The organism is Cryobacterium sp. Y82, assembly GCF_002929495.1.
Taxonomy (GTDB): domain Bacteria; phylum Actinomycetota; class Actinomycetes; order Actinomycetales; family Microbacteriaceae; genus Cryobacterium; species Cryobacterium serini.
On the sequence record NZ_PJJJ01000025.1, the window covers coordinates 54,793 to 112,463 of the forward strand.

The 57,671-nt window shown below is 63.2% G+C and carries 51 protein-coding genes, 3 tRNA genes and 1 pseudogene (2 of these 55 only partly in view); 36 read left to right on the plus strand and 19 right to left on the minus strand.

Going from position 1 to position 57,671, the window contains the following annotated elements; all coding sequences use genetic code 11:
- From CXY70_RS03770 to CXY70_RS03780, 3 genes are all read right to left on the minus strand, one after another.
- Positions 1-62, minus strand: partial view of an ATP-binding protein gene (locus CXY70_RS03770; RefSeq protein WP_104191050.1) — the 5' portion only. Its footprint begins 1,498 nt before the window's first position; 62 of the gene's 1,560 nt are visible here — the first part of the coding sequence; the start codon lies at positions 60-62; its stop codon lies beyond the left edge, outside the window.
- Between the two features lie 35 nt (positions 63-97).
- Positions 98-1,207 (minus strand): hypothetical protein, encoded by a 1,110-nt coding sequence (locus CXY70_RS03775; RefSeq protein WP_104191051.1) that lies wholly within the window; start codon positions 1,205-1,207, stop codon positions 98-100.
- A 150-nt stretch (positions 1,208-1,357) separates the two neighbouring features.
- Entirely contained in the window at positions 1,358-2,863 is a 1,506-nt protein-coding gene (locus CXY70_RS03780; RefSeq protein ID WP_104191052.1) for an SDR family oxidoreductase, read from the minus strand.
- 111 nt (positions 2,864-2,974) lie between these two features.
- On the opposite strand from CXY70_RS03780, the gene CXY70_RS03785 reads away from it, so the two are divergent.
- Positions 2,975-3,862 (plus strand): alpha/beta hydrolase, encoded by an 888-nt coding sequence (locus CXY70_RS03785; protein WP_104191053.1) that lies wholly within the window; start codon positions 2,975-2,977, stop codon positions 3,860-3,862.
- On the opposite strand, the gene CXY70_RS03790 is transcribed toward CXY70_RS03785, so the two are convergent.
- Positions 3,841-5,415, minus strand: coding sequence for an MFS transporter (locus CXY70_RS03790; protein WP_104191054.1), 1,575 nt, complete (start codon positions 5,413-5,415; stop codon positions 3,841-3,843). The genes CXY70_RS03785 and CXY70_RS03790 overlap by 22 nt on opposite strands.
- Before the next feature lie 158 nt (positions 5,416-5,573).
- On the opposite strand from CXY70_RS03790, the gene CXY70_RS03795 reads away from it, so the two are divergent.
- The 4 genes from CXY70_RS03795 to CXY70_RS03810 all read left to right on the plus strand — a co-directional run bounded on the left by CXY70_RS03795 (position 5,574) and on the right by CXY70_RS03810 (position 9,368).
- A complete protein-coding gene (locus tag CXY70_RS03795) occupies positions 5,574-6,194 on the plus strand; it encodes a DsbA family protein (protein ID WP_104191055.1) in 621 nt (206 codons plus the stop codon).
- A gap of 9 nt (positions 6,195-6,203) precedes the next feature.
- Positions 6,204-6,695, plus strand: a complete 492-nt coding sequence (locus CXY70_RS03800) for a ribose-5-phosphate isomerase (RefSeq protein ID WP_104191056.1) — start codon at positions 6,204-6,206, stop codon at positions 6,693-6,695.
- A gap of 6 nt (positions 6,696-6,701) precedes the next feature.
- Positions 6,702-7,703, plus strand: a complete 1,002-nt coding sequence (locus CXY70_RS03805) for an Fpg/Nei family DNA glycosylase (protein ID WP_104191057.1) — start codon at positions 6,702-6,704, stop codon at positions 7,701-7,703.
- A 72-nt stretch (positions 7,704-7,775) separates the two neighbouring features.
- Positions 7,776-9,368 (plus strand): multicopper oxidase family protein, encoded by a 1,593-nt coding sequence (locus CXY70_RS03810; RefSeq protein WP_199183365.1) that lies wholly within the window; start codon positions 7,776-7,778, stop codon positions 9,366-9,368.
- A 70-nt stretch (positions 9,369-9,438) separates the two neighbouring features.
- On the opposite strand, the gene CXY70_RS03815 is transcribed toward CXY70_RS03810, so the two are convergent.
- Positions 9,439-9,509 (minus strand) — tRNA-Gly (locus tag CXY70_RS03815).
- A gap of 184 nt (positions 9,510-9,693) precedes the next feature.
- Between CXY70_RS03815 and CXY70_RS03820 the strand changes: the two genes are divergently transcribed.
- The 5 genes from CXY70_RS03820 (at position 9,694) to clpX (ending at position 14,126) form a co-directional block, all read left to right on the plus strand.
- Positions 9,694-9,767: transfer RNA gene (locus CXY70_RS03820), tRNA-Pro, on the plus strand.
- 43 nt (positions 9,768-9,810) lie between these two features.
- The gene (gene tig / locus CXY70_RS03825) at positions 9,811-11,208 is read left to right on the plus strand and encodes a trigger factor (protein ID WP_158250900.1); all 1,398 of its coding nucleotides are present in this window, start codon (positions 9,811-9,813) and stop codon (positions 11,206-11,208) included.
- Between the two features lie 180 nt (positions 11,209-11,388).
- Positions 11,389-11,991, plus strand: coding sequence for an ATP-dependent Clp protease proteolytic subunit (locus tag CXY70_RS03830; protein ID WP_104191059.1), 603 nt, complete (start codon positions 11,389-11,391; stop codon positions 11,989-11,991).
- Positions 11,992-12,057: 66 nt separating this feature from the next.
- Positions 12,058-12,717: an ATP-dependent Clp protease proteolytic subunit gene (locus CXY70_RS03835; RefSeq protein WP_233205724.1), complete on the plus strand. Its 660-nt coding sequence runs from the start codon at positions 12,058-12,060 to the stop codon at positions 12,715-12,717.
- Between the two features lie 131 nt (positions 12,718-12,848).
- Positions 12,849-14,126, plus strand: a complete 1,278-nt coding sequence (gene clpX / locus CXY70_RS03840) for an ATP-dependent Clp protease ATP-binding subunit ClpX (RefSeq protein ID WP_104191061.1) — start codon at positions 12,849-12,851, stop codon at positions 14,124-14,126.
- 7 nt (positions 14,127-14,133) lie between these two features.
- Here clpX and CXY70_RS03845 read toward each other — a convergent pair whose 3' ends face one another.
- Both CXY70_RS03845 and CXY70_RS03850 read right to left on the minus strand, forming a co-directional pair.
- Complete coding sequence (locus CXY70_RS03845; RefSeq protein ID WP_104191062.1) at positions 14,134-14,916, minus strand: hypothetical protein; 783 nt, start codon at positions 14,914-14,916, stop codon at positions 14,134-14,136.
- Positions 14,917-15,096: 180 nt separating this feature from the next.
- A complete protein-coding gene (locus tag CXY70_RS03850; protein ID WP_104191063.1) occupies positions 15,097-17,163 on the minus strand; it encodes a M3 family metallopeptidase in 2,067 nt (688 codons plus the stop codon).
- A gap of 58 nt (positions 17,164-17,221) precedes the next feature.
- On the opposite strand from CXY70_RS03850, the pseudogene CXY70_RS03855 reads away from it, so the two are divergent.
- Positions 17,222-18,028, plus strand: a pseudogene (locus CXY70_RS03855) (class I SAM-dependent methyltransferase).
- 84 nt (positions 18,029-18,112) lie between these two features.
- Here CXY70_RS03855 and CXY70_RS03860 read toward each other — a convergent pair.
- The 9 genes from CXY70_RS03860 to CXY70_RS03900 all read right to left on the minus strand — a co-directional run bounded on the left by CXY70_RS03860 (position 18,113) and on the right by CXY70_RS03900 (position 28,963).
- Positions 18,113-19,528 carry a glycosyltransferase family 2 protein gene (locus CXY70_RS03860; protein ID WP_104191064.1) on the minus strand — a complete coding sequence of 472 codons (1,416 nt, stop codon included), beginning with the start codon at positions 19,526-19,528 and terminating at the stop codon, positions 18,113-18,115.
- A 605-nt stretch (positions 19,529-20,133) separates the two neighbouring features.
- Positions 20,134-20,340, minus strand: coding sequence for a hypothetical protein (locus CXY70_RS17970; RefSeq protein ID WP_104191065.1), 207 nt, complete (start codon positions 20,338-20,340; stop codon positions 20,134-20,136).
- On the minus strand, positions 20,315-20,584 hold the full coding sequence (locus CXY70_RS03870; RefSeq protein WP_104191066.1) for a hypothetical protein: 270 nt from the start codon (positions 20,582-20,584) through the stop codon (positions 20,315-20,317). Before CXY70_RS03870 ends, CXY70_RS17970 begins: the two co-directional genes overlap by 26 nt.
- Before the next feature lie 3 nt (positions 20,585-20,587).
- Positions 20,588-21,034, minus strand: coding sequence for a GNAT family N-acetyltransferase (locus CXY70_RS03875; RefSeq protein ID WP_104191067.1), 447 nt, complete (start codon positions 21,032-21,034; stop codon positions 20,588-20,590).
- Positions 21,035-21,042: 8 nt separating this feature from the next.
- Positions 21,043-23,637, minus strand: a complete 2,595-nt coding sequence (gene valS / locus CXY70_RS03880; RefSeq protein ID WP_104191068.1) for a valine--tRNA ligase — start codon at positions 23,635-23,637, stop codon at positions 21,043-21,045.
- A 127-nt stretch (positions 23,638-23,764) separates the two neighbouring features.
- Complete coding sequence (locus CXY70_RS03885; protein ID WP_104191069.1) at positions 23,765-25,432, minus strand: ABC transporter ATP-binding protein; 1,668 nt, start codon at positions 25,430-25,432, stop codon at positions 23,765-23,767.
- The gene (locus tag CXY70_RS03890; RefSeq protein ID WP_104191070.1) at positions 25,429-26,289 is read right to left on the minus strand and encodes an ABC transporter permease; all 861 of its coding nucleotides are present in this window, start codon (positions 26,287-26,289) and stop codon (positions 25,429-25,431) included. The genes CXY70_RS03885 and CXY70_RS03890 overlap by 4 nt, the downstream gene beginning before the upstream one ends.
- Entirely contained in the window at positions 26,286-27,326 is a 1,041-nt protein-coding gene (locus CXY70_RS03895) for an ABC transporter permease (protein ID WP_369851681.1), read from the minus strand. The genes CXY70_RS03890 and CXY70_RS03895 overlap by 4 nt, the downstream gene beginning before the upstream one ends.
- Complete coding sequence (locus CXY70_RS03900; RefSeq protein ID WP_104191071.1) at positions 27,311-28,963, minus strand: ABC transporter substrate-binding protein; 1,653 nt, start codon at positions 28,961-28,963, stop codon at positions 27,311-27,313. Before CXY70_RS03900 ends, CXY70_RS03895 begins: the two co-directional genes overlap by 16 nt.
- A 343-nt stretch (positions 28,964-29,306) precedes the next feature.
- Between CXY70_RS03900 and ileS the strand changes: the two genes are divergently transcribed.
- From ileS to ndk, 4 genes are all read left to right on the plus strand, one after another.
- Entirely contained in the window at positions 29,307-32,681 is a 3,375-nt protein-coding gene (gene ileS, locus CXY70_RS03905; RefSeq protein WP_104191072.1) for an isoleucine--tRNA ligase, read from the plus strand.
- Between the two features lie 85 nt (positions 32,682-32,766).
- Entirely contained in the window at positions 32,767-34,137 is a 1,371-nt protein-coding gene (locus tag CXY70_RS03910) for a folylpolyglutamate synthase/dihydrofolate synthase family protein (protein ID WP_104191107.1), read from the plus strand.
- Positions 34,134-34,571, plus strand: a complete 438-nt coding sequence (locus CXY70_RS17735; protein ID WP_255412007.1) for a DUF4233 domain-containing protein — start codon at positions 34,134-34,136, stop codon at positions 34,569-34,571. The genes CXY70_RS03910 and CXY70_RS17735 overlap by 4 nt, the downstream gene beginning before the upstream one ends.
- Positions 34,568-34,990 carry a nucleoside-diphosphate kinase gene (ndk, locus tag CXY70_RS03920; protein WP_104191074.1) on the plus strand — a complete coding sequence of 141 codons (423 nt, stop codon included), beginning with the start codon at positions 34,568-34,570 and terminating at the stop codon, positions 34,988-34,990. Before CXY70_RS17735 ends, ndk begins: the two co-directional genes overlap by 4 nt.
- Positions 34,991-35,065: 75 nt before the next feature.
- Here the strand turns inward: ndk and CXY70_RS03925 are convergent, their stop codons facing one another.
- Positions 35,066-35,665, minus strand: coding sequence for a vitamin K epoxide reductase family protein (locus CXY70_RS03925; RefSeq protein WP_233205721.1), 600 nt, complete (start codon positions 35,663-35,665; stop codon positions 35,066-35,068).
- A 333-nt stretch (positions 35,666-35,998) separates the two neighbouring features.
- Between CXY70_RS03925 and CXY70_RS03930 the strand changes: the two genes are divergently transcribed.
- The 4 genes from CXY70_RS03930 to CXY70_RS03945 all read left to right on the plus strand — a co-directional run bounded on the left by CXY70_RS03930 (position 35,999) and on the right by CXY70_RS03945 (position 42,221).
- Positions 35,999-38,914, plus strand: coding sequence for an Rne/Rng family ribonuclease (locus CXY70_RS03930; RefSeq protein WP_104191076.1), 2,916 nt, complete (start codon positions 35,999-36,001; stop codon positions 38,912-38,914).
- A 77-nt stretch (positions 38,915-38,991) separates the two neighbouring features.
- On the plus strand, positions 38,992-39,981 hold the full coding sequence (locus tag CXY70_RS03935; RefSeq protein ID WP_134528978.1) for a permease: 990 nt from the start codon (positions 38,992-38,994) through the stop codon (positions 39,979-39,981).
- On the plus strand, positions 39,971-40,744 hold the full coding sequence (locus CXY70_RS03940) for a TIGR03943 family protein (protein WP_104191078.1): 774 nt from the start codon (positions 39,971-39,973) through the stop codon (positions 40,742-40,744). Before CXY70_RS03935 ends, CXY70_RS03940 begins: the two co-directional genes overlap by 11 nt.
- Complete coding sequence (locus tag CXY70_RS03945; RefSeq protein WP_104191079.1) at positions 40,734-42,221, plus strand: hypothetical protein; 1,488 nt, start codon at positions 40,734-40,736, stop codon at positions 42,219-42,221. The genes CXY70_RS03940 and CXY70_RS03945 overlap by 11 nt, the downstream gene beginning before the upstream one ends.
- Before the next feature lie 7 nt (positions 42,222-42,228).
- On the opposite strand, the gene CXY70_RS03950 is transcribed toward CXY70_RS03945, so the two are convergent.
- Positions 42,229-42,501: a DUF4031 domain-containing protein gene (locus CXY70_RS03950; protein WP_104191080.1), complete on the minus strand. Its 273-nt coding sequence runs from the start codon at positions 42,499-42,501 to the stop codon at positions 42,229-42,231.
- Between the two features lie 239 nt (positions 42,502-42,740).
- Between CXY70_RS03950 and rplU the strand changes: the two genes are divergently transcribed.
- From rplU to CXY70_RS04020, 14 genes are all read left to right on the plus strand, one after another.
- Positions 42,741-43,049, plus strand: a complete 309-nt coding sequence (gene rplU, locus CXY70_RS03955; RefSeq protein ID WP_104081810.1) for a 50S ribosomal protein L21 — start codon at positions 42,741-42,743, stop codon at positions 43,047-43,049.
- A gap of 18 nt (positions 43,050-43,067) precedes the next feature.
- Positions 43,068-43,325, plus strand: coding sequence for a 50S ribosomal protein L27 (gene rpmA / locus CXY70_RS03960; protein WP_104128962.1), 258 nt, complete (start codon positions 43,068-43,070; stop codon positions 43,323-43,325).
- Positions 43,326-43,486: 161 nt separating this feature from the next.
- Positions 43,487-45,157 (plus strand): GTPase ObgE, encoded by a 1,671-nt coding sequence (gene obgE, locus CXY70_RS03965; RefSeq protein ID WP_104191081.1) that lies wholly within the window; start codon positions 43,487-43,489, stop codon positions 45,155-45,157.
- Positions 45,154-45,960 (plus strand): glutamate 5-kinase, encoded by an 807-nt coding sequence (gene proB / locus CXY70_RS03970; protein WP_104191082.1) that lies wholly within the window; start codon positions 45,154-45,156, stop codon positions 45,958-45,960. The genes obgE and proB (CXY70_RS03970) overlap by 4 nt, the downstream gene beginning before the upstream one ends.
- A 189-nt stretch (positions 45,961-46,149) precedes the next feature.
- The gene (proB, locus tag CXY70_RS03975; protein WP_104191083.1) at positions 46,150-46,956 is read left to right on the plus strand and encodes a glutamate 5-kinase; all 807 of its coding nucleotides are present in this window, start codon (positions 46,150-46,152) and stop codon (positions 46,954-46,956) included.
- 46 nt (positions 46,957-47,002) lie between these two features.
- The gene (locus CXY70_RS03980; RefSeq protein ID WP_104191084.1) at positions 47,003-48,271 is read left to right on the plus strand and encodes a glutamate-5-semialdehyde dehydrogenase; all 1,269 of its coding nucleotides are present in this window, start codon (positions 47,003-47,005) and stop codon (positions 48,269-48,271) included.
- Positions 48,272-48,389: 118 nt separating this feature from the next.
- The gene (locus tag CXY70_RS03985; protein ID WP_104191085.1) at positions 48,390-48,605 is read left to right on the plus strand and encodes a hypothetical protein; all 216 of its coding nucleotides are present in this window, start codon (positions 48,390-48,392) and stop codon (positions 48,603-48,605) included.
- A gap of 15 nt (positions 48,606-48,620) precedes the next feature.
- Positions 48,621-49,214, plus strand: coding sequence for a nicotinate-nucleotide adenylyltransferase (gene nadD / locus CXY70_RS03990; RefSeq protein WP_104191086.1), 594 nt, complete (start codon positions 48,621-48,623; stop codon positions 49,212-49,214).
- Positions 49,211-50,296: a hypothetical protein gene (locus CXY70_RS03995; RefSeq protein ID WP_104191087.1), complete on the plus strand. Its 1,086-nt coding sequence runs from the start codon at positions 49,211-49,213 to the stop codon at positions 50,294-50,296. Before nadD ends, CXY70_RS03995 begins: the two co-directional genes overlap by 4 nt.
- Positions 50,297-50,420: 124 nt before the next feature.
- Entirely contained in the window at positions 50,421-50,822 is a 402-nt protein-coding gene (gene rsfS / locus CXY70_RS04000) for a ribosome silencing factor (protein ID WP_104191088.1), read from the plus strand.
- Between the two features lie 73 nt (positions 50,823-50,895).
- Positions 50,896-50,968 (plus strand) — tRNA-Ala (locus CXY70_RS04005).
- A 194-nt stretch (positions 50,969-51,162) separates the two neighbouring features.
- Entirely contained in the window at positions 51,163-51,504 is a 342-nt protein-coding gene (locus CXY70_RS04010) for an Lsr2 family protein (protein ID WP_104191089.1), read from the plus strand.
- Positions 51,505-51,529: 25 nt separating this feature from the next.
- Complete coding sequence (locus CXY70_RS04015; RefSeq protein WP_104191090.1) at positions 51,530-51,925, plus strand: YchJ family protein; 396 nt, start codon at positions 51,530-51,532, stop codon at positions 51,923-51,925.
- A gap of 9 nt (positions 51,926-51,934) precedes the next feature.
- On the plus strand, positions 51,935-52,276 hold the full coding sequence (locus CXY70_RS04020; RefSeq protein WP_104191091.1) for a TIGR02611 family protein: 342 nt from the start codon (positions 51,935-51,937) through the stop codon (positions 52,274-52,276).
- A gap of 37 nt (positions 52,277-52,313) precedes the next feature.
- Here CXY70_RS04020 and CXY70_RS04025 read toward each other — a convergent pair whose 3' ends face one another.
- The gene (locus tag CXY70_RS04025; RefSeq protein WP_104191092.1) at positions 52,314-52,712 is read right to left on the minus strand and encodes a hypothetical protein; all 399 of its coding nucleotides are present in this window, start codon (positions 52,710-52,712) and stop codon (positions 52,314-52,316) included.
- 158 nt (positions 52,713-52,870) lie between these two features.
- Here CXY70_RS04025 and CXY70_RS04030 point away from each other — a divergent pair, with 158 nt between their 5' ends.
- The 3 genes from CXY70_RS04030 to treY form a co-directional block, all read left to right on the plus strand.
- Complete coding sequence (locus tag CXY70_RS04030; protein WP_104191093.1) at positions 52,871-53,905, plus strand: LLM class flavin-dependent oxidoreductase; 1,035 nt, start codon at positions 52,871-52,873, stop codon at positions 53,903-53,905.
- A gap of 189 nt (positions 53,906-54,094) precedes the next feature.
- The gene (gene glgX, locus CXY70_RS04035) at positions 54,095-56,287 is read left to right on the plus strand and encodes a glycogen debranching protein GlgX (protein WP_104191094.1); all 2,193 of its coding nucleotides are present in this window, start codon (positions 54,095-54,097) and stop codon (positions 56,285-56,287) included.
- Between the two features lie 10 nt (positions 56,288-56,297).
- On the plus strand, positions 56,298-57,671 hold the 5' portion of the coding sequence (gene treY, locus CXY70_RS04040; RefSeq protein WP_104191095.1) for a malto-oligosyltrehalose synthase. Its footprint extends 1,029 nt past the window's final position; the window shows 1,374 of its 2,403 coding nt (coding positions 1-1,374); it begins with the start codon at positions 56,298-56,300; the stop codon falls past the right edge of the window.

A 57,671-nucleotide genomic window follows, 5' to 3' on the forward strand; every position in this document is an offset into this window, starting at 1 on the left:
ACCCGTTCCATGAAGTGTTTGAAGGCGCGCACGACGTCTCGGTCGAAAGTGTCCTCGGTCATGTATTTCTCCGTTTCTCGTGGCAGCCTTGTCAAACCTAGCGAGCCTGCGCGATGATGGCCTCGGCGACAGCCACCGCGTCACTTTGCGAGTCGACCTGGTACGCCGACTGGCCGAGCGAGAAGATCACGGTGCAGTACGAGCCTGTGTCGGTGCAGATCTGCACGGCGCGTTCGCCGTCGACGGCGCCCTCCAGCACGATCTGTTGAAGCGCAGTCGACGTATCCGGCTCGGACACCATGGTGTCGACGATCCCGGCCAGGTCGTAGCCGACAATGATCGACGCTCCCGCACCGCCACCGGCGTGCGCGGAGCAGGTGAACAGCCCAGCGCGCTTTGCGACGAACCCGCCAAACCAGATCGGGCCGGTGCTCGATGAGTCGAAAACTTCGTACTCGATCGAGTCGACTCCGAGCGCCATGGCAATGCCCTGCGACTTGAGCGCGCCGGTGCAAGCGGGTTCACGTTCGACGAGGTCTACCGACGGCCAGACCAGCTGCCTGGGTTCGGCATCCGTCAGAGCGGTGAAAACGGATGCCGCGAGCGGCTCCATTTGCGCCAAAATCGCGTCGCTGGTCATGCCGCCGAAATGTCCTTCGCCGATGCCGAAGAAGATGGTGGTCATCGCGATTTCGACCCAGGCGTCGCCCACCGGGGCGGAGATGAAGCAGCCCGGGTCACCGCACCCCGAAGCGGACTCGATGCCGCCGATATCGATGAGGGTGTCGGCCGGACCGTCGCCGAGGGCGTACGGCGCCCAGGAATCGGCGCCGCCCGGTACGATCTTGACGCTGAGGTACGCCCAGTCGCTATCGGCCGGGTACTCCAGCGGGCTGCCCGCCGCGGTGCCGACCCGCCAGGAGCACGACAGACCGCCGAGGGCGGGCACGGCATACTCGGTGAGGGCCATCCCCGGCTGCGTCGCGGCTACCGGGGTCGGCCTACTTCCGTCGGCAGGGGCCAACGCGCCGGCCAGGGTATCGAGGGTGGCAACATCGTCACAGGTGTAAACACCTGTGACAGCGGCAGGCTCTGTCGGCGCCGCGCTGGCTGACGTTGGCGGCCCTGCAACGGGCTCGGCCGCGCATCCGCTGAGAGCGACGATGGCGAGAAAAACGGTCGGCGTGATCAGACTGCGGCGTAGCATGCGGTCAGCCTAACAGGGGCAATTTTTGCCGTATGACCTGTGGTTTACTCGACATCTTCGAGTACTCGCCATGTGCGCGATCCGGTCAGGGAAGGATTGGTTGAACTACCTGGCCCCCTGGGGCACACTCCAGTAGTCGATGGCCCGGTACTACCAGGCGCCGGGCCTGTAGTCCTTCAGAAAGACGCCGTAGAGGTCTTCGCCATCCTCGCCGCGCACGATCGGGTCGTAGACTCGGGCGGCGCCATCGACCAGGTCGAGCGGCGCGTGAAAGCCCTCTTCGGCCAGGCGCACCTTGGTGGGGTGCGGGCGTTCGTCCGTGATCCAGCCGGTATCGACGCTGGTCATGAGAATGCCGTCTTCCAGCATCTCCTTCGCGCTCGTGCGGGTGAGCATGTTCAGAGCGGCCTTGGCCATATTGGTATGCGGGTGCCCGGGACCCTTGTAGCCTCGACCAAACACGCCCTCCATCGCCGACACATTCACGATGTAGGTACGCCGGGCAGTGGATGCGGTCAGCGAGGCCCGCAGGCGGCTCACCAGCAGAAATGGTGCGGTCGTGTTGCACAGCTGAACTTCGAGCATCTCGAGCGGATCCACGTCTTCGACGTTGGCCGTCCAACTGTTCACGTCGTGCAGGTCGGGAACAAGCCCGCCGGCGTCAATGGCGGTGCCGGCGGCGAGACGCTCCAGCGACGACGACCCGGCGGCGAGTGCCAGCCGGGTGAGGTCATCCGCCGTGAGGGCACCGGCACCGGACGCGGCCGCGAGCAGCGGATGCCCGGAGACCGACGCAGCCAGGGCAAGCGGATGCGCATCATTGGTGTGTCCGAACGACACAAGCTCGGGAAGGGGGCCGTCGGGCAGCGGAGCATCCTCCGCCTCGACGAGGGGGGAGTACGAGCCGCGCGACCGCCGCACCGTCTGCGCCGCATTGTTGATCAGAATGTCGAGCGGACCCTGGGCGGCGACGGAATCAGCCAGTGCAATCACCTGGGCCGGGTCGCGCAGGTCGATGCCGACGATGCGCAGGCGGTGCAGCCAATCCTTCGAGTCGTCCATAGCGGCGAAGCGGCGAACGGCATCGCGCGGAAACCGAGTCGTGATGGTGGTGTGGGCACCGTCGCGCAGCAAGCGTAGTGCGATGTACATCCCGATCTTGGCGCGGCCGCCGGTGAGCAGTGCGCGCTTGCCGGTGAGGTTGGTGCGAGCGTCACGCTTGGCGTGACTGGAGAGGGCGCAGCTCGGGCAGAGCTGGTGATAGAACGCGTCGACCACGGTGTACTTCTGCTTACAGATATAACAGGCGCGCGGAACGAGCAGTTCACCGGCGGTCGCCGCGCTGGTACCGAGAGAGAGCTGGGCACCGCGAGTCTCGTCGTCGATGCGGGTGGGTGCGCCGGTGGCGGTGGCGGCGATGACACTGCGATCGGCGTCGGCGATGACCGCGCGTTTCTCGATGCGGCGCACCATCTTGACCGACTTGAACATCTTTGCGGTGGCCTGGCGCACGGTGACGAAGTCGGGGCTGTCCGGGTCGATGTCGGCCAGGGAGGCGAGCACGCGGAGGGTGACGGCGAGATCGTGCGGATCGATTCCGGCGAACTCGGTGTCCGGTGCTGCCAACTCGGCGGTGGGAGTGGGCGCAGAAGTCATTAGAGAATCTTACGCGGACCGACTGGGAGCATCCGTTTCAGCGAAAACGGCGTCCAGACCGGACGCTCGCATGAACGCCGACCTGGTACGGTCTCGCGCTAGGGTGCAGGAATGGGGAATCGTCTTTCGCTGCGGGTCAAGTCGGTCGACAGTACGATCCAAGGTACGCACGGGTCCATTCCCGTGCGCTGGTATGCGCCGCCCGACAACATCTCTCCTCGCCGGTGCGCAACAATCGTTTGGATTCACGGGGGAGGCTTTTTCAAAGGCGGCCTCGATCAACCGGAATCGCACGACGTTGCACGTACCCTGGCCGCAGCGGGATTCCCCGTCGTCACCGTAGCCTACCGACTGGCGACACTGTCGAAGCCGCGCAGATCGGGGAGTGGGTCTGTATGGAGCCCGGCCGTGCACTTTCCGGTACCGGTTGATGATGTCGTTGCCGTCGTGCGAAAGGTTCAGCGCGAAGCAGTTGGCAAAGTGATTCTGGGCGGTGCCAGCGCCGGCGCGTGTTTATCAGCTGGCGCCGTGCTTCGCCTGGCCGACGCGGGGGCTGATGGTCTCGCAGGCGTTCTCTTCGCCTACGGATTCTTCCACGCCGCGCTACCGAAGAGATCGCGCCAGTTGCGCAGCCGACTCCGAGGCCCACGCCGCTTCGTGCACACGCCGATGCTTCTCAATCTGACGAATTTGCACTACGCAGGCACGCGAACCGCGCTGTCGGACGCTCACGCTTTTCCCGGCGGCCACCCGCTTGGCGGCTTCCCGCCGACGCTCATGGTCGACGCGGACCGGGACTCAATGCGTTCCTCCGCCGCACAGTTCGCCCAGGAACTTTCAGCGGCCGGGACCGCAGTGGACTACCACGTACTGCCCGAAACGTTGCACGCCTTCCTTAATCGTCCGCAGGAGCCGGCTTTTGCGCAGGGCCTCCGCCTGATCATCGACTGGGCTGGGCAAATAGATACCGGGAAGCTCTACACCTTCGTCGATTCCTGAGTTGGAATGGCGCTGGTCGGCGGCTCGAAGGTATGGTCAAACGGCATCTGGTCGGTGTCGAGCAGGGGATTGTCGTCTTGCGTCTTGACGAGTTCATGCGCTTCTTCTTCGCTGTTCACGCTCGGCATGGAGCCAGGGAGGTGGCGGTTGGCCGATTCCCGCAGGAAGAAGATGGCGATCGCACCGATGAGCGAGGTACCCATCAGGTAAAACGCCGGCATCAGGTCATTGCCGGTGCCCACAATGAGCGCCGCGATGATGAATGGTGTGGTCCCGCCAAATATGGCCACGGCGAAGTTGTACGAAATACCCATGGCACCGTACCGGCTCGCCGTCGGGAACAGGGCAGGCAGCGCTGAGGCAAGGTTGGAGACGTAGAACGTGACCGGGAACGCGATGAACGCCAGGCCGAGCAGCGTTGACCAGACTGCGCCGACACCGATCAAAAGGAACGCCGGGTACGACAGTACGACCGTGCTGATCGCTCCGATCCACAGCACCGGCCTGCGCCCGATGCGGTCGGACAGCCGGCCGGCCAGCGGGATGCACAGGGCCATGATCACGAGAATGGGAATTGTCAGCGCAGTGCCGTGCAATTCGTCGTAGCCTTTGTTCTCGGTGAGATAGGTGGGCATGTACGAGGTGAGGGCATAGCCGACCGTATTCGCGGCGGCGACGAGCATCATCGCGATGATGATGTTGCGCCAGTATGCCTTGAAAATGGCGATCGGGCTCTTGGGGGTGTCCGCCGTGGCGCCGACGGGATTCTTCTGCGCTTCCTCCTGGGCGTCGAGGGTGGCCTGGAAGGCGGGCGACTCGTCGATCTTCAATCGGAAGTAGATTGCGACCAGCCCGAGCGGCCCGGCGACGAGGAACGGAACCCGCCAGCCCCACTCCTCCATGACCGACTGCCCGAGCGTGAGCTGGAGTACCGAGACGAGTGAAGCACCGACGGCAAAACCGAGGTAACTGCCCATATCGAGAAAACTCGCGAAGTAACCACGCTGGGTGTCGGGCGCGTGCTCACTGACGAAGGTTGTCGCCCCCGCATACTCGCCACCGGTCGAGAACCCCTGTACGAGCTTGACGAATACCAGCAGGACCGCTGCCCACACGCCGATCTGCGCGTAACCGGGAAGGATGCCGACGGCAAAGGTCGAGGCGGCCATCAGCATCAGCGTGGTGGCGAGCACCTTCTGACGACCGATGCGGTCACCCAGCCAGCCGAAGAACACGCCGCCGAGCGGGCGGGCGAAGAAGGTAGCGGCGAAGGTTCCAAGCAGGAACAGAGTTTGAACGGATGCGTCCGCCTCCGGCAGGAAGACCGGGCCCATCGTGGTGATGAGGTAACCGAAGATACCGACGTCGTACCACTCCATGGTATTTCCCACGATGGTGCCGCCGAGCGCACGCTTCATGATGGGTTTGTCGACGACATTCACATCGGACACGGCAATGCGTCGACGGCGCAAGGCTTTCGAAGGTTTCTTCCTCCCGGCCGAGGCGTTTGTGGCGTCAAAATTCAGGTTGGATGCACTTCGGTCAGTGGGCATAAAATTTCTCCCGTGGAGATAATGTGCTGCGAAGTTAGGGCTGTACTATATGTGACAGTTTTTCAATTTATCAAGAATACCTCTTGATGGGGGCCATTGCCTACATGGCCAGCCTCGGCTTCGGGGAGGATTCAGCGAGTTCTGCCTAGGCTGGGGGTATGACTGATGCCGTAGATTTCTGGTTTGACCCCTCGTGCCCCTGGGCCTGGATGACTTCGCGCTGGGTGGATGAGGTCGCTCGCCTGCGCAATCTTGACGTGACCTGGCACGTGATGAGCCTCGCCGTACTCAACGAAGACCAGAACGTGAGCGAGGACTACGCGGCGTTCTTTCCGCGGGCGCTGAAGTACACCAGGCTCGTGGCCGCCGCTGCCGAACTGCACGGCCAGCCAATGGTCAAGGCGCTGTACGACGCGCTCGGCACACAGATTCACCCGGGCGGCAATACCAATCCCGACGAGGTCATTGCCGCAGCGCTCGCCGAGGTGGGCCTGCCCGCCAGCTTCGCGGCCTTCGCCGACAGCGACGAGTATGACCTCCAAATGCGCGCCAGCCACTTCGATGGCATCAATCGGGTCGGCCAGGACGTCGGAACCCCGGTGATTGCGGTCAACGGTGTGGCGTTCTTCGGCCCGGTCATCTCCCCGGCGCCCATGGGTGACGCCGCCCTAAGCCTGTGGGACGGCGTCGTGGCGCTCGCGAGTTACGACGGGTTCTTCGAGCTCAAGCGCAGCCGTACCCGCGAACCAATTTTCACCCAAGCGGGCAGCAATAAATAGACTGGTGCTATGCGCATCCATATCGCCACGGACCATGCCGGTCTCGATCTCAGCCACCACCTGATCACGCACCTTCGTGCGGCCGGTCACGAGGTCATCGACCACGGCCCCCAGACCTACGACGCCCTCGACGACTACCCGGCGTTCTGCATCAACGCCGCGCAGGCGACCGTCGACGACCGGGAGTCCGGCGTCGAAGCGCTCGGTGTCGTGTTCGGCGGCTCGGGCAACGGCGAGCAGATGGCCGCCAACAAGGTTTCCGGAGCCCGAGCCGCCCTGGTCTGGAATCTCAGCACGGCCCGGCTCGCCCGGGAACACAACGACGCCAATGTCATTTCGATCGGCGCCAGAGAGCACACGATCGCGGAGGCCACGAGCTTCATCGATGCTTTTATTGCCGAGCCGTTCAGTGACGAGGAACGGCACACGCGGCGCATCCGGCAGCTCGGCGAGTATGAGCGAACCAAAACCATCGCCGGGAAAGACGTCGACGGCCGGTGAACTAAGGTGCCAGAGGGTCACTCGGTTCATCGCATCACCCGCCAGTTTCAGCGCAACTTCATCGGACGCCGCGTCACTGTCAGCTCGCCGCAGGGCCGGTTCGTGGCCGGTGCCGCCCAACTCAGCGGACACGCGGTGACGGATGCCCGCGCCGTCGGCAAGCAGATGTTTCTGGAGTTCGACCACGGCCTGTGGCTGCGCATCCATCTAGGACTGTACGGTGCCTGGGATTTCAACGGTGAGATTCTCATGGATGCCACGATGGCCTCGGCCAACGGCCGCATGGGCCAGACCAACCAGCACGGTACCGAGCTCGCATCGGGGCTCGGGGCCCCGACCTTTGACGTGGACGGTGAAAACTCGATCTTCAGTATCGGGGCACCGCGGCGCACCCGCGTGCGCATGTCGGAGCAGGAAAAAGAGATCGACCTCGCCGACAGCTTTCCCCCCGAACCGGTCGGCCAAGTGCGGGTGCGGCTGCTGACCGACACGGTGTGCGCCGACCTGCGCGGACCGACGGCGTGTGAGGTCCTCGACCCGGCTCAGGTTGACGTCGCGATCGCCAGGCTCGGACCCGACCCGGAACAGGACAACACCCCCGAAGCCGAGGAACGCTTCGTCACTGTCGTGCGCAAAAAACCCACGCCGATCGGCCGACTACTGATGGACCAGAGCGTGGTCAGCGGCATCGGCAACGTCTATCGTGCCGAAATTCTCTTTCGTGCCGGTCTCAATCCGCACACCCCCGGCAAGTTGCTCAGTGACGAAACCGCGCGCGCGCTGTGGCAGGACTGGGCACACCTCTTGCACATAGGTGTTGCGACCGGCCAAATGATGACCATGGACAAGCTCGAGGGCGCGGGATACCGGCGCGCCATGAGGAATCGGGCCGATCGCCACTGGGTCTACAAACGCGAAGGCCTGCCTTGCCGAGTCTGCGGTACGCACATCGTGCTCGAAGAAATGGCAGCCCGCAAACTGTACTGGTGCCCGCAGTGTCAGGCATGACCGCCCCCGCCGCACAGCGTGCGGAGAGTGCCTGTGGTGTTCGGGTGTCGGGCAAGCTGCGAAAATAGGTTCATGATGCACCGTCGATTTGCCCGGCCGCGCCGTCGTGTTGCAACCATCGTCAGCGGTGCCGTCGTCGGCGCGGTCGTACTCACCGTCGGACTGACCGCCTGTTCGAGCGACAACGGCGCCGGCGTCATCGACACTGTCGGCACCATTGACTTCGTAAATCCACTCGCGATCCCGCCGCTGGCCGAATCGACCGTGAATGCCGCAGGTGAGCGAGTCTTCGACCTGACCGCCCAGCGGGGAACGAGCGAGTTCGTGCCGGGCGTCACCACCGACACTTGGGGCTATAACGGCAGCTACCTCGGTCCCACCCTCGTCGCCGAGCGCGGCGAAAACGTGCGCATCAACGTCGCCAACAACCTTCAGGAAGCTACGAGCGTGCACTGGCACGGCATGAGTCTGCCCGCGAAAATGGACGGTGGCCCGCACCAGATGGTCGAGCCCGGAGCGAAGTGGAGCCCGGACTTCACGATCGACCAGCCCGCAGCGACCCTCTGGTACCACCCGCATCCAGACGGCGCAACCGAACACCAGGTGGAAATGGGCCTGGCTGGCCTGTTCCTGATACAGGACGACGAGGAGGCCGCGCTCAACCTGCCCCGCAGCTACGGAATCGATGACATTCCCGTGGTGGTGCAGGACCGCCGCTTCGACGCGAAGGGCCAATTCACCAGCGACGTGCGGGGTTATATCGGTCCGATCGGCGATCAGCTCTTGGTCAACGGCACGCTCGCGCCGTACGTCGATGTGACGACCGAGGTGGTGCGCCTGCGCCTGGTCAATGGATCGACGGCGCGCGTCTATGACTTCGGGCTCAGCGACGGGCGGTCCTTTGACCTGATCGGAACCGACGGGGGACTGCTCACTGAGGCGGCATCGATGGCGGGCATCCGCTTGTCACCGGGGGAGCGGGCCGAAGTTCTCGTGCGGCTCAAGCCGGGCGAGACCGTGAAACTGCAGTCCACGCCGCCGAACCTCGGTACCTCGGCCGGAGCCGCGACCCGTAACGCCGGTGACGACACGCTCGATGTGCTGGAGTTGCGCGCGGCTGACACTCTCGGCAGCATCGGCGCACTGTCGACGACTTTGGCGAACATCGAGCCACTCGAGAAAGCGGATGCCTCCGTCGATCGCTCGTTTACGCTCAACGGCTACACGATTAACAACCGGCTCATGGATATGACGCGCATCGACGAGACCGTCGAGGCCGGCGCCACCGAAGTCTGGACCGTCGACAATGCCATGCCGCTGCCGCACAATTTTCACGTGCACGCCGTGCAGTTTCAGGTACTGCGGGTGGGAACGAAATCGCCGCCAGCCGAACTCTCCGGCTGGAAAGACACGATCTACCTCGAGCCGGGTGTGCGTTATGAACTCATCATGCAGTTCTCGAACCACACCGATCCAAACTTTCCGTATATGTTCCACTGCCACATGCTGGCCCACGAGGACGCCGGAATGATGGGCCAATTCGTCGTCGTGAAGCCCGGCGAACGGGCCGGCACCCCACCGACCGCACACGATGCCATCGTGGGCCAGTCGAATCTGGCCGTCGGTAGTGGGCCGCGCGTGCTCGCGCCGACCCACAGTCACTAACTGATGTCATCCGTTAATGCAAAGAAAGCCGCCAGCCTGGGCTGGCGGCTTTCGTATTTCCCCTAAACAGAGGGGTCGACGGGAATCGAACCCGCGTCATAAGTTTGGAAAACTCAGGCTCTACCATTGAGCTACGACCCCAGGCCCAGGCAACTGGGCACTCGAATATCGTAGTACAGGAAACCGGGGGTCGTTTGCCAGTAGGGGCGCATCCGCTCGAAAGGCGTGCATTAGACTGGTCGAGGTCAATCCGCCTGTCGTGAGCTAACGCTACGCCAACAGATTGATTCCCCAACAAAGAAGTACCGATGGGTCGAAGCAGATCCGGGGCGTAGCTCAGCTTGGTAGAGCGCTCGTTTTGGGGGCGAGAAGTCGCAGGTTCAATTCCTGTCGCCCCGACATTATCCGCAGCACACCGTTTCAATACACAGGAGAGTCTCGAGTGAAGTCCACGGTCGAAAAACTGAGCCCCACGCGCGCCAAACTCACCATCACGGTGAGCCCCGACGAGCTGAAGCCAGCCATCACCCACGCCTACGGCCACATCGCCGAGGACATCAACATCCCCGGTTTTCGTAAGGGAAAGGTCCCGCCGGCCATCATTGACCAGCGCGTCGGCAAGGCCGCCGTTCTGGAACACGCCGTCAACGAGGGTCTCGACGGTTTTTACCGTGCGGCCGTCGAAGAGAACAAGCTGCGCCCCCTGGGCCGCCCAGAGGCCGACATCGTCGAATGGCCGAGCAACACCGACTTCTCCGGTGATCTGCTCCTCGCCATCGAGGTTGACGTGCGCCCCGAGATCGACCTGCCCAGCTATGACGGTCTCAAGCTCACCGTCGATGCCGTCGCGGTATCCGACGAAGAAGTTGCCGAAGAACTCGACAAGCTGCGCAGCCGGTTCGGTACGCTCATCACCGTCGATCGTCCCGCCAAGACCGGTGACTTCGCCCAGATCGACCTGAACGCCGCGATCGACGGCGAAGAGGTCGACACCGCCAGCGGCATCTCCTACGAGGTGGGCTCCGGCGACCTCATCGACGGTATCGATGAGGCGCTCGACTCGCTCAGCGCCGGCGAGACCACGACCTTCAACTCCGACCTCATGGGCGGCGACCACGAGGGCGAGACGGCCGAGATCACCATCACCGTGATCGCAGTGAAGGAGCGCGAGCTTCCCGCCGCCGATGACGACTTCGCTCAGATTTCGAGCGAGTTCGACACGATCGCGCAGCTCACCGAGAGCCTCAAGGTGCAGGTTGAGAAGTCCAAGGCCTTCGGCCAGGGCAGCCAGGCCCGAGAGCGTCTCATCGAGACGCTCCTCGGCTCGGTCGAAGTTCCGATCCCCGCCGCGATCATCCTCGACGAGGTAAACCGCCACCTCGAGGGCGAAAGCCGCCTCGAAGATGACACCCACCGCGCCGAGGTCACCGAAGCCAGCGAGAAAACGTTCCGTCAGCAGATCCTGCTCGACACGATCGCCGAAGCTGAGCAGGTCAAGGTCAGCCAGGACGAGCTCACCCAGTACCTCATCCAGGGTGCCAGTCAGTACGGCATGGACCCGAGCGAGTTCGTGCAGACGCTCAACACCAACGGTCAGATTCCGTCGATGGTCGCCGAGGTTGCCCGCAACAAGGCTCTCGCTATAGCCCTGGGCAAGGCGGAGGTCGTTGACTCCAACGGCAAGCCGGTCGATCTGAGCGAGTTCACCGGACCGGTCGACGATGAGGGTGAAGTGGATTCCGCTGACGCCGCCGTTGACGCTGCTCCCGTTGCCGACGCAGAGGTCGAGCCTGAAATCGACGAGAAGCCGAAGAAGAAGAAAGCCGCTGCCAAGAAGTAGCTTGTAGACCAGTACTGCGTAATCGCGTGCATGGGCCGGCCGGATTCACTCCAGTCGGCCTTTTGCATGCTGCAAGCGCCGGGGCGCGAGCCCGGTAATCTGCCGAGGGCGAACACAGCCTTTTTCCGCCGCGCGCTCCGATAGATTCATTGAGAAGCGACAACTGAAACGGAGCACGACATGGCCGACCCGACACCCACCAACGGTGTATTTGACCGACTGCTGAAGGACCGCATCATCTGGCTCGGCTCAGAGGTCCGTGATGAAAACGCGAATGAGATCTGCGCGAAGATCCTCTTGCTGGCAGCGGAAGACTCGAAGCGCGACATCTACCTCTACATCAACTCTCCCGGCGGTTCGATCACCGCAGGAATGGCGATCTACGACACGATGCAGTTCGTACCCAACGACATCGTCACCGTCGGCATCGGCATGGCGGCCTCGATGGGCCAGTTCCTGCTTACCTCGGGCACCAAGGGCAAGCGCTACATCACCCCGAACGCTCGCGTGCTCCTGCACCAGCCGTCGGGTGGATTCGGTGGCACGGCCGCCGACATCCAGACCCAGGCCCGGCTCATCCTCGACATGAAGCAGAGACTGTCGGAGATCACGGCCGCGCAGACCGGCAAGACCCCGGAGCAGATCAACGCTGACGGTGACCGCGACAACTGGTTCAGTGCCGAGGAAGCCCTCGAGTACGGTTTTGTCGACCACCTCCGCGCATCCGCTTCGGATGTCATCGGCGGCGGCGGAACCGATCCCGACGCTGACGCCACCAAGTAGTCCGCCGAAACTGAACAGGAAGAAAACATGACTATCCCCACATTCGGTGGAACGGCCTACAGCTCGATGGGCGGCTCGACCAAGCAGTTGACTAACAACGGCGCGCCCGAATCGCGCTACATCCTTCCCACCTTTGAAGAGCGCACCGCCTACGGGTACAAGCGCCAGGACCCGTACGCAAAGCTGTTCGAAGACCGCATCATCTTTCTCGGTGTGCAGGTTGACGATGCCTCGGCCGATGACGTGATGGCCCAGCTCCTTGTGCTCGAGAGCCAGGACCCGGACCGCGACATCACCATGTACATCAATTCGCCCGGTGGTTCGTTCACCGCCATGACAGCGATTTACGACACCATGCAGTACATTCGTCCGCACGTGATGACGGTCTGCCTCGGCCAGGCGGCATCCGCTGCGGCCGTGCTGCTGGCCGGCGGAACGGCGGGCAAGCGTCTCGCCCTGCCGAACGCGCGCATCCTCATTCACCAGCCGTCGGTTGGCGGCCAGGGTGGTGGGCAGGCCTCGGACATCGAGATTCAGGCGGCTGAGATTCTGCGCATGCGCGTCTGGCTCGAAGAAACCCTCGCTCACCACTCCAACCGGAGTGTGGAGCAGGTCAACAAGGACATCGATCGTGACAAGATCATGAGCGCCGCCGAGGCTCTCGAGTACGGCCTCATCGACCAGGTTTTGACCAGCCGCAAGAACCTTCCGATGCTGGTTAAGTAGTCTGAACCCGAAACACGTGTGCGGCGCGTCGCCTTTTGGCGCCGCGCCGTTTCGGTTTCTGGCGCGCTGCACGCAAGTGTCGGACGCACAGACTAGGCTCAATTGCAGCGAGACCAATGGAGGAGGCTGACATGGCCCGAATCGGTGAAAGTGCCGACCTGCTCAAGTGTTCCTTCTGCGGAAAGAGCCAGAAGCAGGTACAACAACTCATTGCCGGCCCCGGCGTGTACATCTGTGACGAATGCGTCGAGTTGTGCAACGAGATCATTGAAGAGCGCCTTGCTGAGGCCGGCTCCGAAGCCAGCGCTGGCGAATTCGACCTCCCCAAGCCCAAAGAAATCTTCGGCTTCCTCGAGGAATACGTCATTGGCCAGGAGCCCGCTAAGCGTGCTCTCGCCGTTGCCGTCTACAACCACTACAAGCGCGTCCGGGCACGGGCTACGCTCACCGCTGCCGAGGCTATCCACGACGACGTCGAGATCGCCAAGTCAAACATTCTGCTCATTGGCCCGACCGGCTGCGGCAAAACCTATCTCGCCCAGACCCTCGCCAAGCGCCTTAACGTTCCCTTCGCCGTAGCAGACGCGACGGCCCTCACCGAGGCCGGTTACGTCGGCGAAGACGTCGAGAACATTCTGCTCAAGCTCATCCAGGCTGCGGACTACGACGTTAAACGTGCCGAGACCGGTATTATCTACATCGACGAGATCGACAAGATCGCCCGAAAGGCCGAAAACCCATCGATCACCCGCGATGTTTCGGGCGAGGGGGTGCAGCAGGCGCTGTTAAAGATTCTCGAGGGCACGATTGCTTCCGTTCCCCCGCAGGGTGGGCGCAAGCATCCGCACCAGGAATTCATTCAGATCGATACGACGAACGTGCTGTTCATCGTGGCCGGCGCTTTCGCCGGGCTCGAAGACATTATCTCGTCTCGTGCCGGCAAGAAGGGCATCGGTTTCGGGGCGCCCCTGCATATCAAGGGTGATGACATCAACCTGTTCAGTGAGGTCTTGCCCGAAGACCTGCACAAGTTCGGGCTGATTCCCGAGTTCATCGGTCGCCTCCCCGTCGTCACGACGGTGACGCAGCTCGATCAGGTGGCACTCATGCAGATTCTGACCGTGCCCAAGAACGCGCTCGTGCGGCAGTACCAGCGCATGTTCGAGCTCGACGGTGTAGAACTCGAGTTCGAGCAGCCGGCGCTCGAAGCCATCGCCGACCTCGCCGTTCTTCGCAAGACCGGGGCCCGGGGCCTGCGAGCCATTCTCGAGGAGGTACTCGGCCCGGTCATGTTTGAGGTCCCTTCGAGTACCGACGTGGAACGCGTTATCATCACGCGAGACACGGTCTTAAACAACGCACCCGCTGAGATGGTGCTGCAGAAGGCCCACCAGGCGAAAACAGCCTAGGTCGGACTCAGCCTCCGGCGGGCTGCGCTCCTGACGGAGCGCTATTCGAGGTGTCACCCGTTCGACTGAGTCGGGTCCGCACGAGGACGCCAGCTACCGTGCGTTCAATGGACAGCGCCGACAGTGCCGCGCTGAGGGCGAGGAGGGCGCCGGTGACCTCGAGGCCCTCCTCGATACCGACGAGCAGATGGTAGGGCAAGCTGCCCCGCGAGAGATCGTCAAGGCGTCCGCCGACAACGATGCCGCCCATGGCTTCAAAACCAACGGCACCGAGCAGGAAAATGGCTCCCGCAACGATGAGCCGGCGGCGAAGCTGTCGGCCGATCGTGCGGGCCACCCAGAGCACAAGCAGGCCGGCGAGAATGGCCAACGGTACACCGACTGAGAGCCAGGCAAATGTGAAGCGGGTATCGAGATCGAATTTAGCCAATTTCTCGTGCAGTTGGGCAATTTCGTCGGCTGACAGTTCAACGGCGACCGCCGCGAGCACAAAGTACGGCGCACCGACACCCCCCTCATTCCGAGCGGTTAACCCGACCGCACCTAGGGACAGCCCGATACCGGCCAGAAGCAACCCGGATGCCCAAGCCCACAGGTTCGCTTCGCCGTCGGCGTAGAGCAGGCTCGCTGCGGCGCTGAGAGCGCGCCAGCCAGGGGTTGTGATGTCGAGGTTCTCGCGCAGGTAGTGGGTGACGACCCCGCCCAACAGTATGACGGCGAAAATTAGGGCGACGATCCAGAGAAACCATCGCCGAGCAGTGCCCTGAACTGGAATTCTCTGGATGTCCATGGCCAAGCAGCCTATGACGGGCGATGGCGCCGCGCATCCTCAATACTGAGGGTGATGGCATCGCTGATGGCGAGCGAACACTTCACGGTGCGCGGGAGGTGCGCCGCTTTGCAGGAGGTGAAACTCGCCGGCACCGGCACCGGCACCGGCACTGGCGCAGGGCCAGCGTCTATCGCGAAGTCACGCGTTGAGGCCGCGGCGGTCGAGCAGCGGCTGCAGCTCGGCGTCGCGGCCGCGCCAGTGGCGGTAGGCCTCCAGGGGGTCTTTGGTGCCGCCGACTCCGAGCAGGCGGTCGCGAAAACGATCGCCGTTGTCGCGCGTGAGGCCGCCATTCTCCCTAAACCATTCGACGGTATCGGCGTCGAGCACCTCGCTCCAGATGTAGGAGTAGTACCCGGCGTCGTACCCTCCCGAGAAGGTGTGGGCGAAGTAGGTGCTCGCGTAACGGGTGGGAACAGCCGCATTGTCGAGTGAAACGGAGGCGAGGGCATCCGCTTCGAACCGGGCAACGTCGGTGACGACCGTGTCGGCGTCAATGCGGTGCCAGGCCTGGTCGAGGAGTGCTGCGGCGAGGTACTCGCTGGTCAGGAAGCCCTCGTTGAAAGCCGACGACGCCTGGATTCGGTCCACCAACTTCTGCGGCATTGCCTCACCGGTCTGGTAATGGCGGGCGTAGTTGGCGAGCACTTCTGGCCAGAGCATCCACATCTCGTTGACCTGGCTGGGGAATTCCACGAAGTCCCGGTAGACATTGGTGCCGGAGAATTTGGGATAGGTTGCGCGGGCCAGGAGGCCGTGCAGGGCATGTCCGAATTCGTGGAACAGGGTGGTGACCTGGTCGTACGTGAGCAGGGTCGGCTGGCCGGCAGCGGGCTTCGACACGTTGAGATTATTGCAGACCACGGTCGTACTGGTGCCGAGCAGGCCCGACTGCGAGACCAGGGCATTCATCCAAGCCCCGCCGCGCTTGGAATCGCGGGTGTAGAAGTCGCCGATGTAGAGACCGAGTGCAGTGCCGTCTTCAGTCGTGACCTCGAAGACGCGCGATTCGGGGTGCCAGCCGACCAGCTCGGGCCTCGCAGTGAAGGTCAGCCCGTAGAGCTGGTGGGCCGCGTAGAAGACCCCGTCGGCCAGTACGCTTTCAAGCTCGAAGTAGGGGCGCATGGCCGCGGTGTCCACGTCGTACTTGGCGCGCCGCACTTTCTCGGTGTAGAACGCCCAGTCCCAGGCAGCCAGTTCGAATCCACCGCCCTCGGCGTCGACCACGGCCTGCAGATCGGCCTGTTCCACCCGGGCATTGCGGGCAGCGGCGGGTGCGAGACGCCCAAGCAAATCCCAAACTGCACCGGGGGTCTTGGCGGTTTCGTCGGCGGTCACATAGGCGGCGTGGCTGTCAAACCCCAGCAGTCGGGCGCGTTGGGCGCGCAGGCGGGTGATCTCAATCACGAGCGGCCGGTTGTCGTTGGTCGTTCCCGCCGCATCCGAGCGGATGCCGCGGGCTCGGCTCGCCGCGAGCAACCGTTCGCGCACCCCTCGGTCGGTGAGGCTCGCGAGATACGGGTGCGAGGTGGGGAGTACCAGGCTGATCAAGTATTTGCCGTCAAGCTGGCGTTCCCGGGCGGCCTCGGCGGCCGCCGAGATCTCACCCTCCGTGAGCCCGTCGAGCTCGGCCACGTCGTCAATGATGAGGGCGAGCTCGTTGGTGTCGGCCAGCAGGTTCTTTTCAAAGCGGGTGGTGAGGGTCGACAGCCGTGAGTTGAAATCACGCAGAGACTGCTTGTTGTCGTCGCTCAGGCCGGCCCCGGCCAGCGTGAACTCGGTGAAATAGCGGTCGACGAGGTAGAGCGACTCGGCGTCGAGACCGAGGCCGGCGCGCTGCTCGTGCACGGCGGCGAGACGCGCGTAGAGCGCGGGATCGAGCCGAATCGCGTCGGCGTGGGCGGCCAGCAGCGGCGCGAGTTCTTCTTCGAGGTCGTTGGTGAAGTCGCTGGAGTCGGAGGAACTCTTGTTGAAGAAGACCTCAAAGACCCGGGCGAGCGTCTGTCCGCTGCGCTCGAGGGCGACGAGTGTATTGTCGAAACTTGGGGCATCCGCTGTGCCGGTGATGGCGCTGACCTCGGCGAGCTGCTCGGTCATGCCCTGCAGAAAGGCCGGCCGATAGTGTTCGTCGGTAATGGAAGCAAAGGGCGGCAGCTGATAGGGAAGCGTGCTCCGGGTGAAAAAGGGGTTGTTCGCGGTGAGAGCCATGCGTCCACACTAGCCAAGACCCCGACGTGACTGTTTTGGCGGTGCGTAGGATCGCACCATGACAGACCTGACCGACAATTCTGCGTCCGCCCCACCCGACGAATACATCCACGGTCACCACGAGAGTGTGCTGCGCTCCCATACCTGGCGCACGGTCGCGAACTCGGCCGCCTACCTGATTCCCAAATTGCGCACCGGGGGTGTCCTGCTCGATGTCGGCTGCGGTCCCGGCACGATCACGGTCGACCTCGTCCGACGGCTCGCCCATGGGCGGGTCGTCGGCATCGACGCGTCGAGCGGGATCATTGTGCGTGCGGCCGGCCTGGCCGCCGACGAGGGGGTACACAATGCGAGTTTTCAGGTCGGTGACGTCTATGCACTCGATTTCGCCGACGCGACCTTTGACATCGTGCACGCTCATCAGGTGCTGCAGCACCTGGCTGATCCGGTCGCGGCGATGGCCGAGATTCGCCGGGTGCTGCACCCCGGCGGTGTATTCGCCGCCCGCGACTTGGACTACGGGGGCGTCATGATCGCGCCGACCATCGACGGGCTGGTGGATTAGATGCGGGTCTACCGCGAGGTGCACTACTGAAACGGCGGCGACCCCGATGCCGGGCGTTCACTCAAGACCTGGGCCCTGCAGGCGGGGTTCACCGAGGTGACCAGCAGCGCCTCCGTCTGGTGTTTCGCGTCAGACGCGGAGCGGGAGTGGTGGGGAGAGTCCTGGGCGGTGCGGATGACCGAATCCAGCTTCGCGGCCCACGCCATCGAGTCCGGCGTGGCCAACCTGGCCGACCTCAAGCGGATGGCCGCAGGCTGGCGGGAGTGGGTGCAAGACCTCAACGGCTACCCATTCCCCTAAGCCTGCATTGCACAGTCCGATCACCGTAGGCGCACGGTCTATTCAGGGGTGGATTTCACGCTTACTGCGCTGTGCGCGTTGAGGCTACGCGCGAAAACCGCGATGTTTCCGGGTGAGCTTGCCCAGCATATTGAAGGTTTGCAGAATTGTCAGGATAGCCAGAACAACCCAGCCAACGCTCAAAATTCCGCTCTGCCAAATGAGCTCTAGTTGCACCCAGCCGAAAGCCAGCGCCGCGAGAATCGCAGTGCTGGCGAGGGTGGCCAGCAACCACTTCCCCGATTGACCGCCACCATTTTCAGCGTTCGCCTGCGCCGCCCAGTTATCGTGGTCCTCGCGACCAATAATCTGCGCCCAGGCCTGAAGAAAATGCACCCCCCTAATAATGATGTAAATCTCGGCGGGAAAAAGTAGCAGAGCGTAAGCGACGTCCTTCCAGGTATGATCCTTCATCGCCACGGCGATGCGCACGCTCAACATTATGGAAACAATCGGCGGGATGAGCCACCACCAGGCGAAGTCGAATGAGCCGACCGACAGTGCACCGGCAACCAGTAAAACAAAAGCGAGACGGCTGGAGAGATTGGCCAGCATGCCAATATTTTCTCGCCACCGTAAGCGTAAGTTCGGGTGCAAGGGGTGTTGCAGCATGAGTTCCACACCCCCCGCGTTCCACTTCACTTGCTGCGCGTTGAGGGAGCGTAACGTCAGCATCGGCCCCACGTTGGCGCGAGCAGTGGCGGAAATTTTAGTTTGGAATCCGGCCGATCGTAGTTGAATGGACAGCAGGGAGTCTTCAATTTCTGAGTCCGTGACCCACGGCGCAGACTGATGATTCGCGTCAGTCACGACTTTCATCGCGCGAGTACTGAGCAGCGAGCACTGGCCGCCCAGTACTGTCATATTGCGCGACCGGAGCAGATTATCGAGGTTGAAGCCCGCGAACTGAAACCGCTGAGACCGTACGAGAAAATTGCCGGTGGGACCCCGAACCGGACCCTGGTCAAAACCATAAATGGCTGAAATACCGCCGATTCGGGAATCAGAGATCATTTCCGAGGTGAGCTGCTGAATGCATCGCGTGTCGAGAACCGTGTCGCCGTCCACGCCGAGTATGTACGTGAAATCATGCGCCAGAAGCCAACCTGAATTCAGGGCTCCGACTTTCTTGTCAGAGTTCACGCCCATATCGATTACAGTCACGTCACACGCGAAAGTAGAACCCCGGTGGTGAATGTCATGGCTGCCGCTGAATTCGTTGGCGATGTAAAAGGTGTCATCGGTACAGTTATTGACCATAACGAAAATAGCATCCGGGGGACGGGTTTGCTTGAGAAGAGAATCGATCGTCGCAGTGATGGATAACTCTTCGTTGTAGGCCGGAATCACCGCCGCGATCGTTACTGCGTTTTCCGCTCTAATATTGGGCAGTTTGAGGAGTGTTTCGATGTCAATGTCAAGGTGCTGGGGGCGCAAGGGGTCGTTCGAGTTCGATGTCACGCGGTGTGCCTTTCGCCAGAGCCTAGGGCCCTGATTCGGGTTGCTTTACGAAATGGGAATGTACCAAGGGGTAAGCGGTACACCAGAGGCGAATTGTCGAACTTGCAGACGGTCGACCAAACTATTGCTCGACCAGAGCATATTCTCAACGCCTATAATCACATAGCACGCGATGAAAAAGCATGCCTCGATCGCCCCCAATTCGGGGCCTGTCGGCGACGTTGCACAATTGAGCCAATATCAACGGTAAAAACCGCGCCATTTATTATGTCTTTATGGTGCCGCTTTTTTTCTGGGCTGAACGTACAGATGCATTCTCGGTGTTATGCAAGCGGTAGCTGGGGTTTTGAGGGTGAGCACCTTGGCGAGGCGGACGCTGCGGTCGTCCGTGGCTGCAGCGACGAAGTGATTGGCGAACACGCCGCCGGACGGGGGAGAGTTATTGCTGACGCTTACGCTAGCAATGCAAGTTCATAATGGGACGAGATGAGCTTGAAGAACAGATGCGCCGCGTCGTGTTTCGAAGCGATATGGCCGCCTGTGTCATCGAAGATGAGCGCGTCGTAACGCCGTAACTCCAGAAGCTCTTTTGTGAGGCGGCCCAGTTACTGCACGATGTGCAGCCGGGTGAAGCCGCCGACTGCATCGGCAATGGTTTCGGCGGTCGCTGTGGGCGGTTCTCGAAGGCGCGGTTTTCCCCGAAGATTCTGGGTCAGTTCCTCATCGTCGCTGGCGAATGCGTGCCCATGCCCATGCCCGACAACAGCACCGAAGCGGAATCGGACCTTATATCCAGTCCTCGTCGTCGTCATCCGTGCTGGTGGACGGCTGCGTGATGGTGGCGCTGTCGTCGACCGGATTGAACCGGATGACGGTGCCATCGTCGAGCTCGATCACCGGTTTCGATTCCAGCCAGGTCAGGGTCCAGCGCCAGGTACTGGTGTCGACGTCCAGCGCCGTGAGATCTTCTTCGACCGCTCGCACGGCGATGTCAACAACGTGCGGCAGCCCCGCCGGCAGCGTGCCGCCCAGGGTCCATCGGGTGCCCAACTGCATGATCTAGACGTCAATCTCGTAGGTGACCCAGTCGGTACGCGTTCCGAGCTGGTCGTAGAGCACCTGCGCGGTTGCATTGTCGGCTGCGGTCATTAGCTGAATCTGGGCCAGCTGGTGCACACGGGCATAGTCCTTAGTGAATTCCATCAATAAGGTGCCGACGCCCTTTCCGCGCGCGTCCTCGGCCACATAGAGATCGTCCAGGAACAGCGCGAGGTCGCCGCTAAGGGTGCGCGGAACGCTGCGGTAGTGTGCGAGGCCGACGAAGTCACCATCGTCGTTGACCGCCACGGCACCAAAGAGGGCGTTGTTCGTGTCGATAATCCAGCTCCACACCTGCAGGGCTTTCTGATCGGTAAGTTCGCTCTCGTAGAACGCGCTGTAGCCCTCGAACAGGCCCAGCCAGGCGAAAAAGTCCTTGTCGCCCAGTGGGCGCACGATCACTGACATCTGGTCTCCTAACTTTCCAACACGGTGGCGAACACGATGTCGGTCACAGCGAGTTCACTGCCGTCGACAAAGGTCAGATTGTGAATGCGACCGACCGCTTTGAGATCAGCAGCGGCCAGGGTCAGCAGGGCAATTTCGGCGGGAGCACCGCATATTACTGCGGAATCCACCTCGGATTTCTGCGACGCTTTCGCATCCGTTTTGGCACGACGGATGCCAGTCAAAGCGCGGCTGGCCAGATCGAGCAGAGCGATATTGCCGATGGCGACCTCGTCGCTGCCGAGCAGGTCGGCCGCGACCGGCCACGGCGCGGTGTGCACCGAGCCGTCGTTGGACCAGGACCAGGCTTCTTCGGTCGCGAACGGAACGAACGGCGCGAACAGGCGCAGTAGCGTGGCCAGTGCGGTGCGCAGCGCGGCAACGGCGGAAGCCTGGCCGGGTCCGGGCTCGCCGTAGGCGCGTTCCTTGACCAGTTCGAGGTAGTCGTCGCAGAAGGTCCAGAAGAAACTTTCCGTGGTCTCCAGCGCCCGGGCGTGGTCGTAGTTCTCGAACGCGGTCGTGGCCTGGGCGACGACCGCGTTGAGGCCGGCGAGCATGCTCTGGTCGACGGGTTCGGTGATCGGGGCTGTACTGCTGCCCTGCGACATGGAGACGAACTTGCTCGCGTTGAGAATCTTGATGGCGAGGCGACGGCCGATCTTGATCTGCGTCGGGTTTTGCGGGTCGAAGGCCGCGTCGGTGCCGAGGCGCGAGGAAGCCGCCCAGTAGCGCACCGCGTCGGATCCATGTTTTTCGAGCATGTCGGCCGGGGTGACGACGTTGCCCTTGGACTTCGACATCTTCTTGCGGTCGGGGTCGACGATGAAGCCGCTGAGCGCGGCATGCTGCCACGGTGCCACACCGTGCTGCTGCTCGGCGCGCAGCACCGTGGAGAACAACCAGGTGCGAATGATGTCCTGGCCCTGCGGGCGCAGCGAATAGGGGAAGACTAGCTGGAACAGTTCCGGGTCTCGCTCCCAGCCACCGGCAAGTTGTGGAGTGAGCGAGGAGGTGGCCCAGGTGTCCATCACGTCGACTTCGCCGACGAAGCCGCCGCCCTCGCCGCGCTGGCTCTCGGTGTAGCCGGGCGCGGGATCCGAGGACGGGTCAACCGGTAGCAGGTCGCGGGTGGCGACAATCGGCTGGTCGAACACGGGGTTGGCCTCGGTGTCGAGCGGGTACCAAACCGGCAGGGGCACGCCGAAGAAACGCTGGCGGGAGATGAGCCAGTCGCCGGTGAGTCCATTCACCCAATTCTCGTAGCGCACTTTCATGAATTCAGGGTGCCAGGCCAGCTCGGTGCCGTGCTCGAGCAGTCGCGCGCGGAGCTTTTCGTCGCGGGCACCGTTGCGGATGTACCACTGGCGAGTGGAAACGATTTCGAGTGGCTTGTCGCCCTTTTCGAAGAACTTGACGGCGTGCACGATCGGCTTCGGCTCACCGATGAGGTCGCCACTGGCTTTCAAAAGTTCAACCACGGCGGCCTTCGCCCCGAACACGGTCTTGCCGGCGAGCTGCGCATACGCGTCGCGGCCGACGAGGGAGGTGATCGCCTCCGGTGCTTCGGCAGTGATGCGACCATCGAAACCCATGATGGCGCGGTTGGGCAGGTCGAGTTCGCGCCACCAGACGACGTCGGTCAGATCGCCGAAAGTACAGATCATGGCGATTCCTGAACCCTTATCCTTCTGGGCGAGGTGGTGCGCGAGCACCGGAACCTCGACACCAAACACGGGGGTCGTCACGGTGGTGCCAAACAGATGCTTGTAGCGTTCGTCATCGGGATGCGCGACGAGGGCAACGCAGGCCGGGAGAAGTTCGGGGCGGGTCGTCTCGATCTCGATCGTGCTGCCGTCGGGCTTCAGGAAGGAGACCCGGTGGTAAGCGGCGGGCATGTCCTTGTCTTCAAGTTCAGCCTGGGCTACAGCGGTGCGAAAAGTGACGTCCCAGAGGGTCGGCGCCATGGCCTGGTACGCCTCGCCGCGTTCGACATTGCCGAGAAAGGCGAGCTGCGAGGTGAACAGTGCCTCCTGGCCGATGGTGCGGTAGGTCTGCGTCCAGTCGACACTCAGGCCGAGTGCACGCCACACGGCTTCAAACTGCTTCTCGTCTTCTTTGGTGAGGGTTTCGCAGAGTTCGATGAAGTTGCGGCGGCTGATCGGCAGCTGGTCGGCAGCTTTCGAGCTCTTGCCGTCTCCGCCTTCGAACGGTGCAACAAAGTTCTCGGTATAGCCGAGCGAGGGGTCGCAGCGCACGCCGTAATAGTTCTGTACGCGACGTTCGGTGGGCAGGCCGTTGTCGTCCCAGCCCATCGGGTAAAACACGTTCTTGCCGCGCATCCGCTGAAAACGGGCGACGACGTCAGTGTGGGTGTATGAGAAAACGTGGCCGATGTGCAGCGAACCAGATGCGGTCGGCGGGGGAGTGTCGATTGAGTAGATCGTCTCGCGGGTAGCGTTCTCGCGTGCAAAAAGGTAGGTGCCGTCGGTTTCCCAGCGGGACTGCCACTTGGCTTCGAGCCCTTCGAGCGCAGGCTTTTCGGGGACGCGGTCGGCGTGGGTCATAACTCTCCGGTTCGGTGTATTCGGCACCGTGTCGATGGTGAGGTGCCCGAGTGTGCGCATCTAATCTACCCGATCGGCTCTTTTTCCCTGAACGGGGGCTCTTCTCTCAATCGCGAAAATGGTTGTTTCACGCGCGCAGGCGGGGCACGGCGGCCAGTAACTGCGCAGAGTATGGATGCTGCGGCGCGGCAAAAACGCGCTCCGCCGGGCCCATTTCGACGATGCGCCCGTCGCGCATGATCGCGATGTGATCACTGACGTGCTGCACGACACCGAGATCGTGCGAGATGAAAATGAGGCTGAGCCCGCGCTCTCGCTGCACGTCGTCAAGCAGATCGAGCACCTGAGCCTGAACGGTCACGTCGAGTGAGGAGACGGGTTCGTCACAGATGAGAATTTCGGGTCGGCCGGCCAGCGCCCGCGCGATACCGACCCGTTGTCTCTGCCCGCCGGAGAGTTCGAGCGGGCGTCGGGGCAGCACTGTGGGCGCGAGGCCGACCTCGTCGAGCAGGCTGGTGAGTCGCGCCGTCGTGTGCGGGGCGCCGCGCTCGTGCCGCAGGTGCAGGGCGTCGGTGAGGATCTCGGCGACGCTCCAGCGCGGATCGAATGAGCCGAGGGCATCCTGATAGATCGCCCCGACGGATGCCCGCAGCCCGCGGCGGGTCTTCTCGCTGGTCGTGCTCCACGGCTCGCCGAACACCCGAACCTCGCCGTGATCTGGGGCCAGTAACGCGAGCAGAAGACGCGCGGTCGTGGTTTTGCCCGAGCCAGACTCGCCGACGATGCCGAGGGTGCTTCCGCGGTGCAACGCGAACGAGACGTCGTCAACGGCGAGCTGCCGGGTGCCATCTTGACGTCGAAAACTTTTCGACAGGCCGATGGCTTCGAGCACGACGGTGCTCTCGGGCGAAACCTCAGCCCGGGAATCGCCCGTGGCCGTTAAACCGCTCGGGGTGTCGGGCCCATCGGACGGGCTTAGTCGGGTGCCGCGAGGTTTGTCGCCCGGTATCGCGGCGACCATTCGCCGGGTCTGCTCCTGCTGGGGCGAGCCGAGAACCTCCGGTGTACGGCCGGTTTCCACGAGCTGTCCGTCATACATGACGGCGACCCGGTGCGCGACGCGACTCACCACGGCCAGGTCATGGCTGATCAGAAGCACGGCGGTGCCGGCGCCGGTGATCTGTTCAAGCAGTGCCAGGATCTGCGCTTGCACTGTAACGTCGAGCGCCGTTGTCGGTTCGTCGGCGATGAGCAGCGGCGGGTTCAGCGCAATCGCCGCGGCAATCAAAGCGCGTTGACGTTCGCCGCCGGAGAGCTGCCCCGAGAGCTTGCGCACCTGCAATTCGGGTTCCGGCAGTCCGACTGCGTCAAGCAGCTCGAGCACCCGCCGTGCCCGGCCTGCAGCACCGAGCGTGGTGTGCAGCCGCAGTGAATCAGCGATCTCTCGGCCGATCGGCCTCAACGGATCGAGCGAGACCAGGGCATCCTGCAACACCAGACCCACGTCCTTGCCTCGTCTGGCCTGCCATGCGCGACCGGCCAGCCCTAAAACGCTCTGCCCGCCGAGCTCGAGCCGGTCGGCGCTGACCCGGGCGTTCGTACCGGCCAGACCCAGCAGGCTGCGGGCGGTCACGCTTTTACCCGAGCCGGATTCGCCGACGATGGCGAGGCACTCACCCGGGGCGACGGCGAACGACACACCGCGAACAACCGGCTCAGCCGAGCCGAAGCCAACCCGCAGGTTGCGCACGGTCACCGCGGCAGCACTGTCGCCAAAGACTACTGACCCATTCATGCGTGCCTCATCCGCCGGTCGATACTGCGGCCGAGCACCGTGGCGGTCACGGCGGTCAGCACGATGAACAACCCTGGAAAGAAGCTCATCCACCAGGCCGATGTGATGTACGTGCGCCCGGCCGAGAGCATGGCGCCCCACTCCGAGGTCGGCGGTTCGGCACCGAGCCCGAGGTAGCTCAGCGTTGCCGCCCAGACAATGGCCTGGCCGACGCCCAGGGTAGCGAGCACGAACAGGGGGGCGAGGGTGTTGGGGAGAATGTGGCGCAGCAGAATCTGCCACCGGGTGCGGCCGAGCACGGTCGCCGCCTCGACGAACGCCTGTGATCGCACCGTAATCAGCTGGGCCCTGATGATGCGCGCATACCCGGGTGCTGTCGACAGTCCCACGGCGATCGTCGCGGTGACAACACCGGGGCCGAAGATGACAATGAACAAAAGCGCCAGGAGCAGCCCTGGAAAAGCGAAAAGTACCTCAAGAAACCGATTGACGGTGAAGTCGACGACCCGGCCGAGCATCCCGGCCAGGGTGCCCAGCAGAATACCGAGCCCCAGCCCGATCGCGGTGGCGACCGCCCCGATCACCAGAGAGTACTGGGTGCCGTGCACCACTCTGGAGTAGATGTCGCGGCCCGATTCGTCGGTGCCGAACCCGTGCGCCAAGTTCGGCGGCTGAAACGCTGAGAGCGGGTCGATCGCGAGGGGGTCGCCCGGCGCCAGCAACTGGGGCACGACCGCCGACACCAACAGGAACAGGGCGAGCACTCCAGCCGCCGTCTCGGCCACACCGAGGCGCCGAGACGGGCCGGACTGGCGGGATTGGGCTGCAAGGCCAGCCTGCACTTCGAGGTCGCTCATGTCAGTCGCAATCGCGGATCGACCAGGCGACTGGCAGCATCCGTGAGCAGTGTCATTGAAATATAGGCGACCGCGACGATCATGACCACGCCGATCACCACCGGAACGTCCCGAAGGGTAACGGCATTGAGCAGGGTGCGGCCGAGGCCGGGGCGGGCGAAAATGGTTTCGACGACGACCGCGCCGCTGATCAGGGAACCGAACGCCCAACCGGAGAGGCTGATCGCTGGCAGCGAGGCGTGGCGCAGCGCGTGCACCCAGCGCACACCACGCTCGCTCTCACCGCGGGCGCGGGCCGAGAGCACGAAGGGGCTCTCCAGCGCGACCAGCAGCGATTCGCGCATGATCTGCCCGAGAAATCCGGCCAGCGGAACGGCCAGGGTGAGAACCGGTAACACGAGCCCGGCAACGTCGCCGGTGCTGATGGGCGGCAGCACGCCGAGCCCGATGCTGAACACGACGATCAACGAGGTCGCGAGCCAGAAATGTGGCAGCGCGGCCGCGACGATTTCGAGGCTCGACCCTACGCGGGCGGCGACTTTGCCACCGCGGGTCGACCAGGTGGCGAGGGCGAGGGCGAGCAGCCAGGCGAGGGCGAGGGCGAGAACAGCCAGCAGCAGGGTGCCGCCAAGCTGGCTGAGCACGAGTGGTCCGACGTCCATGTTGAGCGCATACGACCGTCCGAGGTCGCCGGTTGCGAGCCGGCCCAGCTGGGCAAAATACTGCACGATCACGGGTTGGTCGAAGCCATACTGGGCGCTCACCGCCGCGAGGGCCTCCGGCGAGGCTTGCGATCCCGGGCCCCCTAGAACGGCTTGGGCAGGGTCACCGGGAATGAGGCGCACCGCAAAGAACGTAATGGTGGCCACCATCCACAGCACGAAGACCGCTCCGGCGAGGCGGGCTGCGAGTCGGGGGAACACTCGAGCGAATATGCCGAGCGCGGCCGGGCGTCGAGCGAGCGCGCTGACGGTGCCTTGGTCGGGGAGATCCGGTCCCGGCCCGGGGTGACCGGCCGCCGCTACCGGTTCAGCCACGCGTCGTACAGCGTCGGCACAGCCACGGTCGGCAGGGTACGCAGGCCGATCACGTCGCTACGCAGCAGAAAATGGTTCTGCTGGTCGTAGAGCGGCAGGACGTAGAAGCCCTCCAGGATGCGATCCTGGGCGTCGGAATAGAGGGACGCGCGTTCTGCGGCATCCGCTGTGCTCGCAGCAGTCGTGAGCAGCTCATCGATTGCCGGGTCGTTGACCTGGGCGAGATTGGCGAAATACCCGCTCGGCGCGGGCACGATGCTGTCAGAGTGGTACAGAATGCGCAGGACGTCGGGGCCGACCTTGGTGTACGGCGCGCTGACCGCGTCGTAGGCGTTGCTGGCGAGGGCCGCGTACCAGCTGGAAAGATCCATCGGGCTCAGTTTCACCTCGAAACCGGTGGCTTTCGCCGTGGCTTGAATCTGCTCGAATACGCTCTGCTCGGCGGGAATGGACTGGTTGGTACTCACCGGAAACTCCACCGTCAGTCGAACGCCGTCCTTGACCCGGTAACCGTCGTCATCCATTTCGTCCCAGCCGGCTTCATCGAGCAGGGTGCCGGCCGCGGCCGGGTCATAGGCGAACAGGGCGGCGTTCGAGACGGCGGTGGGCTCAACGCTCGACAGTGCCGAGTACGAGCGGGTTGCCGTGCCCTGGAACAAACTCGACACGGCATCGTCGACGTTCGCCGAGCGGATGAACGCCTCCCGCACGCGCACATCGTCGAAGGGAGCCTGACCCGAGTTCAGCTCGATGCGGTTGGACGATCCGGGGCGCGGAGAATCGAGCTCTTTGATTGAATCGCTCTGCTCGGCCTGCACGATCGTGTCGGGCTGGGCGTTGTCGATCACGTCGACCTCGCCGGACTGCAAGGCCGCGTACCGCGAGGCCGAATCGGGAATGAACCGCCAGATGACCGTGTCGAGGTAGGCGGGTCCGGAATGGTCGGCATCCGCTGGCGGGGAAACGTAGTCATCGTTTCGCACGAGGGTGACGGCGTTCTGCTTCACCCAGCTCTCGACGATGAACGGGCCAGTACCGACCGGCGCGGCACAGTTCTCGTCCTGGCTGCGTTCAAGCGCCGTAGGTGATTGGATGGCGAGCCACGGCTGGGACAGCGATTCCAGCAGGGCACTGTCGGGTTCGCTGAGGGTGAAACGCACGACGGTGGGGGAGACCGCCTCGGTGCCCGTGACCTTGCCGAGGGCGAGATATCCGGTCGATGACAGCGTCGTCGGGTCTTGCAGATGAGCGATGTTGGCCTGCACCGCGCTCGCGTCGAACACCGTGCCGTCGGTGAAGGTCACGTCGTCGCGCAGGGTGAAATCCCAGGTGAGGCCGTCAGCGCTCGGCTCCCAGGACTCGGCCAGCCAGGGGATGATCTGGCCAGTGTTGTCGCGGGAGACGAGCGACTCGAGGTATTGGGCGCTGATCAGTGCCTGGGGGAAGTTGCCGCCAACGTGCGGGTCCAGGCAGCTCGGTTCGGCGTCGCCCGAGGCGTAGGTGAGCGTGCCGCCACTTTTCGGTTCACCGACCGATTTGTTCGAGCCGGTCGAGGTGCAGCCGGCTACGAGCAGCCCGAGGGTGATCAGGCCGGCGCCTGCGGCGAGCAGACGGCGGGTACGGGCTGGGTGCGGCATTTGATTCTTCACCCCTCAACGTTAGGCTACGGCGGTGGATCGTCCGGTACGATTAGCGTGAATGACAGTGACCCGGCTATCACCGGGAAGTCTTCGGAAGAACAGACGATCGCCCCCGGGTGGACATCTCAGTAGAACCGAACGAGTCGGGCCCGTCACAGCCTGTGAACAAGCGGTCGCCCGGCAGTTGCGTGCGGCAAGCGAGGTGGTACCGCGGCGATTTCTACAGAATCGTTCGTCCTCGTGGAGCAGGGCCCCAGTGACCCGTCCCGGTAGGAGAAGTAATTTGTACCCCAAGAACCGCAACGCCCGAAGTGGCAGCAACCCCCTGGAGGGCGAGCCCATGTCCGGCGCGAACATTGTTCCCTCCCCGAATTTTCCCGCGCTCGAAAACGAAGTGCTCGAATTCTGGAAGAACGACGACACGTTCCAGGCTTCGATCGACGCACGCGCCGGCGCCGAGGAATGGACCTTCTACGACGGCCCGCCATTCGCCAATGGCCTGCCGCACTACGGCCACCTGCTCACCGGGTACGCCAAAGACCTGTTCCCACGGTTTCAGACTATGCGCGGCAAGCAGGTGCACCGCCGGTTCGGCTGGGACACCCACGGTCTGCCGGCCGAGCTCGAAGCCGAGCGCAAGCTCGGCATCACCGACAAGAGCCAGATCGAACAGATGGGTCTGGCCGCGTTCAACGCGGTCGCCCGGGAGTCGGTGCTCGAGTACACCAAGGACTGGGAAGAGTACGTCACCCGGCAGGCCCGCTGGGTCGACTTCGACAACGACTACAAGACCCTCGACATCACCTTCATGGAATCGGTGATCTGGGCCTTCAAACAGCTGCATACCAAGGGCCTCGCCTACGAGGGCTACCGCGTTCTGCCGTACTGCTGGCGCGACCAGACCCCGCTCTCCAACCACGAACTGCGCATGGACGATGACGTCTACAAGATGCGCCAGGACCAGACCGTCACGGTCACGTTTCCGCTGATCGGCGCCAAGGCTGAAGCCCTCGGTCTCACGGCGGTACGGGCCCTGGCCTGGACCACGACCCCGTGGACGCTGCCGACGAACTTCGCGCTCGCCGTGGGCCCCGAAATTGTCTATGCCGTGGTGCCGGCCGGCCCGAACGGCACGCCAGACGCCGAGGTCCTCCGCGAAGGCGTCGCATCCTCGGCCGAGGTGTTTGGCGCCGAGTACCTCATGGCGATCGATCTGGTCGGCAACTATGCGAAAGACCTCGGCTACGAGAGCGCAGCCGAGGCATCCGCCGCCGTATCGCGCACCGTGCTGGGACGCGACCTCGAGGGCGTCAGCTATGACCGCCTGTTCGACTATTACGCCGACGAAGCCGTCTGGGGCACCCAGAACGCCTGGCGCATCCTCGTCGCCGACTACGTCACCACGAGCGACGGTACCGGCATCGTGCACCAGGCGCCCGCCTACGGTGAGGAAGACCAGAAGATCGGTGAGGCCGCCGGCATCCCGGTCATCCTCTCCCTCGACGACGGCGGAAAATTTCTCAGCGACGTTCCCGAAGTGGCCGGTCAGCTCTGGAGTGACGCCAACAAGCCACTCACCGCGCTGCTCAAAGCCAACGGCCGGCTGCTGCGCCAGGCCAGCTACGAGCACTCCTACCCGCACTGCTGGCGCTGCCGCAACCCGCTCATCTATAAGGCTGTCTCGAGCTGGTTCGTCAGGGTCACCGATTTTCGCCCGCGCATGGTCGAACTCAACCAGGAAGTGAACTGGGTTCCGGAGAACGTCAAAGACGGCCAGTTCGGCAAGTGGATCGGCAACGCCCGCGACTGGTCGATCAGCCGCAACCGGTACTGGGGTTCACCCATCCCGGTCTGGAAGAGCGACAACCCTGATTACCCCCGAACGGATGTCTACGGCTCGCTCGACGAGCTCGAGGCTGACTTCGGCGTGCGGCCCACCGACCTGCACCGCCCCTACATCGACGAACTCACCCGACCGAATCCCGACGACCCCACCGGCCAGTCCACGATGCGCCGAATCACCGACGTGCTCGACGTCTGGTTCGACTCCGGCTCGATGCCGTTCGCCCAGGTGCACTACCCATTTGAGAACCGGGAATGGTTCGAAGCGCACAACCCGGCCGACTTCATCGTCGAGTACATCGGGCAGACCCGCGGCTGGTTCTACCTGCTGCACGTGCTCTCCACCGCCCTGTTCGACCGGCCGGCCTTCAAAAACGTGGTCAGCCACGGTATCGTGCTCGGCAACGACGGCCAAAAGATGAGCAAGTCGCTGCGCAACTATCCCGACGTCAATGAGGTCTTCGACCGCGACGGTGCCGACGCCATGCGCTGGTTCCTGATGAGCTCTCCGGTGCTGCGCGGCGGAAACCTCGTCGTTACAGAGGAGGGAATCCGTGAAGCCGCCCGCCAGGTCATGCTGCCGCTCTGGAGCACCTGGTACTTCTTCTCCCTTTACGCCAACGCGTCCGGTCAGAACGCGCAAGGCGCCGCGGGTTACGACGCCGTGTGGCGCACCGATTCCACTGACGTGCTCGACCGCTACCTGCTGGCCAAGACCCGCGACCTGATTGTGGGCGTCACGACCGATCTCGAAGCGCTCGACAGCACGGTCGCGGCTGCACGCCTGCGCGACTTCGCTGACGTACTCACCAACTGGTACGTGCGCCGGTCACGCGACCGATTCTGGGGAGGAGCAACCGAAAGCGACACCGCCCACGAAGCTTTCGACACGCTCTACACCGTTCTGGAAACCGTCTGCCGGGTCACCGCACCGCTGCTGCCGCTCGTGGTTGAGCGCATCTGGCAGGGCCTGACCGGGGGTCGCAGCGTGCACCTCGAGGACTGGCCAGATGCCACCCTGTTCCCCGCCGACGAGAACCTCGTCGCTGCGATGGACCAGGTTCGCCTGATCAGTTCCACCGTGCTGTCGCTTCGCAAGCAGGCTGGCCTGCGGGTGCGCCTGCCGCTGACCAACCTCACCGTCGTCACCGACAACACCGCCGCACTTTCGGCCTTCGTCGGCATCCTCCGCGACGAGCTCAACGTGAAGACGGTCACCCTGATCGAGCTCGAAGATGACAGTGCTGCAGCCTACGGTGTCACGAGCAGGCTCGTCGTCAACGCCCGCGCCGCGGGTCCCCGACTCGGCAAGCAGGTGCAGCACGTCATCAAGGCCGCTCGTGTCGGCGATTGGAGCGAGGCCGACGGTGTTGTCACGGCCGGCGGCATCGCGCTCGAAGCGAGCGAATTTGAGCTGACCCTTGAGGCGAACAACGACGGCGCTGACGGTGGGGCGGCCTTGGCATTGCTGCCCGGCGGCGGTTTTGCGCTGCTCGCGACGAACACCACGCCCGAACTTGAGGCCGAGGGATTCGCCCGCGACCTGATCCGTGCCGTGCAGGACACTCGCAAGTCGGCCGGCTTTTCGGTGAGCGACCGCATCCGCCTCGATCTGGTCTTTCAGAGTGAAACGGATGCCGACTCCTTCGACCTCGCCCTCGGGGTCGATGTGGCGGCCGAGACGCTCGCCACGAGCTTCACCACTCATCGTCCGTCAACCGGGGAAATTCCTGGCGAGTTGCCGTCGGAGTGGCTCGAGGCTCGTGTCAGCGCCCCCGTCGAACACTACGTTCGGTTTGAAGCAGACCACTATGTCAACCAGGGCGCCGTCATTGTGGCCGTCGCACGAGTGAACGGAGCCACCTTTGTCTGAAAACGACAACCCCGCCGACGGTACACCCGCTGACGACAGCACTGACTGGAAAAACATCACCGGGCGCGGCGACGACGAGGAGCCGATGAACCAGCCGGCTCCGCTCGATGCGTTTCGCGAAGCCGGAGATGCCGTTTTTGCTGAACTATTGCAGCGGGTGGGGGAGGCCCAGCCGCAGCCGCGCCTCGCCCCGACCCGGCGCGCCCTCGATTTTCTCGGAGACCCGCAGGGATCGTACCCGATCATTCACGTGGCCGGTACGAACGGCAAGACCAGCACGAGCCGCATCGTCGAGAGCATTGTGCGCGCCTACGGGTTACGCACCGGTCTGCTGACCAGCCCGCACCTGGTGCGACTCAACGAGCGCATCGTCATCGATGGCGAACCGATCAGCGACCAGATCCTCGCCGCGAACTGGGCTGACATCAAGCCGTACCTGCAGCTCGTCGACACAGAACTCGAAGCCGCTGGCGAAGTGGCGTTGACGTTCTTCGAAGCGCTCACGGTGCTGGCTTTCGCCTGCTTTGCCGATGCCCCGGTGGACGTAGCCGTGGTCGAGGTCGGCATGGGCGGCGAGTGGGATTCCACCAACGTCGCCGACGGGCAGGTTGCGGTCTTCACCCCTATCGCTCTGGACCACACACTGCGCCTCGGCAATACCGTCGCCGAGATCGCGCGCACCAAGAGCGGCATCATCAAGCCGGCGGCATCCGTTGTCTCGGCCGCCCAGACCCCTGAAGCACAGGCCGAGCTCGACCGCGCGGCCGAGCTCAGCGAATCTACGCTGGCCCGCGAGAACGAGGGCTTCGAACTACTCTCGAGCACCGTCGCCGTCGGCGGACAGGTCATCTCGGTGCGCGGTCTCGCTGGCACTTATAAGGATCTGTTCCTCCCGCTTTACGGCACTCACCAGGCCCAGAATGCGGCTGTAGCCATTGCCGCTGTCGAGTCGTTTCTCGGTGCGGGCAGCCAGGCCCTGGTTGGCGACCTGCTCGCCGAGGGGCTCGGCACCGCGACCTCACCCGGCCGTTTACAGCTCGTCGGCATCGAGCCGACCGTGCTGGTGGATGCCGCGCACAACCCACACGGCGCCGCGGCCCTTGCCGCAGCCCTGGAGGCCTACTTCGACTTCGAGGAAATCGCCGTGGTTGTTGGCATTTTGGCCGACAAGGATGCTCAGGGTATCGTCGCTGCGCTCGCGCCCCAGGTCGATCGGTTCTACGTGACCGAGCCGCACTCGGAGCGGGCCGCGCGCATGGACGACCTCGCCGACAATATCGCCGAGTGGACCAGCGACCAAACCACCTTCCGCTTTGACGACCTGGCTTCCGCCCTTGACAGCGCTCGCGAATGGGCAGCCGAGGCGCCCAAGCGTGCCGTGCTTGTTACCGGGTCGATCGTGCTCGTCGGCGAAGCGATCACCCTGGCCGCTGCCGGCGAATGGATGGAGAAATGACCTCCGTGTCCGCCGACGACGCAGACCCTGACTCTGGTGCAGGTCGGTTTCGCCGGTCGTCGGGCCCGCGCTCAGTTAAACGCTCGCTCGCTACCATCGTGCTCGGCTTCGAAACCATCGTCGTGTTTCTCGGCGCGGTGGTCACCCTCGGGTTGGTGTCGGTGGCGACCGAGCCGGGTTTGGTCACACCGCTGGCGGTCATCATCGGCGGTGTGCTGCTGTGCCTGTCCATGGTCGTCCTGATCGCACTACTGCGTTTTCGCTGGTCCTACCCGATCGGCTGGCTGCTGCAGGCGGTCATTATTGCGACCGGGTTTGTTACCCCGGCCATGTTTTTTGTTGGCGCACTCTTTGCCGCCATGTGGACGTACTGCATGGTCACCGGCTCACGAATAGATCATACGCATCCAGATCAACACAAGGAGATTGAATGAATACCAAGGTCGAAGAAACCCTCGTTTTGGTCAAACCCGACGGCGTTGCCCGCAACCTGACCGGCGAGATCCTGCGCCGCATCGAGGCCAAGGGATACTCCCTGGTCGACGTGAAGCTGGTCGAACCCGACCGCTCGCTTCTCGCGGCACACTATGCCGAGCACGAGGGCAAGCCGTTCTTCGAGTCCCTCGTTGAATTCATGGAAAGCGGGCCCATCGTCGCGTTCCGTGTCGCAGGCAATCGGGTTATCGAGGGGTTCCGTGCCCTGGCAGGCACGACCGACCCCACCACCGCCGCGCCCGGCACGATCCGCGGTGACCTCAGCCGCGACTGGGGCTCTAAAGTTCAGCAGAACCTGGTGCACGGTTCGGACTCGCCCGAATCGGCCGCGCGTGAGCTCGCGCTCTGGTTCGACTGACCACACAGAATCCACTATTCGAAGGAACGGCCCGTCTCACCAGTGAGGCGGGCCGTTCCTGTCTGCGATAGCGCGTTACAGCCGGCTCAACACGTCCATGTTGATCTGCGCGACGATAAAGAACACGATGTAGCAGACGATCGTTATGACGAATATCCAGGAATACGCGGCGTCGGCCACCCGGCGAACGGATGCCCCACCGGGCAGATTGCCCACCGTAAAGTTGTACAGTGTCACGGCTAAAAAGGCCGGTATGGTCACCGCCCAGGTCACCATGCACCACGGGCACAGAACATCAAGCACGAAGATACTCTGGCCGATCAACCAGATCACGAAAACGATTGCGGCGAGCATGCCGAGGTTCAGGCCGATCCAGAACCAGCGGGCAAATTTGGCGCCGGCCAGAATAGCGACGCCGATCGTGATCACTACGCTCCAGGCGGCCAGCCCGATCAGCGGGTTCGGAAAGCCGAGCACTGCACCCTGGGGCGAGGCGAGGTTGGTCGCGCATCCGATCAAAACACTGAAGCTGCAACTCAGTTGAGCGTTTGGATCCTCCAGCAGGTGGATCTTGTCCAGTGTGAGAGCGAATGCCGCTGCAAACGCGATTAATCCGGCGATGATCAGGAAAATAGCCAGGCCGGTTGGACGCTGAGAACGCTCTATCAGAGGCACGCTTGCGATTATGCCACGCGTGCGGCGTGGGTTTGTTCGATTACATGCGATAATCGTTGATAGTCGTTGAGCCGCGCTCAAGCAGACGCCACAGCGCTTAATGAGTACAGAGCTTAATGAGTACAGAGCTTGCCTGGGCAACAGTCGCTCAGAATTAGGGTCCCACGATCCGAAGTATTTGCAGCCAGAGCACAGTCCCCGAACAGCAAGAGGGGGCAAAGCCGGTTGCCGCAGTAAAAAGTTCGCGGAATTGCCACGAAGGTGTCGATCCCGCACGAGAGAGTAACCGGTGGGTGGCGCGGTCATCCACAGCGGTCAAGGAGCGCACCAGTGATGGTGGAAGACAACGAAAACAAGAAACGCAAGAGCCTGTTCGGCCCTCGCAAATCAACCAGGAAGGCGCCGGTCACCCGGTCGATAGATCCGGCGATCGAGGCCGCGACCGCATCGGGCCCAGCTGTGCACGAAACCGCTGAGCCTGTACCCGCCAGGACAACCATCGCGGAGTACAACAACGTCACCGGAGCGCAGCAGACAACCGATGCTACGCCCGTAAACGACGAAGCGAACGACGAGCCAGTCGCGCCGGCAGCGGCACCCGTGCGCCCGTCGTTGTCCCTGTTGTTCCAGGCACCGGAAATCCTGCCGATGATGGCACGCACGGGTATCCGCTCGTCGCAGGAATCGCACCAACAAGAGCGCGATCTGGACGACGACGAGGAAGAAGAAGCGACGACGGTTCGTCGTCGAGCCCGACGGCGCACCGGCGACGAGAATAGGTCAGGCACCGACGACCCCGCCAACACGGTGGTCAAGGTGCGCGCCCCGCGCGAACCCGAACTCATCACCGAACCTCAGCGCATCAAGGGGTCCACACGACTCGAAGCAAAGAAGCAGCGTCGCCGCGACGGCCGTGACGCCGGCCGCCGCCGCCCGGTCATCACGGAGGCCGAGTTCCTCGCCCGTCGAGAGTCCGTCGACCGCCTCATGGTCGTGCGCGCCAAGCACAATAAAATTCAGATCGGTGTGCTCGAAGACGGCGTGCTGGTCGAGCACTACGTCGCCAAGAATCAGGATGCCTCGCTGATCGGCAACGTCTACCTCGGGCGCGTCCAGAACGTGCTCCCGAGCATGGAAGCCGCCTTCGTTGACATCGGGCGTGGTCGCAACGCCGTGCTCTACTCCGGTGAAGTTGACTGGGACGCTGCCGCCGAGAACTCCGGCAGCTCTAATCAGGCCCGCCGCATCGAGCTCGCCCTTAAGCCGGGCGACAAGGTGCTCGTGCAGGTCACGAAAGATCCGATCGGGCACAAGGGCGCCCGCCTCACTAGCCAGGTTTCCCTGCCCGGCCGCTACCTGGTCTACGTACCCAACGGTTCGATGAACGGCATCAGCCGCAAGCTTCCCGATACTGAACGCGCCCGCCTGAAGAAGATCCTCAAGGAGGTTCTTCCCGACAACGTTGGCGTGATCGTGCGCACCGCAGCCGAGGGCGCGACCGACGAGCAGCTCACCGTCGACGTCAACCGGCTTCGTGAGCAGTGGGCGAGCATCGCTGAGCAGGTCGAGTCCGCGCAGGCGCCCGCCGAGCTGCACAGCGAGCCGGACCTGCTGGTCAAAATCGTGCGGGACGTCTTCAACGAAGACTTCCAGCGCATGGTCGTGGCTGGCCCCGACGTGCGCTCCACGATCGAGACTTACCTCAGCCAGGTCGCTCCCGACCTGCTCGAGCGCGTCGAAACCTACGAGGGCGAGGTTGATTCCTTCGATGAGTTCCGCATCTCGGAGCAGATCGAGAAAGCTCTCGACCGCAAGGTCTGGCTGCCGTCCGGTGGCTCCCTGGTGATCGACCGCACCGAAGCCATGACCGTTGTCGATGTCAACACCGGCAAGTTTGTCGGCAGCGGCGGCAACCTCGAAGAGACCGTCACCAAGAACAACTTGGAAGCGGCCGAAGAGATCGTGCGGCAGCTGCGCCTGCGCGACATCGGCGGCATCATCGTCGTCGACTTCATCGACATGGTGCTCGAGAGCAACCGCGACCTCGTGTCGCGTCGCTTGATCGAATGCCTCAGCCGGGACCGCACCAAGCACCAGGTGGCCGAGGTCACTTCTCTCGGACTCGTTCAGATGACCCGCAAGAAGCTCGGCCTCGGACTGCTGGAATCCTTCAGCGAGAACTGTGAGTCCTGTGCCGGCCGCGGCATCATTGTGCACCACGACCCCGTTATCAAACACCGCCAGACCGCACAGCCGCCGCAGGAACGCCGCCCACGCGCCAAGGGCAGCAGCACTGCGGCCAGCACAAACGGTGGAAACAATGCTTCCGGAAATGGCCGCGACAACTCGGGCCAGCGCGACAGTTTCAACCGTGACGCGCACTTCGGCAGCAGCACCGGGTTCGATGCGCCGAAGGGCGGTCAGGGCACCCACGGCATCACCGAGGACGCCAAGCAGGCTCTCGCGCTGATCGCCGCTCGTACCATCACCCGCACCGGGTCCATCGCGATCATCCCGGCGCCAGATGCACGGGCAGCGGGTGCTGACGCAGCGAAGGCCGCGCCGGTCTCCACCGAGGCGACCACCACCGGGCAGGGGACCATCGAGCAGGCCAGCACGGAACAGGTTACGACCGCGCAGGACAGCACCGCGCAGGCCAGCACCGCGCAGGACAGCACCGAGCAAACCGAACAGGCCGAGCAGGCTGAACCGGCGAGCACAGAGCGTTCACGCGGTCGACAGCCGCGTTCGCGCGGCCAGAATGGGCGTACCCAGCAGTCGCGGTCCGAGCAGGCCCGCGCCCGCCAGGCCAGCACAGAACAGGCCAGCACGGAACAGGCTGAACCGGCGGTATCCGCTGCACCGGTTAGTGAGCAGGTCTCGACCCAGGCAGCACCGGATGCCGCACCCCGCACCCGCGGCGGCCGCAGCACCCTTGCAGCCGGCGCGCCGGCCGTTTCTACGCCGGAAGTGCAGACTTCCGTGTCCAATACCTCGGAGTCCGTCGATATCCTCGACATTCCGGTGAAGAAGTCGACGCGCACCGCGCGGCGCCCCAGCAAACAGGTCACCGACCAGTTGCTGGATTCCGTGCTCGACTCGCTGCCGGAACCGAAACTCCCCGGCCAGGGGCGGGCGCGCAGCCGCCGCGTCACGACTGCCGGCGGTTCCGCCGGCCAGGTTATTTTGACAGCTTCGGGTAATGCGACCTCCGCGTCGACACCCAGCCAGCCGCCACACGGCGACTAGGCACCCGATAGAAGTCAGACGGTAACGCAATCGGCGGGCAGCTCCCTCTCCTGCGGCGATGGCCTTTCGGCCTCACCGTGGGGGTGTTGGTGGTGCTCGCCGTTTTCGTCGTGCGGGCACTGTCGCCCGCCTTCGTCAACGATCAGCTGAGCGATTTTCAACTGCCGGACCGGGTGCAAGACACCCTGACGCTGGCGATGAGCGTCATCATCGAGTCGGTGCCCTTCGTTTTTCTGGGCATTCTGCTCTCGGCGGTCGTGCAGGTCTGGCTGCCACACGGCGTTCTGGCCCGACACCTGCCGCGAAACCCGATCCTGCGACGTGCGTCGATTTCACTGCTCGGCATGTTCTTCCCGGTCTGCGAGTGTGGCAACGTGCCGCTCGCGCGCGGATTCATGGTGGGCGGGTTTACCGTCTCCGAATCGATCACGTTTCTGCTCGCCGCGCCCATTTTGAATCCGATCACCATCATTACCACGCACCAGGCCTTCGGCTGGGACGGCCACATTCTGGTAGCGCGGTTGGTCGGCGGATTCCTCATCGCCAACGTGGTGGGCTGGCTGTTCAGCAAGCACCCCGACCCGCAGAGCCTGCTGACGACCAGGTTCGCGGCGGCCTGCGCCGTGGGCTCCACGAGCGGGCACGATCATGCGCACGCTCGCGAGAGCCGGTTCAGCCAGACCACTGAGATTTTCATTCGCGAAACCTCGGTCATCATGCCGGCGTTGTTCATCGGTTCCGCCGTGGCCGCACTCACCCAGGTCTTCGTGCCCCGGTCGGTGCTGCTCGCCCTCGGCAGCAACCCGGTCTGGTCGGTGCTCGCCATGATGGCCCTGGCCTTCATCGTGGCGGTCTGCTCCAACGTTGATGCCTTCTTCGTGCTGTCGTTCGGCAGCACCTTTCTGCCCGGCGGAATCGTGGCCTTCCTCGTGTTCGGTGCCCTGATCGACGTCAAGATGCTCGCTCTCATGCGCACGACCTTCACGAGCCGTACCCTGGTGCAGATTACGGTCGTGGTGGGGCTGATGAGTGCGGCCCTCGGATTACTGGTGAACTATGTTGCCTGACGCAAAGTTGTCCGGGGCCTTAAGATATTGGGCTGAGCGCTGGCAGGGCGTGCTGCTCAGCCTCGTGGTGGTCGTCGCGACGCTGTGGCTGGCCCTGAGCGGCCAGCTTGGCCTCTACATTCACCCCCGCTACTTCGTCTTCACGATCGTTATGGCCGTCATCGGGCTCGTGCTGGTCGGTGCCGGGTTCGCCCGTCGCCGCAGTTTCGAAGTCGAACGCACCGGTCGCGTCGCAACAGCGCTCACCGGGGTCGGAGTCGTGCTGCTGGTGATCATGGGGGTAGCCATGGTCGTCGTTCCGCCGACCACCCTGACCAGCGCCACCGCGACCCAGCGCGAGGTGAACTCCGGCGGGCTCGGCACCGAGGACGACGCCGACCAAGCCGCTGCGCTTATCGGCACCGGCGACTTCGAGCAGCTCAGCGTGCGCGAATGGGTCTCCCTGCTCGCGCAGTCCTCCGATCCTGGGTTCTACGCCGACAAGACCGCGCAGGTCACCGGATTCGTGACGCCGGACACCAAGGATTCCGAGAACGTGTTCTACGTGGCCCGATTCGTCGTCACTTGCTGCGCCGTCGACGCCCAGCCGATTGGTGTTCCGGTCTACCTTCCGGGCTGGCAGTCCGAGTACGAGATCGATGACTGGGTACAGGTCACCGGTCGGTTCGACCCGAGCGTGAGTGCGGCGGCGAGCGACCCGCTCGCGATCACCCCGGTCGAGATCCTTCCCGTCGACCAGCCGAAGGACCCCTATGTTTACTGAGCTCACGACCGATCTGCTCACCGGCCAACCGCTCCGGCCACGGTCGATGCGCCCATTCCGTCGCACCCTCTGGATGCTCGTGGGCGGCCTGGTCGCGGCGTGCCTCGCCCTCGTCGCCGTCAACCTGCTGACCGGCCCCCGGCTCACCGACGTCGACGTCGATACGAATGCCGTGGTCTCGATGCCAAACACACGCCTGGTGCTGGCGACGAACCGTCAATTGGCCTTAGTCACGCCCGAGCAGGTCAGGATCGAGCCGGCCACAGCCTTCCAGGTGACAACGAGCGCAAATTCTGTCGTGATTTCCTTTCCCCAGCCACTCGCTTACAACACCGACTACGCGATCTCCGTGCGGGGGGCCACCGGCACGGCTGTCAATCGCGAAGGAACGCTCAGCGCGGAATTCAGCACGAGCGAACCGCCGTTCTACTATCTCAATCGTGCGCAGCCGGCCGCCGAAGCAGGAATGCGCGGCACCGACCGCATCCTGCGCACCACGACCGGTTCGACCGACACCGACGTGGTCTTTCAATCCGCGAACATCCAGCAATTCGTGCCGATGGGCAGCGAACTCGCCGTGGTCACCGTCAACCCCGATCTGGCCAACGCGCTCTCCCGTGTCGACGCCGACGGCACCGCCGAAGTCCTCAACCTGCCCGGCGTCGGTCTCGTGCACGACCTGCAGGCGGCACCCGGCCAGTCCCTGCTTGGTTTTCGTTTTACCAGCGCAGCGGATGCCGCCGGCCCGCACTACGAGAACGTGCTGTTCGTGCTCGACCTGCGCACCAATGCCGCTACGGCCGTCACAGGCCTCGAAGGGGGCCCGCTGAGTGTCACGACGTGGGGTTTCATGCACGGTCGCGCCGACATCATTGCGCAGCAATACGACTCGACCTTGCTGCTGATCAATCCGCAAAACCAGTCCGGCGGCAACCCGCTCGAAAACGAACCGGAATTCGCCGCACCGGTTCCGTTGGGGCAATTCGCCAACCTCACCGCGTTCGCACCCGACGGGGTACGCATTGCGGTCTCTGACCGCGACGGCCAGTACGTGCTCGACCTTTCGCAGGGCACAGAGTCGCCCATCGTGCCGCAGAGCGTGGCCGGTACCACCCGGTACACCGCCGAGCTACGCTTTCGCGCCGGGGGAGTCGGCTCCGACTCCGACGGTTATGTGCAGCGGGTCGCCGAGTTCGACGCCACCACCGGTTCGGTCAGGCAGTATCTCTCGTTGGTGCAGGGTGGTGAGGCGCGCACCGTCTATTCACCGGCATCCGCTGACGAAACCATCGTTGGTTTCGAGCTCTCGCCGAATGACCAGTTCCTGGCCGTGCAGATCGTGCCGAACCGTGACACCGAGCTCTTAGATGGATACCCGGTCAATGCTCAGGCAACGGATGTGACGACCCTGTTCGTGAACGTGGCCACCGGTGCCGTGCGCCGCAGCGTGCTGGGCTTCGACGCCACCTGGCAGTAGCCGAGCCCTACAGCCCTCGCCGCTCCCGGGCGGTCACGCGCAGTCCGCTGGAGCGCAGCCGCACGATCATTTCGCGAAAGCTCACCGGCACGGCCCCCGCGGAGACCAGATCGGCGTAGCGCGCCTCAGGGACGTCGTAGTGGTCACGGTCGAAACCACGCCGCGGAATGCCAGCTGCGGCCGCGAAAACGTGCAATTCTTCAAGATCCGCGTCGCTCACGAGGTGCGCCCACACGGTTCCGTGCGCCGGCCAGCTAGGCTGGTCGATAAGTATTGCCATGATCGAAGTCTACGAGCCGCATTGGTTCAGACGCCGAGGGTTTAGACACGCCGCGCCATTGGTTTGACCACGGGTAGCGGATCAGGTAAAGTCAACCCTTGGTGTGCGTTAGGCAATATCAACGCAAATGCCATGATTTTCTGAGTGCGCTGGGCCAACCGGTTCGTGCGCGCAGTCAATTGACAGCAGCGAATTTTCAGATTCGGAGCCTTGGGGCTCCCCAGAGATTGGTACGTAAAGTGGTTTACGCAGTTGTGCGCGCCGGAGGGCGGCAGGAGAAGGTAGAGGTCGGTACCATCGTGACGATGGACCGAATCAAGGCTGACAAGGACGGCAACGTCGAGCTGGCCGCCGTGCTTCTCGTCGACGGCGACAAGATCACCTCTGACTCTACGTCGCTGGCCAAGATCAAGGTCACCGCCGAGGTTTTGAACAACCTTCGCGGTCCGAAGATCGTCATCCAGAAGTTCAAGAACAAGACCGGGTACAAGAAGCGTCAGGGGCACCGTCAGGAGCTCACTCGCGTTCAGGTTACCGGCATCGCCTAGGCCTGAGGAGATAGACAGATGGCACACAAAAAAGGTGCGAGTTCCACTCGCAACGGTCGCGACTCGAACGCCCAGCGCCTCGGCGTAAAGCGCTTCGGAGGTCAGGTTGTCGGCGCGGGCGAGATCATCGTTCGCCAGCGCGGCACGCACTTCCACCCCGGTATCAACGTCGGCCGTGGCGGCGACGACACGCTCTTCGCCCTCGAGGCTGGGTCCGTGCAGTTCGGCGCCAAGGGTGGCCGCAAGGTCATCAACATTGTGGTCGCAGCCGCGTAGGTTCCACAGCACAGCATTTTTTAGCACAGCGTCAGGGCGGGCTTCGGTCCGCCCTGACGTGTTTGTCCGTAACAGATTTGTGTATTAACCAGTTCTACCGCACACAGTTTCATAGCACCGTGTTTTGAAGCACTTTCTGCGCCACCTGAAAGGGGCACTCCATGGCCACATTCGTTGACCACGTGACGCTGCATTTACGAGCGGGCAATGGAGGAAACGGCTGCGTTTCGGTCAAGCGCGAAAAGTTCAAACCCCTTGCCGGCCCCGATGGCGGTAACGGCGGCGGCGGCGGCGACCTCGTGCTCGTCGCTGACCCGAGCACGACCACCCTGCTCGGTTACCACCGTTCGCCCCACCGCAGCTCCGACAATGGCGGACCGGGTATGGGGGACCACCGCAATGGTCACAACGGGGACATGCGCGAGCTCATGGTGCCAATCGGCACGGTCGTTAAAGACGTTGAGGGCAACCAGCTCCTCGATATGAACGAACCCGGCCTGCGCCTCATCGTCGCTCCCGGCGGCCAGGGCGGGCTCGGTAATGCTGCCCTCGCCTCGACCAAGCGCAAGGCCCCCGGCTTTGCCCTGCTCGGCACGCTCGGCTGGGAAGGCGACGTCTATCTCGAGCTCAAGACCGTAGCGGATGTCGCCCTGGTCGGCTATCCCTCGGCTGGCAAGTCCAGCCTCATCGCCGCCATGAGCGCAGCTCGGCCAAAGATCGCCGACTACCCGTTCACCACGCTGCACCCCAACCTCGGCGTCGTCGAGTCGGGCGAGTCGCGCTACACCATCGCCGATGTACCCGGCCTCATTGAAGGAGCAAGCGAAGGCAAGGGCCTCGGCCTCGAGTTTTTGCGGCACGTCGAACGCTGCACCGCCCTGCTGCACGTGCTGGACTGTGCCACGCTCGAGCCCGGCCGTGACCCGATCAGCGACCTCGACGTCATCCTCGGCGAACTCGACGCCTACCCGGTGCCCGAGGGCCAGAAGCCGCTACTGCAGCGCTCGCAGCTCATAGCCTTGAACAAGATCGACGTACCGGAGGGCCGCGAACTGGCCTCCTTCGTCAAGGCAGACCTCGAAGCGCGCGGTTACCGCGTGTTCGAGATTTCCAGCGTCACTCACGAAGGGCTCAAGCAACTCAACTACGCCCTCGCCAAGGTCGTAGAACAGGGCCGCGCCGAGGCCGCCGCAGCCGAAGCGAAGAAGCCGCGCATTATCATCCGTCCCAAGGCCGTCGACGAGGGTGGCTTCGTCATCAAGGTTGAGGGTGGTACCTTCGGCAACATTTACCGCATCCTCGGTACCAAGCCGGAACGGTGGATTCAACAGACCGACTTCACCAACGACGAGGCCGTCGGCTTCCTCGCCGACAGGCTCGCCAAACTCGGCATCGAGAACGAGCTGTACAAGTCGGGTGCCGTTGCCGGTTCGACGGTCATCATTGGCCCCGGCCACGGTGTCGTCTTCGACTGGGAGCCGACGCTGACCTCGACCGCCGAGCTCATCACCGCTCCGCGCGGCACCGATTCCCGTCTCGACGAGCCCAAGCGCCGCACGAGCAACGAACGCCGCGAGGAGTACTTCGGTCGGATGGACGCCAAGTCCTCAGCCCGCGCCGAGCTCATCCGCGAGCGTGAAGCTGGCATGTGGCAGACCGGCGAAGAGGAATACAACGAAGACGTGCGCCTCGCCGACGTAGAATTGACCGCCGATGGGGCAGTTGCTTCCCCTGACACCTCGTTGGCCGACGAAGCTGCGATCGAAGCCGAAGCCGAGCTCGACAGCAGCAACGACGTCGACAGAGCCACGGCAGAGGAAGATCAGAAGTGAGTGGCTTAGCGAGAGAAAACGTAGCGGGCGCGAAACGCGTCGTTGTGAAAGTTGGGTCCTCGTCGATTAGCGGCGAGAATTCCGACCAGATCACGCCCCTCGTTGACGCACTGGCCGAGGCTTACGGTCGCGGCACGGAGGTCGTATTGATCTCCTCGGGCGCCGTCGCGACCGGCATGCCGTTCCTCAACCTCGACGAGCGCCCCAGCGACGTGGCTACGCAGCAGGCCGCCGCCGCCGTCGGGCAGAACGTATTGATCTTCCGCTATCAAGAGAGCCTGGACCGCTATGGCATCGCGGCCGGCACGGTGCTCTTGACCGAGGGCGACGCCCTCAAGGAACCCCACCGCAGCAACACGCGTAGGGCCCTCGAACGTCTGCTCGACCTGCGCATTCTGCCCGTTGTCAACGAGAACGACACTGTCGCGGTCTATGGTTTGCGGTTCGGCAGTAACGACCGCCTCGCCGCGCTGGTAGCAACCCTCATCCGTGCCGACCTCCTGATCATGCTCAGCGACGTTGACGCGCTCTACACCAGGCCGCCGCACCTGCCTGGCGCAAAGAAGCTCAACTTTATTGCCGCGGATGACCCGCTCGATGGTTTCGAATTCAGCTCCAGTGGAGCAACCGGTGTCGGTACCGGGGGCGCGAGCACCAAGGTCGTGGCCGCCCGTCTGGCGACCGAGGCCGGCACCGCTGTCTTGGTGACGTCGACCGAGCTGGCTGCCGCAGCCCTCCGCGGCGAGCACGTCGGTACGTGGTTTGAACCGAAAGCGAGTGAAGAGCGCCGCGCGCTGCTCTAGTGGAGTTTGGGAATGCGCACTGAGTTATTTTTCACACGCTACCACCCCGGCTCGTGGCGGTGAAAAGCCTTCGCTGCATTCGGTAAACTGCCAAAAGCCACGCACGGCGCGGCCCTTATTCTCGCCGGAGGTTTAGTTGTCTGTGGGGTTGCACGTTATGAGTGTAAAAGTCGTGGGGCTCGCGAGTCGATGAGGGCGCACTCGCAGCACGTCGTTCAATCAGCGTCGCGCATCGTCGTTAAGGTTGGCTCCTCATCGATCAGCGGTGAAAACTCCGGTCAGATTGCGCCGCTCGTCGACGCCTTGGCCGAAGCCCATGCTCGGGGTACCGAGGTGGTTTTGGTGTCATCCGGTGCTATCGCGATCGGAATGCCGTATCTACAACTGCAGGAAAGACCAACTGACCTGGCCACCCAGCAGGCGGCGGCATCCGTTGGTCAGAACCTGTTGATCTTTCGGTACCAAGACAGACTCGACCGTTACGACATCGTGGCCGGTCAGGTGTTGCTTACAGCGAGTGACCTCGAGAACGCCACTCACCGCGGCAATGCCCAGCGCGCCATGGAACGCCTGATGGCACTGCGTATTCTTCCGATCGTCAACGAAAATGACACGGTTGCCACCCACGAAATTCGATTCGGGGACAACGATCGGCTGGCCGCGCTCGTTGCCACTTTGATCGGCGCAGACCTGCTCGTGCTCCTTAGTGATGTCGATGCCCTCTACACCTGCCCGCCGGACCTGCCCGGGGCAGAACGCATCAGCCACGTTGCGTTCGGTGACCCCCTGCTCGGCATGGAATTCGGCGCAACAGCCGTCAACGGAGTCGGTACCGGGGGAGCCAGCACCAAGGTGACGGCGGCGCGCATCGCCGCCCAAGCCGGAACTGCCGTGCTGGTCACCGCGACCGGGCTGGTGGCCGATGCTTTGCGCGGTGAACCGGTGGGAACCTGGTTCGAACCCTCGACGGCGCCATCAGGACTGCGTATTTCCTGAGAGTCGAGAATAGTCTCCGGGGTTCGTCTCCCGTAAACTGAGATGCATGTTGCAGTCTTTGAACGATGTAGCCCAGCTCACGCCCACCCTGGAGGCCGCTCGCGGCGCCTCGTTATCGCTCGCTTCAGCGCCGACGGAGATCAAGAACAAAGCCCTAAACTTAATTGCGCAGTCGCTACGTGACCATGTCGCACAGATCGTTACTGCCAATCGGGCCGACCTGGCCGCCGGCGAAACCAACGGTCTCCGTGACGGTCTGCTGGACCGCCTGAAGCTCGATGAGCCCCGAATACTGGCCCTCGCGGGTTCTGTCGACCAGATCGCGCTACTCACCGACCCGGTCGGACAGATAGTGCGCGGCAGCAGCCTGCCCAATGGCATCAAAATCAGCCAGGTGCGCGTTCCCTTCGGCGTGATCGGAGTCATTTACGAAGCTCGGCCCAACGTCACGGTCGATCTCGCGGCCCTCGCGCTGAAGAGCGGGAACGCCGTCGTGCTCCGCGGCGGTTCCGCGGCCGAGAACAGCAACCGTGTGCTCATCGGCTTGGTGCAGGCGGCGCTCGTCGAGGCTGGACTCAACCCCGATTCGGTGCAGACCATCGATCCCTTCGGTAGGGCCGGTGCCACCGAACTTATGAAGGCTCGCGGCTACGTCGATGTACTCATTCCCCGTGGCAGCGCCAATCTCATTCAGACCGTGGTGGCGCAGTCCGAGGTGCCGGTCATTGAGACCGGAGCGGGCGTCGTGCACGTCTTCCTTGATGAGACGGCGACCAAGCAGTGGGCGATCGATATCGTCCACAATTCCAAGACGCACCGTCCGAGCGTATGCAATGCCCTCGAAACCCTCCTGGTGCACCGAAGCGCCGCCGAACGGCTGCTTCCCGCAGTGTTGGCCAAGCTCGCGGCATCCGGTGTCACCATCCATGCGGATGCCCGCACTCGATCGATCTACCCGGCCGCGATCCCGGCAACCGACGAAGACTGGGGCACCGAGTACATGAGTCTCGACATCTCCGTCGCAATCGTCGACTCACTCGACGAGGCCATCGCCCACATTCGCCGTTATTCCACGGGACATACCGAGTCGATCATCACCAACGACCTGCAGAATGCGGAACGTTTTCTGAATGAGGTGGATTCGGCCGCGGTCATGGTCAACACCTCAACCCGGTTCACCGACGGAGGCGAGTTTGGGTTCGGCGCCGAGGTGGGAATCTCCACCCAAAAGCTGCACGCTCGGGGGCCAATGGGCTTGCCTGAGCTGACCAGCACAAAGTGGATCGTGCGCGGCACCGGACAGGTACGAGCCTAGGTCCAGAAGAGGCCGGGGTCCAGCTAGAATGAGTCGACGGCGTGAGTCGTCAGGCCTGCGACCCGTCGCAGTCACCTCAAGCCGTGCCTAACCGGCGTGGCCCGTGAATGGAGAACCGATGTCTTTTCTGAGTGCCGTGCTGACCGAGGTCGAGCACATCGCGCTGCCGTTGCCGCTCGTCGTCTACCCGATGGTCGCGGCCGTGTTATTCCTGGCGCTCGGCGTCGTGGTGTGGAGCTTTCGTGATGTAGCCAACCGCCACAGCGGCAAGGCCAATGCCTACGCCGCCGCGCACGGCGCAGACGGTGGCACCCCCGGCACCGGTGGCCATTAGAAGTCTGAGTTCAACGTGACAGTTCGTCGTCCGCGCATCGGCGTGATGGGTGGCACGTTCGACCCCATTCACCATGGGCACCTCGTCGCCGCCAGCGAGGTGGCGCAGAGTTTTGACCTCGACGAGGTGATCTTCGTGCCGACCGGGCAGCCATGGCAGAAGAGCGGCGTCACCCGAGGCGAACACCGTTATCTGATGACCGTAATCGCAACCGCCTCCAATCCACGGTTCACGGTGAGCCGCGTCGATATCGACCGGGTCGGGCCGACGTACACCATAGACACGTTGCGTGACCTGCATGAAGAGCGTCCCGACGCTGAATTGTTCTTTATTACCGGAGCGGATGCCATCACCCAGATTCTCGGCTGGAAGGACGTACGCGAACTCTGGCAGCTGGCGCACTTCGTCGCTGTGAGTCGCCCGGGGCATGAGCTGAGCGTTTCAGGATTGCCGAACCACGACGTAAGCTTGTTGGAGGTTCCGGCACTGGCTATTTCGTCCACTGACTGCCGGGCGCGGGTCAATCGGGGATTCCCCGTCTGGTATCTGGTCCCCGACGGGGTTGTCCAGTACATCTCAAAGCATCATCTGTATCGGAGTGTGGCATGACGTTGGGAGAACCTCAGCCGCTCAGCCGACGTCAGGCGCGCGAACTTGCCCGCGATCAGAGCGACGAAGCCGCTGCGGTGCACGACGCAATCCCGACTCTCGACGTTCCGGTACTGGCGCCGGCCGCGCTTCGCCCTGCATCTTTTGCCGCCTCAACGCAGTCTTCGACATCCCGTCGAACGAGCCGGCATCACACGATCTCCGAGATGGACGAGGCCCAGGAAGCCATACTTCCACCTCCAAGTCCAGTCAAGCCCACGCCGTCTGCTCTGGCTTCGGCACCGCACACGCTGAGTCGCCGGGAGTTGCGTGCATTGCACGCGCGTGAGGAAGAGCAGGCCCTCCCGACCGACGGCTTGCCGACTTTCTCCGGTGCGCAGGTCGACGCGGATCTCAGTGAACCCGCAACAGTCGGGGTCGAGCTGATCGAGTCCGAGCTGATCGAGGCCGAGCTGATCGAGTCCGAGCCAGCCACACCGGTCGCCGTTGACCGGGTCGAACCCGAGCACATGTATGCCGAACCGATCGTCACGGAGCCGACCGAGGCAACAGCCGCGACCACGAGCGACAGCACCGGCTGGGTACCGCCGATCGGGCATTGGTCGGTCGATGAGGATGCCCTGCGCGTCGAAGCCCCGCAGCGCGACCAGTCGCTCGACGAACTGATCAACCGCGGTATCGGTGCCGGTGGCATCCCCACCACCACGAACGCGCTCATATTGCCGTCAATTCCGCACCAGGCCAGCAGCGTGAGTCCCATCTCCAATACCGGGGAGATCATGATCACCGGGTCGTTCGACCTGCCGCGGAGTCTTGGCTCGACTGGCGCGCATCCGAATCTGTTCGATTCGTCGGAGATAGACCACGTGATGGACCAGCTCGACGCCGATCAGCTTGGCGGGGACTCGGCCCCGGTCAGTGCGAGTCGCGCTGTGAGTACGCACGCCTCAACGCGGGGCATGCTGGCTCCGCCCAAGAAACAGCGTGCCTCGCTTCCGATGATTTTGGTCATCGCGACGGCTGTTTTAGCTGTGAGCGTTCTGGCACTTTTCGTGACCGGCTATCTACTGGGCATTTTCTAGTGAATCGAATCGTCCAGGATCGTCCCGCCCGCTTTGTGAGCCCCTGCTGCTCGCCTTCTTTCGTTCCCTCTATCATCGCGGCGATGGCATTCACGCCTCGCTGCACAATCTCAAGGATTCATTCATGACCACTTCACCCCACGCCCTCGAGCTGCTTGCAATCGCCGTCGCGGCCGCCGACTCCAAGGGAGGAGAAGACCTCGTTGCCCTCGATGTATCGAATCCGCTTCCCCTGGCTGATATCTTTTTCATCGTCACTGGCCGATCAGAGCGCAACGTGGTTGCGATCGCCGGTGAGATCGAAGACAAACTGATCGAGGCCGGTCACAAGCCGCTTCGGCGTGAGGGACGTGCGGCTGGTCGCTGGGTGCTGGTTGACTTCGGTGACCTGGTTGTGCACGTCTTCCACGAGGAAGAACGCCAGTATTACTCCCTGGAGCGCCTGTGGAAAGACTGCCCGGTGATTCCGACAGGGATTCCCTCCAAACTGACGGTGCAAGACGCCGCCGAAGAGGTCGTGGAGTAGCTTCGGTTTCGCAGATCCCAATCTGTGTTGTAAGCTAACAAAGTTGTTTCGAAGCAATTCGAAACAACAATCTGGGTCCGTGGCGCAGCTGGTAGCGCACCTGCATGGCATGCAGGGGGTCAGGGGTTCGAATCCCCTCGGATCCACAAAATATGAGATAGCTCCGACACGGTCGGAGCTATTTTTTTGCGTCGGCAGTGTAAAGATCGTGAATGCAAAAGAAATACCGCGTGGCGGGTATCGGAATGCGAGTCGGGCGGCCATACTTCGTTAGTGGTAATGGCCACAAACGAATGTATCCATCCCGAATGTATTCGACAGCGTATTGGAGAATCCCAGAATGAAGAAGACCACGGTTCAGCTGCTGGACGACCTTGACGGCACCGTTATCGAGAATGGCTCCGGAGCAACCGTTTCCTTTGCCTTTGAGGGTGACTCTTACGAGATCGATCTGTCCACAGAGAATCTCGCTGAATTCCGAGCTGCGATTAAGCCCTACACAAATGTTTCACGGCGCGTTGGCTACGTGCCCGCCAAAACGCGCGGTGCCAGTTCGGCCGGTTCAGACCGGGCCGAGCTGCAGGCCATCCGCGCCTGGGCCGCCGCCAATGGCACACACGTGTCCGACCGGGGGCGCATCGCCGGCTCCGTTCGCGAGGCTTACGCCAAGGCGCAGGCGTAGCAGAGTCTGAAAAACCGCCATCACTCTGCATCAACGGTGTCCCTGCTTGAGCGGCGACACTTATTCTGAGTGCTGCGGCCGTTTTCACAGTGGTACTGCCTTACCGCCAACGGCCGAATGGCTCATGCGTTCACGTTATAGCGCCTTCTACTTTGGCGATGCGCAGTATCTACTTAAGACATGGCATCAACTCACCAGACCTGAAGCGCTCGAACTGGACCCGGAGATAACGTGGCGGCGGCTCGATATCGTACGGACAAAAGGCGGCGGGTTACTCGATAGCAACGGCATCGTGGAATTTACAGCGCACTATCGTGTAACCGGCAAAGCGGGACGGCACAATGAAGTCAGTCGCTTTCAGAAAGTCGACCAGCACTGGTATTACCTCGATGCTGCGCCACCTCCCAGAAACGTGGCTTAGATTGGGTAAATGTCAGAGCACCTCTCCCGCGATATAACCAGCGGCAGCGACCCACGGCATCCGGTGCGGAGGGCACTGCGGCGTGCTCGCACGTGGGTTGACGGGCACCCGTATCTGCTCTTCGCCTATCGCCTTGGCGTCGGGCTGCTCGGCGCGCTGATTGTCGCGATCGGCATGATTTTGATTCCCTTGCCGGGACCTGGGTGGCTCATCGTCTTTTTGGGCCTCGCCGTGCTCGGAACGGAATTCGCGTCAGCGCGTCGGCTGGGAGCCGTCCTCAAGCGCATTGTCACGCGGGTTTGGACGTGGTGGCGCAGGCGACGTGATCGCCGGGTGGCCACATCTTCCTAACCACAAACGCGCGCCGTCTGGCAGCGTATTTGATGGGTCAGCGGCCCATAATCGGTGCGGGCGCGCTGAAGAACAGCGAAATCAAGACGGCGACATAGACGATCACGAAGATCGCCGGGGTCACGTAGCGCACGACATTGACCCATGCTGCCATAGAGACAATGCACCGGGTGAGCGAGCTGGGTGTCGGCACGGAACGTAGGTCGGCGATGACTGCCAGTCCCTCGTTCGCAGCCGCTATTTGCGCGAGCGCCCCGAAAATACCCGACGCGAGCAGAATACCCGCGGCGGCAATGCGTACGGCCAGGTCGGCGGTGCCAAGTCCTAGTGCGAGAAAGCCCACAGTGGCGGTGAGCAGAAACGTTGGGGCAGCTTGGGAGACAATAATGTGTGCTCGCGCCTTGACCCACAAACTGATGAGGTCGATTTCGGTCATGGGGGTCTCCAGTCGTCGGGTGCAGAGAGCACGTAACCCCATTTTGGTGGCTTTGGCGCTACAAATCGAAAATGATGAACTAAATTCTGTCGGGACAAGGTTGCACCGGTAGATGCATGTGCGTGGAACTATTCTTTTGTTTTGAGAGGCCTAATCGCGTGACGTACAAACTTGAACTGGGACTCGATACCTTCGGAGACGTCACCGTCGCGGCCGACGGGCGGCCGCTCACTCAACCGCAGGTGCTGCGCAACGTCGTGGCTGAGGCCGTACTGGCCGATCAAGTGGGCCTGGACTTCTTCGGCATCGGCGAGCACCACCGCGCCGATTTCGCTGTCTCCGCCCCCGAGGTCGTACTCGCCGCCATTGCGGGCCAGACCAGCACCATTCGCCTGGGTTCAGCCGTGACCGTGCTGAGTTCAGACGACCCGGTGCGGGTGTATCAGCGGTTTTCCACGCTCGACGCTGTGTCGAACGGGCGGGCAGAGGTCATTCTCGGCCGTGGCTCATTCACGGAATCCTTTCCACTCTTCGGCCTTGATGTCGGCGACTATGAGCAGCTATTCGAGGAAAAGCTGGAACTATTCACCGAACTGCGGAAGGAAGAGCCGGTGACGTGGTCCGGTCAGACCCGGCCAGCCCTGAGCAACCAGACAGTCTTTCCGCCGACCGAGTCCGGGTCGATCAAGACCTGGATCGGTGTGGGCGGCAGTCCCGAATCCGTCATCCGTGCGGCGCACTATGGAATGCCCCTCATGCTTGCCATTATCGGCGGTGCCCCGCTCGCCTTTGCCCCCCTGGTCGACCTGTATCGCCGCGCTCTGGCGCAGTTCGAAAAGCCCTCATTACCAATCGGTGAGCATTCGCCCGGCTATATCGCCAGGACGGATGCCCAGGCTCGCGACGAAATGTGGCCACACTACGAGGCCATGCAGAACCGCATCGGTCGTGAACGCGGTTGGAGTCCCGCCACGCGGGAACGGTTCGAGCAGGAGGCCGGCCCTAGTGGAGCTGTCTTCGTCGGCTCGCCCGAAACGGTGGCGACAAAAATCGCGGCCGTGGTGACGGGGCTCGGGTTGTCTCGATTCGATCTGAAGTACAGCATCGGTACGCTGCCGCACGAGAAACTGATGACCAGCATCGAACTCTATGGCACCGAGGTCGCACCGCTCGTGCGCGAACACCTCGGCTGAGGCCCCTGAGGCCCCGGGGGGAATGGGCGCGGGAATGGGCGCGGGTGTGTGCGCGGGTGAGGGCGCTGGGGGTGGCTATGGCGGCGGATGCCTGTAGCGTGTTCTGCAAGCGCGATTCGATCACCTGTTTGCGCGCGTCCTCGCCGCTCCTGCATCTGACCGTGTCCCATCTTCATCCCGAGGAGTCTCATGGAAACCTGGCCCGGAACCGCCTACCCCCTGGGCGCGACGTTTGACGGGAGCGGTACCAACTTCGCCCTGTTCAGCGAAGCCGCCCAACGTGTCGAGCTGTGTCTCATCGACGAAGACGGAGACGAGACGCGGGTGGAGGTGCGTGAGTCATCCGCTTACATTTGGCACTGTTATCTGCCCCTCGTGCAGCCGGGCCAGCGTTACGGCTATCGGGTGCACGGCACTTACAATCCAGCGGCCGGTAATCGGGCCAACCCGAGCAAGCTGCTGCTTGATCCCTACGCCAAGGCCACGACCGAGGTTATCGACTGGGATCCCTCGTTGTTCTCCTACGATTTCGATGACCCCGACTCCCCGAATGACGAAGATTCCGCTTTGCACATGATGCTCGGCGTCGTCGTCAACCCGTTTTTCGACTGGACCGGTGACCGGTCGCTGCGCACGCCATACAGCGAGTCCTTCATCTACGAGGCACACGTCAAGGGCCTCACCAAGCTGCAACTGTCGGTGCCGGAGAGGCAGCGCGGCACCTACGCAGGGTTGGCGCATCCGTCGGTCATCGACCACCTGCAAAAGCTCGGCGTGACCGCTATTGAGCTGATGCCGGTGCACCAGTTCGTCAACGACGGAACACTCGTTGAACAGGGCCTGAACAATTATTGGGGCTACAACACGATCGGATTCTTCGCGCCGCACAGCGCGTATTCCGCGACCGGAGATCTCGGCCAGCAGGTGCAGGAATTCAAGGGTATGGTGCGCAGCCTGCACGCTGCCGGCATCGAGGTCATTCTTGACGTGGTGTACAACCACACCGCCGAGGGCAACCATATGGGGCCGACCCTGTCCTTCAAGGGCATCGACAATGAGGCCTACTACCGCCTGATGGACAACGACAAGCGTTACTACATGGACTACACCGGCACCGGAAACACCCTGAACGTGCGGCACCCGCACGTGCTGCAGCTCATCATGGACTCGCTGCGGTACTGGGTGCTCGAGATGCACGTCGACGGATTTCGGTTCGACCTGGCGTCGGCCCTGGCCCGCGACCTTTATGACGTCGACAAGCTCTCCACCTTTTTCGAGCTTGTGCAACAAGATCCGGTCGTCTCGCAGGTCAAGCTCATCGCGGAACCGTGGGATGTCGGTCCCGGCGGCTACCAGGTCGGAAACTTTCCCTCCCAGTGGTCCGAATGGAATGGTAAGTACCGTGATACCGTGCGCGATTTTTGGCGGGGTGAGCCATCCACCCTGGGCGAATTCGCCTCCCGCGTGGCGGGATCGGCCGACCTCTACGAACACTCCGGGCGCCGCCCGATGGCCTCGATCAATTTCGTGACCGCGCACGACGGTTTCACCATCGCGGACCTGGTCTCGTATAACGAGAAACACAACGATGCCAACGGCGAAGACAACGAGGATGGTGAGTCGCACAACCGCTCGTGGAACTCCGGTATTGAGGGCCCCAGTGATGATCCCGTGATTCGCGGGCTGCGCGCCCGGCAGGCACGCAACTTCATCGCGACGCTGCTCTTGTCGCAGGGGGTGCCGATGCTGCTGCACGGCGACGAGCTGGGCCGTACCCAGCTCGGCAACAACAATACCTACGCGCAGGATTCCGAGTTGACCTGGGTTCACTGGGACGAGGCCGATGTGCCACTGATCGAATTCACGGCCGCCGTGTCCCGCCTGCGCCGGGAGCACCCAACTTTTCGGCGCAGCAGATTCTTCGACGGTCGACCTGGTAATCGCGTAGCGGGCGAATCGCTGCCCGATATTGTCTGGCTCAACACCGATGGTGAACCGATGGCCTCCAAAGACTGGGACGAAAGCCTGGCCCGCACTGTCGCCAAATTTCTCAACGGCGACGGCAACGGAATCCGCGAGCGCGACGCGCGTGGTCAGGACGTCACCGACGACAACTTTCTACTCTTGTTCAACGCCGACGCCGAAGACGTCGAATTTACGCTGCCGCCCGATGAGTATGCACCGGCCTGGAAGATCGTGGTCGACACCGCCGGCGAGGGCGCCGATTCCATCCCCCGTCCGGCCGGAGCGATTCAGACCGTGGCCGGTCGTTCTTTGGTGGTGCTGCGCGCCTATCACGAAGCCGAAGTTGTGCCGGATCACTCCGTTGCAGCGTCACTGGCCGGTGCCACCGGCCTCATCACTTTGCCCGGCCACAGCTGAGGGCCGGGCCATGACCGACAAACCAGGTAGGGCGGCAGCGGGGCGGGTACCCGCGCCGCGCTCGACCTATCGACTGCAGATCAGCGCAGCCTTCGACCTTGATGCCGCCGCGGCTACGGTGGACTACATTCGCGATCTGGGTGCGGACTGGGTCTACCTCTCGCCATTGCTGCAGGCCGAGGCCGGATCAGATCACGGGTATGACGTCGTCGATCATTCCCTCGTCGACCCGGCCAGAGGCGGGGCGGATGCCCTGGACCGGTTCGCGACAGCGGCCCACCAGCTAGGTCGGGGCGTACTCGTAGACATCGTGCCGAACCACATGGGTGTAGCGACGCCGCGGCAGAATTCGTGGTGGTGGGATCTGCTCCAAAATGGCCAGCAGTCGCGATACGCCGAGGCCTTCGACGTGGATTGGGCGTACGGTCAGGGGCGAATTCGCATTCCGGTGCTGGGCGACGAGCCTGGCCAGCTTGATCAGCTGGAGATCGTTGACGGCGAGTTGCACTACTTCGGAAATCGTTTTCCGATTGCCGCCGGAACCGCCGACATTGGTGCCAGCCCGGCTGGTGTGCACGATCGGCAGAACTATGAGCTGGTGAACTGGCGGCGGGCCGACGACGAGTTGAACTATCGTCGATTCTTCGCCGTGAACAGTCTGGCCGGCATTCGCGTGGAAACGCCGTGGGTGTTCGAGGAGTCGCACCGTGAGATCGTGCGCTGGGTGCGTGACGGTCTTGTGCAGGGACTGCGGGTCGACCATCCGGATGGCCTGGCCGACCCGGCCGGTTATCTTGAGGCGCTGCGTCGTGCCACAAACGGCGCTTACGTTCTGGTCGAAAAAATTCTCGAGGGGCCAGAGCAACTTCCCACGAGCTGGGCGACGGCTGGCACCACCGGGTATGACGCCCTCACCGACGTTGATCGGGTGCTCGTTGATCCGGCCGGCCAGGCAGATCTGGACGCCCTGGAGCTGCGGCTCCAGGGTGCCGACGAAGCAGGGTGGGGGAAACTGGTTTATCGAAACAAGCGCGTGGTGGCTGACGGTATCCTGCGCTCGGAGGTGCTGCGCATCGCTCGCCTGGTACCGAGCGACGAACAGAGTCATGACCGTACCGCCGACGCTGTCGCCGAGCTTCTGGCCTGTTTTCCGGTGTATCGTTCCTACCTGCCCCTGGGTCAGGGCCACCTGCAGGCGGCGGCGAATCGATCGATCGCCCACAGACCCGAACTCGAGGCCGAAATCCTCCGGCTGCTGCCACTACTGGGCGACTCGGAGCATCCGGCTGCCGTGCGCTTTCAACAAACGTCGGGCATGGTCATGGCTAAGGGGGTCGAAGACCGGGCCTACTATCGGTTCAGCCGGCTTACCTCGCTCAACGAA

Coding starts and splice junctions, on each gene's coding strand:
- CXY70_RS03775 (WP_104191051.1), bottom strand. CDS start 1,207: ATGCTACGCCGCAGTCTGATCACGCCGACCGTTTTTCTCGCCATCGTC.
- CXY70_RS03780 (WP_104191052.1), bottom strand. CDS start 2,863: ATGACTTCTGCGCCCACTCCCACCGCCGAGTTGGCAGCACCGGACACC.
- CXY70_RS03785 (WP_104191053.1), top strand. CDS start 2,975: ATGGGGAATCGTCTTTCGCTGCGGGTCAAGTCGGTCGACAGTACGATC.
- CXY70_RS03790 (WP_104191054.1), bottom strand. CDS start 5,415: ATGCCCACTGACCGAAGTGCATCCAACCTGAATTTTGACGCCACAAAC.
- CXY70_RS03795 (WP_104191055.1), top strand. CDS start 5,574: ATGACTGATGCCGTAGATTTCTGGTTTGACCCCTCGTGCCCCTGGGCC.
- CXY70_RS03800 (WP_104191056.1), top strand. CDS start 6,204: ATGCGCATCCATATCGCCACGGACCATGCCGGTCTCGATCTCAGCCAC.
- CXY70_RS03810 (WP_199183365.1), top strand. CDS start 7,776: ATGATGCACCGTCGATTTGCCCGGCCGCGCCGTCGTGTTGCAACCATC.
- CXY70_RS03830 (WP_104191059.1), top strand. CDS start 11,389: ATGGCCGACCCGACACCCACCAACGGTGTATTTGACCGACTGCTGAAG.
- CXY70_RS03835 (WP_233205724.1), top strand. CDS start 12,058: ATGGGCGGCTCGACCAAGCAGTTGACTAACAACGGCGCGCCCGAATCG.
- clpX (WP_104191061.1), top strand. CDS start 12,849: ATGGCCCGAATCGGTGAAAGTGCCGACCTGCTCAAGTGTTCCTTCTGC.
- CXY70_RS03845 (WP_104191062.1), bottom strand. CDS start 14,916: ATGGACATCCAGAGAATTCCAGTTCAGGGCACTGCTCGGCGATGGTTT.
- CXY70_RS03850 (WP_104191063.1), bottom strand. CDS start 17,163: ATGGCTCTCACCGCGAACAACCCCTTTTTCACCCGGAGCACGCTTCCC.
- CXY70_RS17970 (WP_104191065.1), bottom strand. CDS start 20,340: ATGACGACGACGAGGACTGGATATAAGGTCCGATTCCGCTTCGGTGCT.
- CXY70_RS03870 (WP_104191066.1), bottom strand. CDS start 20,584: ATGCAGTTGGGCACCCGATGGACCCTGGGCGGCACGCTGCCGGCGGGG.
- CXY70_RS03875 (WP_104191067.1), bottom strand. CDS start 21,034: ATGTCAGTGATCGTGCGCCCACTGGGCGACAAGGACTTTTTCGCCTGG.
- valS (WP_104191068.1), bottom strand. CDS start 23,637: ATGACCCACGCCGACCGCGTCCCCGAAAAGCCTGCGCTCGAAGGGCTC.
- CXY70_RS03885 (WP_104191069.1), bottom strand. CDS start 25,432: ATGAATGGGTCAGTAGTCTTTGGCGACAGTGCTGCCGCGGTGACCGTG.
- CXY70_RS03890 (WP_104191070.1), bottom strand. CDS start 26,289: ATGAGCGACCTCGAAGTGCAGGCTGGCCTTGCAGCCCAATCCCGCCAG.
- CXY70_RS03900 (WP_104191071.1), bottom strand. CDS start 28,963: ATGCCGCACCCAGCCCGTACCCGCCGTCTGCTCGCCGCAGGCGCCGGC.
- ileS (WP_104191072.1), top strand. CDS start 29,307: ATGTCCGGCGCGAACATTGTTCCCTCCCCGAATTTTCCCGCGCTCGAA.
- CXY70_RS03910 (WP_104191107.1), top strand. CDS start 32,767: ATGAACCAGCCGGCTCCGCTCGATGCGTTTCGCGAAGCCGGAGATGCC.
- CXY70_RS17735 (WP_255412007.1), top strand. CDS start 34,134: ATGACCTCCGTGTCCGCCGACGACGCAGACCCTGACTCTGGTGCAGGT.
- ndk (WP_104191074.1), top strand. CDS start 34,568: ATGAATACCAAGGTCGAAGAAACCCTCGTTTTGGTCAAACCCGACGGC.
- CXY70_RS03930 (WP_104191076.1), top strand. CDS start 35,999: ATGGTGGAAGACAACGAAAACAAGAAACGCAAGAGCCTGTTCGGCCCT.
- CXY70_RS03940 (WP_104191078.1), top strand. CDS start 39,971: ATGTTGCCTGACGCAAAGTTGTCCGGGGCCTTAAGATATTGGGCTGAG.
- CXY70_RS03945 (WP_104191079.1), top strand. CDS start 40,734: ATGTTTACTGAGCTCACGACCGATCTGCTCACCGGCCAACCGCTCCGG.
- CXY70_RS03950 (WP_104191080.1), bottom strand. CDS start 42,501: ATGGCAATACTTATCGACCAGCCTAGCTGGCCGGCGCACGGAACCGTG.
- rpmA (WP_104128962.1), top strand. CDS start 43,068: ATGGCACACAAAAAAGGTGCGAGTTCCACTCGCAACGGTCGCGACTCG.
- obgE (WP_104191081.1), top strand. CDS start 43,487: ATGGCCACATTCGTTGACCACGTGACGCTGCATTTACGAGCGGGCAAT.
- proB (WP_104191083.1), top strand. CDS start 46,150: ATGAGGGCGCACTCGCAGCACGTCGTTCAATCAGCGTCGCGCATCGTC.
- CXY70_RS03980 (WP_104191084.1), top strand. CDS start 47,003: ATGTTGCAGTCTTTGAACGATGTAGCCCAGCTCACGCCCACCCTGGAG.
- CXY70_RS03985 (WP_104191085.1), top strand. CDS start 48,390: ATGTCTTTTCTGAGTGCCGTGCTGACCGAGGTCGAGCACATCGCGCTG.
- CXY70_RS03995 (WP_104191087.1), top strand. CDS start 49,211: ATGACGTTGGGAGAACCTCAGCCGCTCAGCCGACGTCAGGCGCGCGAA.
- rsfS (WP_104191088.1), top strand. CDS start 50,421: ATGACCACTTCACCCCACGCCCTCGAGCTGCTTGCAATCGCCGTCGCG.
- CXY70_RS04010 (WP_104191089.1), top strand. CDS start 51,163: ATGAAGAAGACCACGGTTCAGCTGCTGGACGACCTTGACGGCACCGTT.
- CXY70_RS04020 (WP_104191091.1), top strand. CDS start 51,935: ATGTCAGAGCACCTCTCCCGCGATATAACCAGCGGCAGCGACCCACGG.
- CXY70_RS04025 (WP_104191092.1), bottom strand. CDS start 52,712: ATGACCGAAATCGACCTCATCAGTTTGTGGGTCAAGGCGCGAGCACAC.
- glgX (WP_104191094.1), top strand. CDS start 54,095: ATGGAAACCTGGCCCGGAACCGCCTACCCCCTGGGCGCGACGTTTGAC.